The sequence below is a fragment of the Micromonospora sp. NPDC048909 genome, from assembly GCF_040649635.1.
Classification (GTDB): Bacteria; Actinomycetota; Actinomycetes; order Mycobacteriales; family Micromonosporaceae; genus Micromonospora.
Window position 1 is genome coordinate 168,736 of the sequence record NZ_JBEZFU010000004.1, and the last position, 56,237, is coordinate 224,972.

Here is a 56,237-nt window from a genome sequence, read left to right on the forward strand (position 1 = left end):
GACCTTGTTGACCATCCAGACCTCGTCGGTCGGCGGAATGGTCGGCTCGGCGCCGCCGCAGGCCACGGTGAGCGCCGGATCGCCGTACGCGGCGTTCTGCTCGGGACCGGCGGTGACCGGACGCTGGTTCAGGTCGCGGACGGTCGGCGGCAACTGGGAGAGCAGGGCGCGACAGACGGTGGCCGGCCGGGCGGCCAGCGCCGGGGCGGCCATCTCGACCGGCGCGGTGGACTGGGCCCGGGCGGTCGTCGCCGACGCGCTCGGCGTGGGCGCCGGTGTGTCGGGGGAGAGCTGCGCGAGGACGAACCCGGCCACCAGCAGGGTGACCGGCAGTGCGATCAGCGCCGAGATCAGGGCGGCGCGGCGGTTGCCCCCGTCCCGCCCCGGCCCGGTGCCGGCGGTCGCCTCGGGGCGCTCGTCGGCCCGGTCCGGGGAGTCGGCCGGAGAAGTAGTGATCTTGTCCACTTACAGCCGCACCACCGAACACGTGAGCGTGCGGGTGATGCCGGGCACCATCTGCACGTTGCTGACAATGAGTTTGCCGAGCTCGTCGACGGTGTTCGCCTCGGTGAGGACGACCACGTCGTACGGCCCGGTGACGGCGTCGACGCGTACCACGCCGGCGAGGTCCGCGATGAGACCGGCCACGTCACGTGCGCGGCCGACCTCGGTCTGGATGAGGATGTACGCCTGTACCACGACTGACCTCCCTCCGTCGCCGCCCTCGGGCGGCCCGAAGGGTGAAACTACCCTACGGAGCAGGTCCGATCCCTATCGGTGGTCGAGGAGCAGCGGTGAGCGAGCACGCCGGGGTTGGGCGGCAGGAGCGGAACGAGGTGGCGGGGGTGAGCGTCGCGGGGATCGGCGAGTTCGGATTGATCGAGCGGGTGACCGCCCGGCTGGCGTACGGGCCGGCGACCCTGCTCGGGCCCGGCGACGACGCGGCCGTGGTCGCGGCGCCGGACGGCCGGGTCGCGGCGTCGACCGACGTGCTGGTCGAGGGGCGGCACTTCCGGCGGGACTGGTCCAGCGCCCGGGACGTCGGGCACCGGGCGGCGGCGGCCAACCTGGCCGACATCGCGGCCATGGGAGCGACCCCGACGGCCCTGCTGGTCGCCCTCTGCATGCCGGCCGAGCTGGAGTCGGGCTGGGCGGAGGAGTTGGCCGACGGGCTGAGCGCCGAGGCGGCGATCGTGGGCGCCAGCGTGGTCGGCGGCGACATGTCGGCCAGCCCGACGTTGACCATCGCGGTGACCGCCCTCGGTGACCTCGGTGGCCGGGCGCCGGTGCGGCGCTCCGGAGCCCGCCCGGGGGACGTGGTGGCCCTCGCCGGCCGCTCCGGCTTCGCGGCGGCCGGGCTGACCGTGCTCTCCCGTGGATTCCGCACGCCCCGGCTGCTGGTCGAGGCGTACCGGCGGCCCGAGGTGCCCTACCAGGCCGGCCCGCACGCCGCCCGGCTCGGCGCCACCTCGATGATCGACGTGTCGGACGGGCTGCTGGCCGACCTGGGGCACGTGGCGAAGGCCAGCGGCGTCGGGATCGATCTACGGCGGGACGCCTTCGAGGTGCCCCGGCAGATGCGCGACGCGGCGCAGGCGCTCGGCGTCGACCCGTACTCCTGGATCCTCGGCGGTGGCGACGACCACGCGTTGGCCGCCACCTTCTCGTCGGCGGTGGCGCTGCCGGATCCGTGGCGGCCGGTCGGCCGGGTGGTGGCCGGGGCTGGCGTCACCGTCGACGGCGAGGCGTACGCCGGGCCGTCCGGCTGGGACCACTTCCGGTAGCGGTAACCGCAGGTCGTAACCTTTTCCGGTGAGCGAGATCGAGATCCACGCCGTGCCCTTCGACGCACCCGTCGCGCAGCGACTGATCCGGGACGCGCTGGCCGACCTCGGCGAGCGGTACGGCGGCAGCGGCGACGACACCCCGGTCGACCCGGCCGAGTTCGTCCCGCCGGCCGGCGCCTTCCTCGTCGCTCACCTCGACGGTGCGCCGGTCGGCTGCGGTGGCTGGCGCAGTCACGGCGAGACGGGGGAGTTCGCCGAGCTGAAGCGGATGTACACCGCGCCGGCGGCCCGGGGCCGCGGGGTGGCCCGGGCCGTGCTGGCGGCGGTCGAGCGCTCCGCCCGCGAGCACGGGCGCAAGCAGATGATCCTGGAGTGCGGCGACCGGCAGCCCGAGGCGATCGCGATGTACACCTCGGCCGGGTACGAGCGGATCCCGAACTTCGGCTTCTACAAGGACGCGCCGGGCTGCCTCTCCTTCGGCCGCACGCTCTGACCGCGCCGGACCGGGTGACCGTCCCCGCCCACCCACGGCGGCCGTCAGCGGTCCGGCTCAGTCGGTGCTGATCTGGATCTGCTCGGCCGCCTTGCCGGCGGCGGCGGTCGCCTCGGCCAGGTCGGCGCCCCAGGCCAGCACGTGCCCGCTGCGGGCCAGCGAGCAGGTCACCTCGCCGACCGTGGCGCCGACCGCGACGTCGAGCTGCACGCCCAGCACCCCGGACACCCGGCGGGCCGCCCGCAGACCGTCGACGGCGGTGACCGTGCCGGGCGGGGCCAGCAGGAACTCCACCGCCGCCCCGCCGGTCGGCCGGGCGGGCAGCACCGGCCGCTCGCCGCGCAGCGTCCGCAGGTAGGCCTCGATGAACCCGCACTCGTAGGCGATCGAGATCAACGCGGTGATCATGTCGCCGGGCAGCCGGGCGGCGCACTCGACCAGCGTCGGCACGCCGTCGGCGATGATCCACTCGCTGTGCAGCACCCCGGTGCGGAAGCCGGCCGCCCGGGCCAGCCGGGCGGCCGCGTCGAGCAGCTCCCGCCGGACGCCGTCGGGCAGCACGGACGGGACGGTGTGCCCGGTCTCCACCGGTCGCCGTCCGGGCAGCACCCGCTTGTCGGTCACGTTGCTGAAGATCACCTCGCCGTCGGCGACCAGCAGCTCGACGCTGTGCTCCCGGCCGTCGAGCACCTGCTCGACCAGGACGGCCGTGGGCACCCCGCGGTCGGTGGCCTCCGGTGGCGCCTCCGCGGCGGCGGTGTCCGCCCACGCGTCGGCCACCTGCTCCGGGTCGGTGAGGATCTGCACGCCGAGGCTGCCGGAGCGGCGGGTGGGCTTCAGCACGCACCGGCCGCCGTGCCGGCGGGCGAAGGCGGCCGCCTGGGCCGGGCCGTCGACCAGCTCGAACGCCGGGTTGGCCAGGCCGGCCTCGGCCGCCAGCAGGCGCAGCTGGTGCTTGTCGCAGAAGACGTCGGCGGCCGTGCCTCCGGCGCCGGGCAGGCCGAGCGCGTCGGCCAGCCGGGCGGCGGCGCCCACCGCGTACTCCATGCCGGGCATCACCAGTCGGGCGGCGGCGAGCCCCGGCTCGCGGGCGAGCAGCGCGGCGGCGTCGAAGCCGGTCTGGTATTCGGCGGGCACGACCCGGGAGACGAACGGCAGCTGCCCGGCCAGGCGCTCGACGTCGCGACGGCGGATCACGTCGGGTTCGTCGATGAGCACGACACTGTCGGCGGGTAGGTCCTCGGCGAAGGAGCGCAGCATGCCGTGCGAGGTCCCGATGATGATCATGTGATCCCGGCCCAGGTCCAGTTGCACGGCTCGCCCCCCACGGTCGGCCCCCGACCGGGCTCTCCGGCGGTCGGCGCAGGGAGACCCTAACCGGGCGTACGACCGCAGTCGATGGGTCGTCGCGTTCCCGTCAGCGGGCCGTCCGGGCACACGAAACAGCCGGCGGACCCGATGGTCCGCCGGCTGTGCCGTCGATCAGATGGTCTGCCGCCCGGTCAGGCGCGGGTGACCTTGCCGGCCTTGATGCACGAGGTGCAGACCTGCAACTTCTTGGTGTTGCCGCCACCGGCCGGGGTGCGCACCGACTGGATGTTCGGGTTCCAGCGGCGGTTGGTCCGCCGGTGCGAGTGGGACACGTTGTGGCCGAAGCCCGGCCCCTTGCCACAGACGTCGCACACGCTAGCCACGGGATACTCCTGGGATTGAAACGTTCATGGGGTCGCCGGCAGGTGCTGCCCGGGCAACCTGGCCAGGTTACCCGATGACCAGGCGTCCTGCCCAACCGGGCCGCGTGCCCGGGCCGGCCGGCCGGTTCGTCCCGCGCTCTCCTGCCGGGGCGGGGCCGTCCGGCGAGGGTAGCGCGGGCCCCGGAGCGGGCGGCCAGGGCCCCGGACACGCCGGGCGAGGCCGCCGGGTGTCGGCGCGCGCCAGTAGGCTTCTCGCCGTGCTGGACACCCTCGACGCCGCCGCGGTGCGCCGCTGGTGCACGGGCGGGTTGGCCGCCCTGAAACGGCATCAGGCCGAGATCGACCAGCTCAACGTCTACCCGGTGCCCGACGGCGACACGGGCACCAATCTGGTGCTCACGCTGACCTCGGCGCAGCAGGCGCTCGCGATGGACCTGGACACCCTCCCCGACGGCGGCACCACCGCGCACGGGCACGCGCTGCGGCTGATGGCCCGGGGCGCGCTGCTCGGCGCCCGGGGCAACTCCGGCGTGATCCTCTCGCAGATCCTGCGCGGTTTCGCCGACGCGGCCGGCGCCGTGCCGGCGCTGCGCGGCCGGGAGTTGGCCGCCGCGCTGCGCGACGCCACCGTCGCCGCCTACACCGCGGTCGCCCAGCCGGTGGAGGGCACCCTGCTCACCGTGGTGGCCGCGGCGGCCACCGGCGCCGAGCGGGCGGACACCGACGACCTGTGCGCCGTGGCCGGGGCGGCGGCCGAGGAGGCGGCGGCAGCGCTGGCGCATACCCCCGAGCAGTTGCCGGCACTGGCCCGCGCCGGCGTGGTCGACGCCGGCGGCCGGGGCCTCTGCCTGCTGCTCGACGCCCTGGTCGAGGTGGTCACCGGCGAGCGGGTGGCGCGGGTCTCACCCGCGCCCCCGTCCGCCGCCGGGCCGGCCGTCGCGCCGCGGGAGACCGGCTCCGACCGGTACGCCTACGAGGTGCAGTTCCTGCTCGACGCCGGGGTGGAGGCGGTCGACCGGATGCGCGCCGTGCTCGCCGGCCTGGGCGACTCCCTGGTGATCGTCGGTGACGGCGTCGGACCGGAGCCCACCTGGAACGTGCACGTGCACGTCAACAACGTCGGCGCGGCCGTCGAGGCGGGCGTGGTCGCCGGCCGACCGCACCGGATCTCGGTGACCCGCTTCGCCGACCAGCCGCCGGCGGCGGCCCTGCCGGCGGACGCCCGGGCGGCCGTCGTGGTGGCCCCCGGCGCCGGCATCGCCGAACTCTTCGGTGGTGAGGGCGCCACGGTGGTGCCGGGCAACCCGTCCACCGGCGAACTGGTCGACGCGATCCGGGCCACCGGCGCGACCCGCGTGGTGGTGCTGCCCAACGACCCGAACACCCAGGCCGTCGCGAGCGCCGCGGCGAAGGAGGCGCACCGGCTGGGGGTCAAGGTCAGTGTGGTGCCCACCCGGTCCCCGGTGCAGGCGCTGGCCGCCCTGGCGGTCCGCGACCCGGGGCGACGCTTCGAGGACGACGTCATCGCGATGGCCGAGGCGGCCGGAGCCTGCCGCTACGCCGAGGTCTGCCACGCCGGCCGGGAGGCCCTGACCGTCGCCGGGCCCTGCCGGCCGGGCGACGTGCTCGCCCTGGTCGAGGGGGAGGTGCACCTGATCGGCACCGACCTGGTCGACACCTGCGTCGCGATGGTCGACCGGATGCTCGGCGGCGGTGGCGAACTGGTCACCCTGATCTCCGGGGTGGACGCCCCGGCCGGCCTCGTCGACGCGGTCCGCGCCCACGTCGGGCAACGTTGGCCGTTCGTCGAGGTGCAGGCATACCCGGGCGGGCAACCGCACTACCCGCTCCTGGTGGGGGTCGAATGAGCGAGCCGAGCGAGTCGGCCACGGTGGAGACGCCGCTGAAGAAGCTGGTCGGCGAGAAGACCGCCAAGGCCTTGGCGGCCCATCTCGATCTGCACACCGCCGGCGACCTGATCTACCACTTCCCGCGCCGCTACGACGAGCGCGGCGAGCACACCGACATCCGGTCGCTGGACGTCGGCGAGCAGGTCACAGTGCTGGCGCAGGTGCAGCGCACCGCGGTGCGGCCGATGCGCCAGCGCCGCGGCAACCTGCTCGAGGTGACCGTCGGTGACGGCTCCGGCGGCCTGCTCACCCTCACCTTCTTCGGCAACCAGGCCTGGCGCGAACGGGAGCTGCGCCCCGGCCGATGGGGGCTGTTCGCCGGCAAGGTCACCGAGTTCCGGGGCAAGCGCCAGCTCAACGGGCCGGAATACGTGCTGCTCGGCGAGGGCGGCGACGGCGAGGCGGCGGCCAGCGAGGAGATCGAGGAGTTCGCCGGCGCGCTGATCCCGGTCTACCCGGCCGCCGCGGCCATGCCCACCTGGGTGATCGCCAAGTGCGTCCGGGTGGTGCTGGACACCGTCACCCCGCCCGAGGATCCGGTGCCGGCGACCGTGCGGGCCAGCCGCAACCTGGTCGGGCTGGGCACCGCGCTACGCGAGATCCACCGGCCGTCCAGCAAGGAGGAGCTCTACCGGGCCCGGCACCGGCTCAAGTGGGACGAGGCGTTCGCGGTGCAGCTGACCCTGGTGCAGCGCAAGCACCGGGCCGCCGACTGGCCGGCCCGCCCCCGGCCGGCGCGCGCGGGCGGCCTGCTGGACGCGTTCGACGCCCGGCTGCCCTACGAGCTGACCTCCGGCCAGGTCGACGTGGGCCAGGAGATCGCCGTCGACCTGGCCACCCCGCATCCGATGCACCGGCTCCTGCAGGGCGAGGTCGGCTCCGGCAAGACGGTCGTCGCGTTGCGCGCGATGCTTCAGGTGGTGGACGCCGGCGGACAGGCGGCCCTGCTCGCGCCCACCGAGGTGCTCGCCGCCCAGCACCACCGCGGCATGCTCGACCTGCTCGGTCCGCTGGGCCGCGCCGGCGAGCTGGACGCCGCCGAACACGCCACCCGGGTGGAGCTGGTCACCGGCTCGCTCGGCGCGGCCGCCCGCCGCCGGGCGCTCGCCGAGGTCGCCGAGGGCCGTGCCGGCATCGTGCTCGGCACCCACGCCCTGCTCTACGAGGGCGTCGACTTCGCCGACCTGGGCCTGGTGGTGGTCGACGAGCAGCACCGGTTCGGCGTCGAGCAGCGCGACGCGCTGCGGGCCAAGGCCGACCAGCCACCGCACGTGCTGGTGATGACGGCCACCCCGATCCCGCGCACCGTGGCGATGACCGTCTACGGCGACCTCGAGGTGTCCACCCTCTCCCAACTGCCCCGGGGGCGTTCGCCGATCGCCTCGCACGTGGTGCCGGCCGCCGAGAAGCCGGCCTTCCTGGACCGGGCCTGGCGCCGGCTCCGCGAGGAGGTGGCCGCCGGGCACCAGGCGTACGTGGTCTGCCCGCGGATCGGCGATTCGAGGTCCGGGGCCGGAGCGGCCAGCGCGGAGGCGCCGGACTTCGAACCGGGCCCGGCGAGCGACGAGGAGCCGCCCCGGGAGGACGACAACGGCCGCCGACCGCCGCTGGCGGTGACCGAGGTGGCGCCGCTGCTCGCCGAGGGTCCGCTGCACGGGCTGCGGATCGGGGTGCTGCACGGCCGGCTGCCCGCCGACGAGAAGGACGCGGTGATGCGGTCGTTCGCCGCCGGCCAGCTCGACGTGCTGGTGGCCACCACCGTGGTCGAGGTCGGGGTGGACGTGCCGAACGCGACCGTGATGATCGTGTTGGACGCCGACCGGTTCGGCGTCTCCCAGCTGCACCAGCTGCGCGGGCGGGTCGGCCGGGGCTCGGCGGCCGGGCTCTGCCTGCTGGTCAGCGAGGCGGTGGAGGGCAGCCCGGCCCGGGAACGGCTCGACTCGGTCGCCTCCACCACCGACGGCTTCAAGCTCGCCGAGCTCGACCTTGAGCAGCGTCGGGAGGGCGACGTGCTCGGCGCCACCCAGTCCGGTCGCCGCTCGCACCTGCGGCTGCTGTCCCTGCTGCGCGACACGGATCTGATCCGGGACGCCCGGGCGGAGGCGATCGCCCTGGTCGAGGAGGACCCGGAGCTGGTCCGGCAGCCGGCCCTGGCCGCCTCGGTGGCCGCGCTGGTCGACGAGGAGCGCGCGGAGTACCTGGAGAAGGGCTGACACCGTGGGCGTAGCGGCCGAGGGCGCGCCGACCGGCTGGCCGACGCGCCCTCGGATCGCTTCGATTCCGCTCAGGCGGTGAACCGCAGCCGGCGACGACGCGCCACCAGGAACAGGCCCGCGCCGGCGAGCAGCAGCAGGGCGGCGCCGGACGCGAGGCCGCCGGTGGAGGCGCCGGTCAACGGCAGCGCGCCGCCGCCGGCTCCGCCGCCGCCGCAGTCGGCGGGCTGCTCCCACTCCCACGGGCCGAAGTAGTCACCGTCGGGGTCCCAGTAGTCGTACTCGGCGACGACGGCCTGCCCCTCCCTGCCATCGAAGGTCTCCTCGATCGTCTGGCCCGGCTTGACGACCCGCTTGCGGGCCTTGCCGTACGTCGGCGAGAAGGTCACCGTCCAGGTGTCGCCGTTGGGCGGGTCGGCGAAGAACAGGGTGAAGGTGTCGCAGGTGGAGCGGGTGGTCACGTTGGCGAGGGCGCAGTTGCCCGGGTCCGTCCAGAGATAGGTGGCGAGCGGTTCGGTGCTGCCCGCCACGGTCACGCTGACCCCGTCCCAGCCCTCGACCGGGAAGCGCACGTCCTTCTTCTCGCCGGGGGCGAGCGGCACCGTCTGGGCGGCGCCGCCGGCCGGGATCGAGGCGAGCAGGAGTTCGACGGCGGGCGCCTTGGCCGGGTTGGTCAGGCGCACGTCGATCGCGCTCGCGCAGATCGAGGTGAAGCTGGCGGTCGGCCCGCCCGGCTGGTCCTTCGTGCCGCAGGTGCCGGCGAGCGCCACCACGCCCTCGCCGGCCTGATCCTCGGTGTGGCCGTTGTTCCACTGCGCCCGTACGGCCAGCCGGGCCTCGGTCGCGTCATCGGGCACGGTCTGCACGCCGATCACCGGCTCGCCGACCGGGTGCGGGAACTCGTTCTCCGGGCTGGGGGTGATGGCGCCGACAGCGGTGCCGGCCGGTGCGGTGTCGACGGCGACGAAGCGGAAGCTCGTCGCCGCCGGCGGGGTGCTCTCGCTGCGTACCGTCCACCGGACCTGGTAGCTGCCGTCGACGCAGCTCGCCTCGCCCTGGACCGCGGTGTGGTGGGCGCTGGCCGGGGCGCCGAGGGCGACCACGCCGGTGAGGCCGATCACCGCCGCGCCGAGAACGGCGAGCGGGCGGCGCCAGAGCGTTCGATGCCTCTTCATGGACTCTCCTGCCGTCGGACGTGCCTGACGCAAAGAGCCGGCCAGGCCGGTGCGGGTGAGGGATCGACGGCCATGCGACTCACGGATGGCCGGTTCGTCGCCCGACGGTAACCACGAGGGGCGCATCCGCGCGGTCCCGTGCGGTCCCGGAGGTCGTCTCCCGTGGCCGAATCGTGACCCGTCCGCTCCGGCCCGCCTCGAAGTCGACGAGGGCGCGCTCTGCGGTGGACGGGCCACGGTGGACGCGGAAACGACACGGGCGCGCCGACCGGTCGGTCGACGCGCCCGTGGCGCTGTTGGATCAGGCGTTCACACGCCGTCGGATCAGGCGGTGAAGGTCACCCGACGCCGACGCGCGATGACGAAGAGCACCGCGCCCACGGCGAGCAGGGCCAGCGCGCCCGCGGCGATGCCGCCGGCCGCCGCACCGGTCACCGGCAGGCCCGGCTCCTCGCCGCCGGCCCCGCCGCCGCCGCACTCACCCTCGGGGGCGTACACGGCCTCCAGCTCCAGGTCCAGCTCGGGGAGGGCGACCAGCGCCTTCTCGTCCTTGCCGGCCTTGAAGGTCACCGACTCGGACTTGCCCGGCTCGACGGTGCGGGTCTCGGTCTTGCCGCCGTAGGTGAACTCCACCTTGACCGGCATGCCACCCTCCGGGTTGGTCGCGGTCAGGGTGAAGTTCTTGCAGTCCGCCTTGGTGGTCACCGTGGGCAGCGGGCAGTCCTCGGGGCGCTGCCACGAGTACGTGCCCTTGTCGATCACCTTGCCGTCGACCAGAACCTCGACCTTGCCGGCGTTCTCGGCGGGCACCACGATGCCGTTGTCGGCCTTGCCAGGCTCGACGGTGACCTTCTTGGACCAGCCGTTCTCGCCCTTGACCTCGAACTCGACCGGGTACTTGCTGATCTTGCCGTCGTTGCTCAGCGAGACCGTGACGGTGCCGTCGCAGTTGGACGCGAAGGTGGACGCCGGGGTGGTGCAGCTCTTGTCGCCGCCGTTGTACCAGCCGTCCGGGCCGGTGGAGCGGTTGCCCGGAGCGCCCGGCGAGCCGAGCTTGATGTTGCCGTAGCGCTTGCCGCCCTCGGCCAGCGGGTCGATGACCTCGTCCGCGTCGCCCCAGATCAGGTCGACCTGGGTGTGGCAGTTCGGGATCTCGACGTTCAGCTCGATCTCGGTTTTCGTGCCGCCGATCCAGTCGCTGTCCGGCGTGCCGTAGACGTACTGCGGGGTGGCGAACTGCGGCCGCGGCGCGAAGTACGAGACCAGCGTGAACGGCTGCTTCGCCTCACCGCAGAGCGGCAGGTCACCGTCGAGCTTGACGGTCGCGGTGCCCTTCGGCCCGTCGAAGGTGTGGCTGTACTTCGCCTGGCTGGCGTCCACGCACTTCGGCGCCGGGGTGCACGGCTTGTCGGCGGACAGCGTGATGCTGCCTTCGTTGGTCGCCTCCTGGCCGTTCTGCTTCCACTTGCCGTGGATGGTCAGCTTGGCGCTCGCGGTGTCGCCGGGCACCCGCTGGACGGCGTTGACGGTGCCGGCCTTGTCGATGACCGCGCCCTCCAGCAGGACGGGCTCGGCGCTCTCGATCGCCAGGTTCACCGGGGTGGCCGGCTCCGCGGTCACGTTCATCAGCGTGACGGCCTTGTCGCGCTCGCTGTTCTCGACCTTCCACGTGATCACGCGCTCGCCGGTGAGCTGGTCACAGTCGACGGTGCCGGTGATGGTGGTGTGGTGGGCGCTGGCGGGGGCGGCCAGCGCGAAGGCGCCGGTGAGGCCGAGCAGAGCGGCCCCCAGGACGGCCAGCGGTCGCCGGAGCGACAGCTTGGGACGGATCACGCGTACTCCCGGGGTGAAGAAGCGTCAGGGGTGTCTACACGGGAGGCGGCTGGACGGTCGCTTGCGAGCGTGGAGCACGTCCGGTACGGGCCTCCGCGTGTTGTGAGCCGATATCAGGTCATCGGCACCCGGCAGACCCTAGCGATTACGCCGCCGTCGTTACAGCGCTCAGCATCCGCTAAGACTGATGTTATGGATTTGAGATCATTGATATACGAGGGGTGATCTTGCGGTTGCGCGGACCGTACCGGCGGTGTCGGCCGGCGCCCGCGCGAGGTCGCGTAGCGTCGGAGGCATGAGCAGGTGCAGACGATGACCCGCATCGTGGCCGGGGCGCTCGGCGGACGTCGGATCGCCGCGCCACCCGGCGCCGGCACCCGACCCACCTCCGATCGGGTCCGGGAGGCGCTGTTCAGCGCCGTGCAGGCCGAGAAGGATCTCGTCGGCGCCCGCTTCGCCGACCTCTACGCCGGTTCCGGGGCGGTCGGGCTGGAGGCGCTCTCCCGGGGCGCCGAACACGTGCTGCTGGTCGAGTCCGACCCCCGGGCGGCCCGGGTGATCCGGGAGAACGTCGCCGCGCTGCGCGCCGCGCCCGCCGCCCGGCTGGTCGCCGGCAAGGTGGCGACCGTGCTGGCCGCCGGCCCCGAGGGGGAGCCCTACGACGTGGTCTTCGCCGACCCGCCGTACGCGGTGCCGGACGACGAGATCACCGCCGTGCTGACCGCGCTCGTGGATCGCGGCTGGCTGGCGCCCGACGCGCTCGTCGTGGTGGAGCGCTCCAGCCGGGGCGCCCCGCTCCACTGGGTGCGGGGCGTCACCGGCGAGCGCAGCCGCCGCTACGGGGAGACCACCCTTTGGTACGGTCGCCGATCATGAGACGTGCGGTGTGTCCCGGCTCGTTCGACCCGGTCACCAACGGACACCTCGACATCATCGGCCGGGCCAGCCGGCTCTTCGACGAGGTGATCGTCGGCGTGCTGGTGAACCAGTCGAAGAGCGGCCTGTTCACCGTCGAGGAGCGGATCGACATGCTCCGCGAGGTGACCGCCTCGTACGAGAACGTCCGGGTGGAGTCCTTCCGCGGGTTGCTGGTCGACTTCTGCCGGGCCCAGCAGGCGAGCGTGCTGATCAAGGGCCTGCGCGCGGTCAGCGACTTCGACTACGAGCTTCAGATGGCGCAGATGAACATCGGCCTGGCCGGGGTCGAGACGCTCTTCATGCCGACCAACCCGCTCTACTCGTTCCTCTCCTCCAGCCTGGTGAAGGACGTCGCCAAGTGGGGCGGGGACATCTCGGCGCACGTGCCCGACCGGGTCCGCGCCGAACTCCAGGCGCGGCTCTCGCCGCCGCCGCGCCACTGACCGGGCCGATCCGACCGGCCCCGCCGACCCGGCCCCCCCGCTGACCGGGCCGGACCGGGCCTGCCGACCGGCGCCCACCGGCGCGGCCGGCCAGGAACGCCACCAGCGCGGCACCCCCGTCGAGTCGCCCGGGTCAGGATGATCCGGGCGTCCCGCCGCGCGGCCGACCGACCCCCGCCGGGCCGCGCGACGCGCCGTGTCGAGGGGGAAGGGTGGCCGGGTGGCGCTGCGCGAGATGATGAGTGGAGCGGGAACCCGGCCGTAGCCCGCATCATGTAGGTCGGCCGAGAAGAACGACAGGAGTGAGGTACCGGTGGACCCGCTCGATCGCATCGACGAACTGATCGCCATGGTGGAGCAGGCCCGCTCCGTCCCGATGTCTCGGAACAACTGCATGGTCGACCGAGGCGAGATGATCGCGGCCCTGGACGAGATGCGCGCCGAACTCCCCGCCGACCTGCGCCGGGCCGCCGCGCTCCTCGATGAGCGCGACAAGATCATGGAGGCCGGCAAGCGCGAGGCGGACCGGATCATCAGCGAGGGTGAGGCGGAACACGCCCGGCTGGTGTCGGTGAACGAGATCACCGTCTCCGCCGAGCACGAGGGCGCGCGGATCATCGCCGAGGCCCGGGCCGAGGCCCAGCGGCTGCGTGAGGAGGTCGACGACTACGTCGACACCGCGCTGGCCAACTTCGAGCAGTTCCTGACCCGCGCGCTCGCCTCGATCGAGCGCGGCCGGGACAAGATGCACGCGCTGCGGGAGATCGGCACCTTCGCTGGGGATGAGGCGGAACGCCCGCTACCCTTCTGAGCGGCACCTCACCAGCCGGCATGCAAAGGCGGGCGTCGCCCCCGGTTCGACGGTCCGGCGGTCGCCCAGGTAACCTTTTTTGTCGGCCTCTCACCGGCCGGAGTCTGACTATGCCCAAACACTCGCCATCGACACTCGACCCCAGGTCGCCGCTGGTCCTCGACACGAGGGACCTGCCGCGTCGGCCTGGCGCGTTGCGTACGGTCAAGCGGGTCGCGCCGGCACCGGCAGACCTCGGTGTGGAGTTGATCGGCGTGCCGGAGGGCGCGGACCTCGACCTCGACCTGAGGTTGGAGTCGGTGTCCGAGGGTGTGCTCGTCTCCGGGACCATCACCGGTCCCGTCCGGGGCGAGTGCGGCCGCTGCCTGCGCGAGATCAACGACTCGATGGCCGTGACGATCCAGGAGCTGTACGCGTACGAGAACAGCACCACGGACGTCACGACCGACGAGGACGAGGTGGGCCGGATGCAGGGCGATCTGATCGACCTGGAGCCGGCGCTGCGGGACGCGTTGGTGCTCACGCTGCCGACCAACCCGCTCTGCCGGGAGGACTGCCCAGGACTGTGCCCCGAATGCGGGGCGCACTGGGATGATCTGCCGGCCGACCACAGTCACCAGCAGATCGACCCGCGATGGGCGGGCCTGTCGCAACTGACCCGTAAAGAGGAGTAAGAACCGTGGCCGTCCCCAAGCGCAAGATGTCGCGCAGCAACACCCGGTCCCGCCGGGCGAACTGGAAGGCGGCCGTGGTCGCGACCGTCGCGTGCCCGCAGTGCAAGTCCCCGAAGCTGCCGCACGCCGCGTGCTCCGTCTGCGGCACGTACAACGGCCGCCAGGTTCTCGAGGTCTGACCTGGACGCCGAGTGACGCCCCCGACCCCTGGTCGGGCGGCGCGCGCACCCTGGCACACGCCCGGTGCCCCGGCTCCCTCCGACGCCGGCCGGCCTGCTCCGGCCGGCGTTCCGATGGAGCCGGGCACCGCGCGGATCGCCGTTGACCTCCTCGGCGGGGACGATGCTCCCGCCGTCGTGGTTGACGGCGCTCTGCGGGCCATGCGCGCCGACCCCGATCTGCACCTGCTGCTCGTCGGCCCCGTCGAGGTCGCCGACGGGCTGATCGCTGCCCTCGGCCCGGCCCAGCGGGCCCGGATCACCGTGCGGCCGGTGCGGGACGCGGTCGGGATGGCCGACCACCCGAGCGCCGCGCGGGCCGAGAGCACCGTGCGCGCCGCCGTCACCGCCGTCCGCGACGGCATCGCCGACGCCGTGGTCTCCGCCGGCTCGACAGGCGCCACCGTCACCGCCGCCGCGCTCGGCTTCGGCCGGTGGCCGGCCGTGCGTCGGCCGGCCCTGGTCGCCACGCTTCCCGCGGTCGCCGGTCCGGTCGTGCTGCTCGACGTCGGCGGCTCCCTGGAACCCCGTCCGGCCACCCTCGCCCGGCACGCCGTACTCGGCGCCGCCTACGCCGCGGTGGCGCACGCCGTCGTCGCGCCCCGGGTCGGGCTGCTCTCCGTCGGTACCGAGGCGGGCAAGGGCGACCGGGTCCGCCGGGCCGCCGATTCCGTGCTCGCCGCCGAACCGCTGCCCTGCGACGCCCGCTACGTCGGCCTCGTCGAGGGGTACGACGTCTCGGGCGGCGCGCGCGCCGATGTGGTGGTCACCGACGGCTTCACCGGTAACGTGCTGCTCAAGGCGATCGAGGGCGCGTACGCGATGGCCGGCGGTCCTCCCGCCGGCGGCGGCGCACCCCGGGCGGCCGCCCTGCTCGGCGTCGCCGGCACCGTGGTGGTCTGCCACGGCGCCGCCGGTGCCGACGACGTCGCCTCCGGCATCGCGCTCGCCGCCCACCTCTGGCGGCGCCGCGCCACCGACTCCGTCGCCGCCCTGCTCGCAGGCGTTGCCCCGACGGACCACGACCGCACCGACCGCCCCACCGACACCGAGGTAGCCACACCATGAGCAACGACAAGCGGCGGCGGGCGTCCGTCGGTCACCTCGAGGCCGCCTTCGGCGTGACGCTCGACCCCGAGCTGCTGGAACGCGCGCTGACCCACCGCTCGTACGCGTACGAGAACGGCGGCCTGCCCACCAACGAGCGGCTGGAGTTCCTCGGTGACTCGGTGCTGGGCGTGGTGATCACCACCGCGCTCTTCCACAACCACCCGGACCTGCCCGAGGGGCAGCTGGCCAAGTTGCGGGCCAGCGTGGTCAACATGCGCGCCCTGGCCGACGTGGCCCGGGGCCTCGGCCCGGACGGGCTCGGCGCCTACCTGCTGCTCGGCAAGGGCGAGGAGACCACCGGCGGCCGGGACAAGGCGAGCATCCTCGCCGACACCCTGGAGGCGCTGCTCGGGGCGATCTACCTCCAGTACGGCCTGGACACCGCCGCCATCGTCATCCACCGGCTCTTCGACCCGCTGATGGCCGAGTCGGCCGGCCGGGGCGCGGCGCTGGACTGGAAGACCAGCCTCCAGGAGCTGACTGCGGCGCTCGGGCTGGGGGTGCCCGAGTACCGGATCGAGGGCGCCGGCCCGGACCACCTCAAGACCTTCACCGCCTGGGTGGTGGTCGCCGGCAACCGCTACGGCGGCGCCGAGGGGCGCAGCAAGAAGGAGGCCGAGCAGCGGGCCGCCGAGGCGGCCTGGCGGACCCTCACCGAGCAGACCGAGCAGACCGACGGCGGGGCCAGCCCGGCTCGGCCCGGTGGCGCCACCGGTAACGGGGCCGGCCCGGCCGACGGAGCCAGCGGCAACGGCAACGGCCCGGCCGGAGGGACCGGTGCGATCGACGCCGGTGCGGTCGACGCCGCACCTGCCGACGGATCGGGTTCCGCACGTGCCTGAGCTGCCCGAGGTCGAGACCGTCCGGCAGGGGCTGGCGCAGTGGGTGATCGGCCGCCGGATCGCCAGCGTCGAGGTGCGGCACCCCCGCGCGGTCCGTCGGCACACGCCCGGCGGCGAGCACTTCGCCGACGTGCTGACCGGCCAGACGGTGCTCGACGTACGTCGTCGCGGCAAGTACCTCTGGCTGCCGCTGGACAGCGGCGACGCGGTGGTCGGGCACCTCGGCATGTCCGGTCAGCTGCTGCTGCAACCAGCCGACGCCCCCGACGAGACGCACCTGCGGATCCGGTTCCGCTTCGCCGACGACGGCCCGGAGCTGCGCTTCGTCGACCAGCGCACGTTCGGTGGGTTGGCGGTGAGCGAGGGCGGCGCGGAGCTGCCGGCGGAGATCGCGCACATCGCCCGGGATCCGATGGACCCGCAGTTCTCCGACGCGGCGTTCGTCACCGCGCTGCGGCGGCGTCGCACCGAGGTGAAGCGGGCGCTGCTCGACCAGACGCTGATCTCCGGGGTGGGCAACATCTACGCCGACGAGGCGCTCTGGCGGGCCGGCCTGCACGGCACCCGGCCCACCGACGCGCTGACCGGCCCGGCCGCGCAGCGGCTGCTCGGGCACGTCCGCGACGTGCTGGGTGAGGCGATCAAGGAGGGCGGCACCAGCTTCGACGCCCTCTACGTCAACGTCAACGGCGAGAGCGGCTACTTCGACCGGGCGCTCAACGTCTACGGCCGGGAAGGCGAGCCGTGCCGGCGCTGCGGCGCGCCGATCCGCCGGGAGCCGTTCATGAACCGCTCCTCCTACAGCTGCCCCCGCTGTCAGCCCCGGCCCCGGGGGTCCGTCCGGGGATGACCCTGAGTCGGGTCGGGGGCGCGCCCCGCGCGTCGGCCCGGGCCGCTCCGGGGCCCTCCCCGGTGATCGTCCGATTCGGCCGGTGACGGCCTGGTTCCGTGCTCCGGCGGACCGCTCGCCCCGCCGGGGTGCACACCCGGGACGAGCCGGGGATGCTCCCGGATGTCCGGGTCTCGTCAGCTCCCTAGCGTCAGCACCGTTGACCTAGGTCTGAGCTGACAGGGGGACCCGCGATGGGGGCAAGACCGGTGACGGTCCGGTTGGCGCGGTGGAGCGCCGAACATCCGTGGCGCGCGATCGCGCTCTGGGTGGTGTTCGTGGCGGTCTGCTTCGTCGGGGGCAGCGCCGCCGGCCTCAACGAGGCCACCGAGTCCGATCAGGCGATCGGCGAGTCCGGCCGGGCCGGGCTGATCGTGTCGGCCGGTGACTTCCACGATCCGGCCGTGGAGAACGTCCTGATCACCCCGCGTGCCGGCACGCTGGACCAGACGGCGGCCCGGGCGGCGGCCGACGACGCGGCGGCCCGGTTGCGGTCGGTGACCGGAGTGGCCGGGGTGGGGCAGCCGGTGCCGGCGCGGGACGGCTCGGCCCTGCTGCTGCCGATCACCATGTCCGGCGATCCGGAGACCGCCAGTGACCGGGTGCAGCCACTGCGGGACGCCACCGCCGGCGTCCAGGACGCCCACCCGCAGTTGCGCGTCGAACAGGTCGGCGGGCCGTCGATCAACAAGGCGCTCGACGACACCCTCGGCAAGGACTTCAAGCGCGCCGAACTGCTCAGCCTGCCGGTCACCCTGGCCATCCTGATCATCGCGTTCGGCGCGTTGATCGCGGCCGGCGTGCCGGTGCTGCTGGCGCTCTCCTCGGTGGCCGCCGCGATGGGCCTCTCCACCCTCGCCTCCCACCTGGTGCCGTCGACGGACGTCACGAGCAGCGTCATCCTGCTGATCGGCATGGCGGTCGGGGTGGACTACTCGCTCTTCTACGTGCGCCGCGAGCGCGAGGAGCGGGCCAAGGGCCGCTCCGGCCTGGACGCGGTCGAGATCGCCGCGGAGACGTCCGGACACGCCGTGGTGGTCTCCGGCTTCGCGGTGATCATCTCGATGGCCGGGCTGCTGCTCGCCGGCGACGCGGTCTTCTCCTCCCTGGCGGTGGGCTCGATCCTGGTGGTCGCCGTCGCGGTGGCCGGCTCGCTGACCGTGCTGCCCGCGCTGCTCGCCAAGCTCGGCCGCTGGGTCGACCGCCCCCGGGTGCCGCTGCTGTGGCGGTTGACCGCGCCGCGTACCGGCCGGCCGGGCGAGCCGGCGCCGCGCTTCTGGCCGGCGGTGCTCCGCCCCGCGCTGCGGGCGCCGGTGCCGACCCTGGTCATCTCGGTCGGCCTGCTTCTCGCGCTCGCCGCCCCGGCGCTGGGCATGAAGCTGAAGTTCCCCGGCATGGAGGACCTGCCGCGCAGCACGCCGGCGATGCAGGCGTACGACCGGCTGACCGAGGCGTTCCCGAGCAACGGCACCAGCCACACGGTGGCGGTACGGGCACCGGCGGCCGAGGCGGACCGGGTGCGGGCGGCGCTCACCGACCTCGCCGGCCGCGCCGGGGGTGACCCGCTCTTCGCCCCCGTCGAGGCGGACGGCCCGAAGATCCAGGTCTCCGACGACCGGCGGGTCTCCGTGCTGGAGGTGGCCACCCCCTACGCCAGCCGCGACGACAAGGCGGTCGACTCGATGCACCGGCTCCGGGACGAACTGGTCCCGGCCGAGCTGCGGGGCATCCCCGGCGCCGAGTACGCGGTCGGTGGCGGGGTCGCCGCCAGCGAGGACTACGCGGGGCACGTGCGGGACAAGCTGCCGCTGGTCATGGGCTTCGTGCTCGTGCTCACCTTCCTGGTGATGGTGCTGACGTTCCGGTCGGTGGTGGTGGCGGTCAGCTCGATCGTGCTGAACCTGCTCTCCGCGGGCGCCGCGTACGGGCTGCTGGTGCTGGTGTTCCAGGGCGGCTGGGCGGACGACCTGCTCGGCTTCACCTCGATGGGGGCGATCGTCTCCTGGCTGCCGCTCTTCCTGTTCGTGGTGCTCTTCGGCCTCTCGATGGACTACCACGTCTTCGTGGTCAGCCGGATCCGTGAGGGGATCCGCGCCGGAATGTCGAACCGGGACGCGGTGGCGTACGGCATCACCTCGTCGGCCGGGGTGGTGACCAGCGCGGCGATCGTCATGGTCGGCGTCTTCTCGATCTTCGCGACGCTCAGCACGATCGACATGAAGCAGCTCGGCATCGGCCTGGCCGCGGCGATCCTGCTGGACGCCACCATCATCCGCGCGGTGGTGCTGCCAGCCCTGATGACCATGCTCGGCGAGGCGAACTGGTGGGCGCCGCGCTTCCTGCGCCCCAAGCCGGCGGCGACGCCGACGGACCCGCCGGCGCCCGCGGACGAGCTGGTGCCGGTCGGCTGAACCGGTGCCGGGGCCGGACCGCGCGCTGCGGTCCGGCCCCGGTCATCCCGCACAGTGCCGGGGCACGCCACGATGTCGACGGCGCAGGCGAGCAGGCTGGGTCCGGTTGCACGGCGGCGGGAGCGGTCACGGCAGCGGGCAGCTGAGCCGCCAGGCGTCGAGCGTGCGCTGCTTGCGGATGGAGGCGAAGCCGTAGCCGACCGTGGTGACGCAGAAGTCGGCGGTCGACCCGGTGTACTCGACGTGGAAGACGGGCTTTCCCGCGTCGGTGAAGGGCAGCAGCTTGGCGCAGAGGTTCAGCCGCACGCACTCCTCGTTGACCGCGAAGTCGAAGTCCGGGGCCAGCGCCGCGAGCTGGGGCACGTCGTTGACCAGCCCGGGGGAGAGGGACAGGGAGCGGGCGAGCGCGGCCAGCCGGCGGTTGAAGCCCAACTGCTCGTCGAAGTCGAGCGGGAAACCCGAGCGGTGCAGGTAGCCGTCCGCGTCGGCCAGAGCCACCGCGCCGAACCCCTTACCCCGGCAGAGCCGGAACCGGTCGGCCAGCGCCGGTCGGATCGCGTCCCACTGCCGTACGTCCAGCCAGTGGCTCTGCGGGCGACGCCCGGCCGCGCCGATCGCGGTTCCGGGGAACCGGGTCGCGTCCGGGTCGGTCGGCAGCACCGAACCGACGTGCACCTGGCAGATCAGCCGCCGGTCGCGGGCGCGCAGCTCGGCGGTCTCCTCGGCGGTGGTGTGCACCGGGTCGAGCAGGAACACGTCCGCGTCGACGTCCGGGTCGAGCGGGCCGGTGAGCTGCCACTGCCACTGCCAGTGGCGGGCCGACCCGGCCGGCCACGGGGTGGGCGCCCCCGGCGGGGTGAACTCCACCCGGCAGCCGTAGACCGGGGTCAGCAGGAGCAGCGCGGCGCCGACCGAGAGACCCCGGCGCAGCCGGCACCGGACGGCGCGTCGCCGCAGCCGGATCCGCATCGGCAGCTCCCGGGTCCCGGGCGGCGCCCCGCCGCCCCCACCGGTACGCCGCCCCCACGCCGGCGTACCTCACCGGGTGAAACGAGCGCGGACCCGCCGACGACTCGCCCGGGTCAGCGCGGCGCGGCGAAGACCTGCGTCCAGTACGGCCCGTTGCTGCTGGCGATACCCACCCCGATCTCGGTGAATGCGCAGTTCAGGATGTTGGCCCGGTGCCCCGAGCTGTTCATCCAGGCGTCCATCACCGCGGCCGGCGTCTTCTGGTTCCAGGCCACGTTCTCGCCGTAGGTGCGCCACGCGTAGCCCACCCGGTCGAGCCGGTCGCCGGAGTCGCTGCCGTCGCTTCCGGTGTGCGACATGTTCTGGTGGTCGGCCTGGTCCTGGCTGTGCCGCTGGGCCGCCGTCATCAGCTTGTCGTCGATGCTCAGCGCCTTGCAGCCGGCCTTGGCCCGCTCGGCGTTCACCAGGTCCACCACTTCGCGCGCCTGGGCGCTGACGTTGCCGCTCAGCGGGGCCTTGGTGCCGGTGCTGCTCGGCGCGCTGCTGCGTTCGCTGCGCCGGGACGGCGCGGTGGTCCGCGACGGCGCGGGGGTGGACTTGCTGGTCCGGCTGGGCGACGGGGTGGGGCGGGCCGTGGTGGGCGAGGCGGTGGGGGAGGGTGCCACCAGCGCCTGGCCGGGAGCCGTCTCGTCGGTGGTCAGCTCCGGTGCGGTGGCGACGGTGTCGTCGACCGCGGTCGGGTCGGCCGCCTCGCCGCCGCCGCCGGGCAGGGCGAGCGCGCCGACGCCGAGGCTGACCACCAGGGTGGCCGCCGCGGCAGCGCCGCCGATCAGCAGCGGGCGCGGGAACCGGCGCGGCGAGCGGTGCCGCCCCTCGCTGCCGGCCTGCTCCGCGTCGGGCTGCCCGGCCGCCGCGACCGGGGCGGTCGGCGCACCGTACGGCCCGGCCTCGGTCAGCGCGTCGGCCGCCCGGTCCCCGTACGCCGGACCGTGGCCCGGGTGCCCGGCCGACCAGCCGCCGTCCGGCTCGCCGGACCAGCCTCCGGTCGCCGGCTCGGCCGCCCAGGTCTGCCTGTTCGGCTCGGCGGACCACTGCTCGGTGGCCGCATCGGCCGCCCAGTTCCCGGTGGTGTGCTCGGCGGACCAGCTCCCGCTGGCCAGCTCGGGGGACCAGGTGCCGGTGGCCGGCTCGGCGGACCAGGTGCCGCTGGTCGGCTCGGGGGATCGGCCTGCGGTGAGGTTGTCCGCCCACGGCCGGTTCGGCTCCGCCGACCACTGGCGGTTCGGCTCCGCCGACCACTGGCCGGTCGGCTGGTCACGCCATCCATCCGTGGGCTGGCCGGACCAACCCTGCGTCGGTTGGTCGCGGTGCCACTCCTCGGCCGGTTGCTCGGGGTCGTCGCCGAACAGGTAGGCCGAGCGCGGCTCCGGGCGGTCGCTCAGCCAGGCCGGCTCGTCACGCGGCGGCTCGGCACGCCGGGCGGCGGCATCCGGGTCGTTCGGGTCGGTCCAGCCGTACACGCCTTGGCCTCCAGGGGTCGGTTGCGGGCCGGGCTGACGCTACGGGCGCGCCGCGACCTGCGGCAACGTGGCTAAGGAAGAGTTAAAGCGAACCCGGACGCGCGGGTGCGGACTTCCCCGCATTGGAGGCGTACAGTTAGGGCGTCCGGACAGAGCGTGTCCGTGCCCTTGTGGCAGCCCCCGGCGAGTGGACAGGCCGACGTAGAGATGATCTACGGCCTGCGAGAACTTGACGAAGAGGGGGTTTGCGGCTCAATATATAGGTGTCGCCAGTCGCGCCCGGTCATGCCCAGATACAGCTGGAATGGCAGTCGCGAACACGTGGGCGCGCGTTGGCCGGCCTTTCCGGCAGCGCATATCAAGGAGTTCAAAATGGCGAAGGCCCTCTACGGCCACGTAGGTGCAGCGCCCGACCGGCGTCTGCTCGACGAGGTCACCCGACTGCGTGCCAGGGTTCAGGCACTGGAGTTCGAGCTCACGCGGTTGCGTGCCGAGAACGATCGGCTCGCCGCCGCCGCTACCGAGGCGGACGATCTGCTCCGACTCGCCGAGCCCGCGCTTACCTGATCTTCGGGTCGCAAAAACTGAATCGCACCACCAGAAAAAGCGCGCCGACACCTCTGTGCCGGCGCGCAGCTCTGTTTCCACCCCTTTTCCCCGGTCGCCATTCTTTCGATCTTGCGGTGACGCGGTGCGGAACTGCACCGGGACGCCCGGGAAACGGTGCGCCGGGTGCGCGTATGAACGATGCCCGCCTTTGCCGCCGGGCAGCGCGCGGCGTTCTCGTCGGGCCGGCCCCGGTGGCCCCGGGACCGCCCAACGGCGGCGACCGGGGCGGGTCGCGTGGTGGGTCCCGGGGGGTCCCGGGTTAGTCTGCGAGTTCACCAGGTCCGCGCAGCCGGCGACGGTACGGCGGCCACCGGACGAGGATCGAGAAGGTGCATCTCAAGAGCCTGACGGTGAAGGGCTTCAAATCCTTCGCCTCCGCGACGACGCTCAAGCTGGAGCCCGGGATCACCTGTGTGGTGGGTCCGAACGGCTCCGGCAAGTCCAACGTCGTCGACGCCATCGCCTGGGTGCTCGGCGAGCAGGGCGCCAAGGCGCTGCGCGGCGGCAAGATGGAGGACGTCATCTTCGCCGGCACCGCCGGTCGAGCGCCGCTGGGCCGGGCCGAGGTCACCCTCACCATCGACAACACCGACGGTGCGCTGCCCATCGAGTACACCGAGGTCTCGATCACCCGCCGGATGTTCCGCTCCGGCGAGAGCGAGTACGAGATCAACGGCAACACCTGCCGGCTGCTCGACATCCAGGAGCTGCTCTCCGACTCCGGCATCGGCCGGGAGATGCACATCATCGTCGGCCAGGGCCGGCTCGACGGCATGCTGCACGCCAAGCCGGAGGACCGGCGGGCGTTCATCGAGGAGGCGGCGGGCGTCCTCAAGCACCGCAAGCGCAAGGAAAAGGCGCTGCGCAAGCTCGACGCGATGCAGACCAACCTCAACCGGCTGACCGACCTCACCACCGAGCTGCGCCGCCAGCTGAAGCCGCTCGGTCGGCAGGCCGAGGTGGCCCGGCGGGCCGCCGCCATCCAGGCCAACCTGCGCGACGCCCGGCTGCGGCTGCTCGCCGACGACCTGGCCACCCTGCGCGCGACCCTGGACAGGGAGATCGCCGACGAGACCGCGCTGCGGGAGCGGCGCGAGCAGGTCGAGGCCGAGCACACCGAGGTGCAGGCGCGCCTCGGTGAGCTGGAGGCAGCCCTCGCGGAGGACGCGCCGCTGCTCGCCGCCGCCCAGGACACCTGGTACAAGCTCTCCGCCCTGCAGGAGCGGTTCCGCTCGATCGAGCAGCTCGCCCGGGAGCGGCTGCGTCACCTCAGCGCCGCCGGCGACGACGAGCGGCCCGGGCGCGACCCGGACCAGCTGGAGGCCGAGGCCGAGCGGGTCCGCGAGCAGGAGGAGGAGCTGCGCGGCGCGCTCACCGACGACCAGATCCGGCTCGCCGAGGCGGTGGAGCACCGCCAGGAGCTGGAGCGGCAGCTCGCCGCGGCCGAGCGGGAACTGGTCGCGGCGGCCAAGGCGATCGCCGACCGGCGGGAGGGGATGGCCCGGCTGACCGGCCAGGTCAACTCGGCCCGAGCCCGCACCACCAGCGCCGGGGAGGAGATCGAGCGGCTAGCCGCCGCGCACACCGATGCGCTCACCCGGGCCGAGAAGGCCCAGGCCGACCTGGACGCGGTGGCCGCGCAGTCGAGCGAGGCGGACCGGGACAACGCCGACCTGGACGCCCGGCACGACGAGGCGGTGGCCGTACAGGAGCGGGCCCAGGCAACCGTCCGGTCCCTCTCCGACGCCGAGCGTGCCGCCGAGAAGGACGCCGCCAGCTGGAAGGCGCGCGAGGAGGCCCTCGCCCTCGGCCTGCGCCGCAAGGACGGGGCGGGCGCCCTGCTGGCCCGGGCCGGTGAGGTGCCGGGCCTGCTCGGCAGCCTCTCCGGGCTGCTCACCGTCGCCCCGGGGCACGAGGCCGCCCTCGCCGCCGCGCTGGGCGGTCTGGCCGACGCGGTCGCGGTGACCGGGGTGGACGAGGCCGTCGAGGCGATGCGGCTGCTGAAGATCTCCGACGCCGGTCGGGCCGGCCTGCTGGTCGGCGGTCCCGCCGGTCCCGGTATGGACGGCTCGGCCGACGCGCTGCGCCCGAAGCTGCCCGACGGCGCGCGCTGGGCGCCGGACCTGGTGGAGTGCGCCGAGCAACTGCGCCCGGCGGTGCACCGGGCGCTGCGCGACGTGGTGCTCGTCGACGATCTCGCCGCGGCGGCCGAGCTGGTCAGCGGCAATCCGGAGCTGCGGGCGGTCACGCCCGAGGGTGACGTGGTCGGGGCGTACGCGGCGGCCGGGGGGTCGGCCAAGGCGCCCAGCTTCATCGAGGTGCAGGCGGCCGTCGAGGAGGCCCGGGCGAACCGGATCACGGCCGAGCGGACCGCCGCCGAACTGCGTGACCAGCTCGTCGCGGCGCGGGCCGAGGTGGCTGCCGCCAAGGAGGCGGTGCAGCACGCCGCGGCGGCCAAGCGGGAGGCGGAGAGCCACCGTAACGCCGCCGCCCGGCGGCTGGCCGAGTTGGGCGCGGCGGCCCGTTCGGCGAAGGCGGAGACCGATCGGCTCGGCGAGTCCCGGGCCCGCGCGGAGGCCGCCCGGGAGCGGGACCTGCTGACGCTCGCCGAGTTGGAGGAACGGCTGCGGCTGGCCGAGGAGACCCCGGTCGACGCCGAGCCCTCCACCGAGGATCGGGACCAGCTCGCCGCGATGGTGCCGCAGGCCCGGCAGAACGAGATGGAGGTCCGGCTGGCGGTGCGTACCGCCGAGGAGCGGGTCTCCTCGATCGCCGGCCGGGCCGACTCGCTGCGCCGGCAGGCCACCGCGGAGCGCGCCGCGCGGGAGCGGGCCGCGGCCCGGCGGGCGGCGCGGACCCGGGGCGCCCAGATCGCCCGGGCGGTGGCCGGCGGTGCGCGGGAGGCGCTCAGCCGGCTGAGCACCTCGATCGCCACGGCCGAGGAGCAGCGGGACGAGGTCGCCCGGGCGCGCGCCGCCCGGGAGGCCGAGCTCCAGGAGGTACGCGGCGCCGCCAAGCGGCTCGGCGCCGAACTGGAGCGGCTGACCAGCCAGGTGCACCGGGACGAGGTGGCCCGCGCCGAGCAGCGGCTGCGCATCGAGCAGCTGGAGGGCAAGGCGGCCGAGGACTTCGGTCTGGACGTGGAGACCCTGGTCGCCGAGTACGGCCCGACGCAGCCTGTTCCGCCGACGCAGGCGGACGTCGCCATCGCCGAGCGGGACGGCCTGCCGGTGCCTGAGCCGGTCCGCTACGAGCGGCCGGTGCAGGAGAAGCGGGCCGCCAAGGCGGAGCGGGAGCTGGCCCTGCTCGGCAAGGTGAACCCGCTGGCGCTGGAGGAGTTCGCCGCGCTGGAGGAGCGCTTCAAGTTCCTCTCCGAGCAGCTGGAGGACCTCAAGGCCACCCGTCGCGACCTGCTCACCGTGGTCAAGGACGTCGACGAGCGGATCCTGGAGGTCTTCGCCAGCGCCTTCGCCGACACCGCCCGCGAGTTCGAGCAGGTCTTCACCGTGCTCTTCCCCGGCGGCGAGGGCCGGCTGATCCTCACCGACCCGGAGGACCTGCTCACCACCGGCGTCGAGGTGGAGGCCCGCCCGCCGGGCAAGAAGATCAAGCGGCTGTCGCTGCTTTCCGGCGGTGAGCGGTCGCTGACGGCGGTGGCCATGCTGGTGGCGATCTTCCGCGCGCGACCCAGTCCGTTCTACATCATGGACGAGGTGGAGGCGGCGCTCGACGACGTGAACCTCGGCCGGCTCATCACGCTGCTGGCGCAGCTGCGGGAGAAGAGCCAGCTGATCGTCATCACGCACCAGAAGCGGACCATGGAGGTCGCCGACGCGCTCTACGGGGTGACCATGCGCGGCGGCGTCACCCAGGTCATCAGCCAGCGGCTCAACCGGGCCGACGGAGAGAACGAGCGGCTCGGCCGCGGCGAGGAGAACGGCTAGTGGCTCGGGAACGCGCGAGGGCGCTCCTGGTGGATTTCGATGGCGTCCTGCGGCGCTGGGACCCGGCGGTGGCCGCCGGAGTGGAGCGGCGCTACGGCCTCGCCGACGGCGTGCTCACCGAGATCGCCATGCAGTGGGGGCGCCTCCAGCCGGTGCTCACCGGGCAGGTCAGCCACGCCGACTGGATGAGCAGCGTGGCTGACGCCCTGGCCGAGCCCGCCGGCGGCCCGGAGCGTGCCCTGGCGGCGGTGCAGGAGTGGCAGCGCTATCGCGGCGAGGTGGACACCGAGGTGCTCGGCTTCCTCCGGGAGGCGCGGGCCGGCGGCATCCGGGTCGGCCTGGCCACCAACGCCACCGACCTGCTCGACGCCGACCTGGCCGCGCTCGACCTGACCGACGAGTTCGACGCGGTGGTCAGCTCGTACCGGCTCGGGGTGAACAAGCCGGCCAAGGAGTACTTCCGGGCGGCGTGCGAGGCCGTCGCCACGCCGCCGAACCGGGTGCTCTTCGTCGACGACGAGGACTGGTCGGTCGGCGGCGCCCGGGCCGCCGGGCTCTCCGCCCACCGTTGGGGCGGCCCCGGCGACCTGCGCTACCTGCGGGCCGCCCTGGAGTACTGAGGGGTCACTCGCCGGTGTGGCCGTCGATCCGTTCCCGGATCAGGTCGGCGTGGCCGTTGTGCCGGGCGTACTCCTCGATCAGGTGCGTGTAGACCCAGCGCAGGTTGAACTGCCGGCCCTTCGGACTCACCTCGGTGAACGTCTCGTCGAGCGAGCGGCCGGCCGCCGCGGCCCGGGCCAGCGCCAGCTCGCGGTGGAAGATGGCGAAGTCGGCCTCGGGGTCGGCGGCGCTGACGTCGAAGTCGGCGTCCGGGTGCTCAAGGGTGTAGTAGGGGTAGTCGACCGACTGGCCGGCGAAGTTCTCCCGGAACCACCAGGCCTCGACCTCGGCCAGGTGCCGGACGAGCCCGAGCAGGGTGAGCCCGGACGGCTCGACGCTGGGGGTCTTCAGCTGCTCGGCGGTCAGCCCGACGCACTTGAGCAGGATGGTCTGCCGGTGGTAGTCGAGCCAGCCCTCCAGCATGGTGCGCTCGTCGCCGACGTAGGGCTCGGGGGTCCGGGTGATCTCCGGTGCTCTCCAGGTCATCGGGCCATCCTCGCCGGAAGGTCTGACAACTGGCGACCGGTTATCAGGGGACCACGACGACCGGCCAGCGGCCGGTGCGTACCAGCCGGGTGGCCACCGAGCCGACCAGCCGGTGCCCGGCCTGTTCGGAGGCGCCGACCACCACCAGGTCCGCCTGGAACTCGTCGGCCGCGTCCCGCAGCTCGGTGTACGCGTCACCGTGCCGGCAGACGAAGGTGATCGGCAGGCCCAGCTCCTCGGCGCCGCGCCGGATCTCCTCGCGCAGCTCGGCGGCGAGTTCGTCCTGGGTCCGCCGCACGGCCCCGGCGTCCACGCCCGGCATCATCGCGACGAGCCCGTTCGGGGCGCTGACGAAGACGACCACGAGCGCCGCGCCCTGCCGGCGGGCCAGGCCGGCGGCGTACCAGCCGGCCCGGGCGGAGGTGCGGGTGCCGTCGACACCGACCAGCACCACCCTCGGCCCGTCGGTGCCGCGCTCGAACGGCAGAGGTCGGGCCTCCGGACCGTACTCCTCGCGATCCGGTGCTCCCAGGCTCATGGCCGCCTCTCTCAGCTCTGCTCGCCGGTGCGGTCCCACCACTATCGCTCGGATCGGCGGCGGCGCCCATCGGTAGCGAACCGCCGTCAACCCCGAGAGTTGTTTCAGATTAGTCCTGGTTGCCTGGAGCAACAACCTGCCGATGCGAGATTCCGTGAGGCCGTGCGACAGGGAACGACGGTTGCCGTGCGAGGGGGCAGGACGCGCGGTGGGGGAGGTCAGGACCAGGCGTCGTTGAAGCGGCCCAGCAGCCGGGCGAACTCCGCCACGTCCTGCGCCGGCCAGCTCTCCAGCGTGTCCCGGATGTGCCTCATCCGAGCGGCCCGTGCCGCGTCGAACCGGCGCTGCCCCTCCGCGGTGAGGCTCAGCTGGGCGGCCCGCCGGTCGCTCGGGTCCGGGTCCCGGTGGACCAGGCCGAGCGTCTCCAGCCCGCGGATCTGCCGGCTCAGCGTCCCCTTGCCGATGCCGAGCCGGCTGGCCAGGTCGGTCAGCCGGACCGACTCGCACCGGCGCAGCCAGAGCAGCAGGCCGTAGGCGTTCGGTTCCAGGTTGGGGTGCACCTCCCGGGCGACCTCCCAGGAGACCGCCCGGCCGCGCCGCAGCAGGGCGGTCAGCTCGTGCTCGACCGCCCGCAGGATCTCCGCCTGCTGCTCCTCCACGGCGTAGAGAGTACGGGGCCGGCTCAGCGTGCGCCGGTGAGCCGGCGGCGCACCACCGGGCGCAGGTGGCCGTCGCTGGTGGTGCCCTCGATGGTCACCTCGGCGGAGCGGCCCTGGTGCTCCAGGGTGGCCACCGCATTGCCGAAGTACGGCCCGGCCAGCTTGCGCCAGCGCACGCCGGGCCGGCGCACCCCGGCCGAGCGGGCCAGCGCCCGGGTGGCCGCTGCCGGACCCGAGGACCAGCCGAGCCGCATCAGCGGGCGTATCCCGGCCGGCACCTGGTTGTGGATCGGCGAGCAGGTGAGTTGGTGCACCGGGGTGGTCACCGCCGGGTCGTCGAACCGGGCCCGGGCCACGTACGAGTGGTGCACGTCGCCGGAGAGCACGCTGATGGACGCCGGCGGGGCGTACGCCGGGCCGGCGCCCACCCGGTCGCCCGGCGCGCCGGGAGCGCCGCTGCCGATCCGGGCGAAGGTCGCGCCGAGCGCCTCGAACGACCGGCGGAACGCGGCCCAGTGCTCCAGGTCGAGCGCCCGGCGCAGCTTCTCACCAAACCGGGCGACCCAGGGCCGCCCGGAGTCGGCCAGGCGCTCGTTCCACGCCTCGACGTGGTGGATGCCCGGTGGCAGCAGCCAGGGCAGCGAGGCCCCGACCACCAGGTGGTCGTAGACCCCGTGCGCCTGGTCGAGGAACCAGGACCACTCGCCCGGTGGCAGCATCGCCCGGTTGTCCGGGTCGAGCACCCGGCTGCATCGGTTGTCCAGCATCACCAGGCGGGTCCGCCCCACGTCGAGCGCGTAGCTCCACTGGTACTGCACCGCGCGCCACCGCTCGGTGTCGTGCGCGAGTTCGGCCTCCTGGTCCACCCGGTGGCCGAACTCGCGCAGCACGCCGGTGGCGTCCTCGGCCGCGCTGACCTTGGCGAAGATCGGGTCGGCGGCGATCTCGTCCGGGGCGAGGTTGCCCAGGTGCTGGTAGACCCAGTACGAGGCGAGCCCGCTGGCGATCCGCTCCGCCCACCACGGCTGCCGGCGCACCTCGTCGCGCCAACTGGCGGAGGTGTTCCAGTCGTCGATGATCTCGTGGTCGTCGAAGATCATCACGCTCGGCACGGTGGAGAGCAGCCAGCGGATCTCCGGGTCACGCCAGGACTCCAGGTAGAGCTTGGTGTACTCGTCGAAGCTCACCACCTGGTCGGCCGGGGCGCCCCGGGGCCGGCGCCGGCGCCGCTTGAGCAGCCGGCGCACCGTGGGCGAGGTGACGTCCGCGTAGACCTGGTCGCCGAGCAGCACCAGCAGGTCGGGCAGCGCGCCCGGCTCGGGGTCGGCCATCAACCGCCGGGCGTACGCGTCCAGCGCGTCCGGCGGCAGCTTGCGGGTGGTGGCGTGCTGGGTGGTCTCCCGGCAGGAGCCGAAGATCAGCCGGACCGGCTGCTCCCGGTCGTCGGCGGCCCGGGTGCGGATCACGCTCGGCGGGAACCCGGAACGTGGCTCAGGCCACACCACCTGGTCGTCGAGCAGCACCTCGTAGCTGGTGGCGCTCTGCGGGGTCAGCCCCTCCACCACCACCAGAGCGTAGTGATGGTCGTACGCGGTGAAGGTGGGCGCGGTGCCGGTGGCGCCCGCCGCGGTACGGACGGTGACCACCGCCGGCGCGTCGGTTTCGACCCAGACGGTGGCCCGCGTCCCGACGACCCGGCGCAGCAAGGGGCCGATGAGCAGGTGTGCGGCGGGCATGGCGGGACCTCCGAGATGAGCGGACTTCATCTTTACTACCCGGCCGGCGGTCGCACCACTGCTGGCTGTGACCGAGCGTACCGCCGCTTCCGGAACCTTTCGGGGGAGCCGTGGCTGGGACGGCGTCGTCGGCATCTGACAGGATTTCGGCATGACGGAATACCTCCTCATCGCGCTCGCCCTGCTCGGAGTGCTGATCCTCGGCGCCCTCGGGCTGGTCGTACCGCGCCTGCGCCGCCGCCCGGAGCCACCGCTGCCGACGACGGAGGTCGAGACACGGGCGGAGGAGGACCTGGCCGGCCCGCCGGTCGAGGCCCCGGAGTCCGAACTCTCCACCGGGGTGCTGGTGCCGCCCGTGGTGGAGGCGCCGACGCCGGTGCTGGAGGTCCCCGAGCCGACCGCCGGGCGGCTGGTCCGGCTGCGCGGGCGGCTCTCCCGCTCGCAGAACGCCTTCGGCAAGGGTCTGCTCGGCCTGCTCAGCCGGGACCACCTGGACGAGGACACCTGGGAGGAGATCGAGGACAGCCTGATCACGGCGGACGTCGGCATCGACGCCACCCGGGAGATCGTCGACCGGCTGCGCGAGCGCACCCGGGTGCTCGGCACCCGGACGGCCGGCGAGCTGCGTACGCTGCTCGCCGCCGAACTGGTCAACGCCCTCGCCCCGGAGCTGGACCGCTCGTTGAAGACCCAGCGCAAGGACGGCGTCCCGGCGGTGCTGCTGGTGGTCGGGGTCAACGGCGCCGGTAAGACCACCACCTGCGGCAAGATCGCCCGGGTGCTGGTCGCCGACGGCCGGAGCGTGGTGCTCGGCGCGGCCGACACCTTCCGCGCCGCCGCGGCCGACCAGCTGGAGACCTGGGGCGGGCGGGTCGGCGCCGAGACGGTACGCGGCCCGGAGGCCGCCGACCCGGCCAGCGTCGCCTTCGACGCCGTCAAACGCGGCATCGACACCGGGGTCGACACGGTCCTGATCGACACCGCCGGCCGGCTGCAGAACAAGGTCGGCCTGATGGACGAGCTCGGCAAGGTCAAGCGGGTGGTGGAGAAGCACGGCCCGATCGACGAGACGATCCTGATCCTGGACGCCACCACCGGGCAGAACGGCCTGGAGCAGGCCCGGGTCTTCACCGAGGTGGTCAACGTGACCGGCGTGGTGCTGACCAAGCTCGACGGCACCGCCAAGGGCGGCATCGTGATCGCGGTGCAGCGCAAGCTCGGCATCCCGGTGAAGCTGGTCGGCCTCGGCGAGGGGCCCGACGACCTGGCGCCGTTCGACCCGGCCCAGTTCGTCGACGCGCTGCTGGGCACCGAAGCCGCCGCACGGGACGCGTAGGCTCGGGTGACCACCGACGATCGCGCGTACGCGGGCTGGCGCGACCCGAGCCACCCCTCGCAGCGCCTGGGGAGACCGTACGTGACGTCACAGGAGATCCCGCTGCACGGCGGGAACGTGAGCACCGTGGTCCGGGTCGGCGACACGGTCCGGCGCAACGCCGGGCCCTGGACCCCCTCCGTGCACGCCCTGCTGCGCCACCTCGAGTACGTCGGGTTCACCGGCGCCCCGCGGGCGCTCGGCATGGACGAGCGCAACCGCGAGGTGCTGTCATACCTGGAGGGGGAGTGCGGGGAGTACCCGCTCGCCCCGCACTGGGTGACCGACGAGGCGCTGGTGACCGTGGCCACCATGCTGCGGATGTTCCACGACGCCCAGTACGGCTTCGTCCCGGCGCCCGGCGCGGTCTGGCGCTCGTTCGGGCCGCCGCCGCCGGACACCGAGGTGATCTGCCACCACGACGCCGCCCCGCACAACGTCATCTGGCGGCCGGACGGCACCCTCGGGCTGATCGACTTCGACCTCGCCTCGCCCGGCGCGCGGATCTACGACGTGGCGTACGCGGCGTGGACCTGGGTGCCGATCTTCTCCGACCGGGATTCGATCACCCTCGGCTGGAAGCACCCGGACCGCCCGCGTCGGCTGCGGCTCTTCGCCGACGCGTACGGGCTGATCCCGCGGGACCGGCACCGGCTGATCCGGACCATCCGCAAGCGGATCGTCGACCACGTCGAGGGGATCCGCCGGATGGCCGCCGCCGGCGAGCCGGCCTTCGTCCGGATCGTGCACAAGGGGCACCTCCGCCGCCCGATGCGCGACCTGCGGCTGCTCGACTACGAGCGGCACGCGCTGGAGCACGCGCTGCGCTGAGCTGAGCGACAGCGGTGGATCCGGCCGGCCGGTCGGCCATCGACGGCCGCCGTACGGCCGATCCGCCGTCGTCCATGCCTCCTGGCGGGCAACCCTCTTCACACGTCCGAAACAAGCCGTCACCGAACGGAAACCGGCATGGGACCCTCGGTGAAACAGCGGACAACCAAGCTTCCGCGCAACCGGCGTACGGGCGACGCTGCCCCGGAAGCCGCGAAGGAGGGAACTTAACCTTAGGAGGCCAGCGTGCCTGATGCACCGACGATCGACTCCGGCAACACCGTCTGGCTGCTGGTGTCGACCGCGCTCGTGCTCCTGATGACCCCGGGTCTGGCGTTGTTCTACGGCGGTCTGAACCGGGCCAAGGGCGTACTGAACATGATGATGATGAGCTTCACCGCGATCGGGCTCATCACCGTTCTGTGGTGGTTCTACGGCTTCAGCATCGCGTTCGGCAGCGATGTCAACGGCTTCTGGGGCGACCCGGCGGCCTACCTCGGCACCAAGACCTTCCTCGCCGAGACCGATCTCTGGGGCGCGACCGCCGAGAACCCGAGCGGCATCGGCGTCCCGCTCTACGTGTTCATGGCGTTCCAGATGGTCTTCGCGGTGATCACCGTCGCGCTGATCAGCGGCGCCATCGCCGACCGGGCCAAGATCGCCGGCTGGCTGCTCTTCGCCTTCGGCTGGGCGACCCTGGTCTACTTCCCGGTCGCGCACTGGGTCTGGGGCGGCGGCATCATCGGCGGCGACATCCACGCCCTGGACTTCGCCGGTGGCACCGCCGTGCACATCAACGCCGGAGCCGCGGCCCTGGCCGTCGCGCTGGTGCTCGGCAAGCGGCTGGGCTGGCCGCGGGAGGGCATGAAGCCGCACAACATCCCGCTGGTCGCGCTCGGCGCCGGCCTGCTCTGGTTCGGCTGGTTCGGGTTCAACGCCGGCTCGGAGCTCACCGTCGACTCGGTCGCCGGGCTGGCCTTCATCAACACCCAGTTGGCCACGGCCGCCGCCGTGCTCGGCTGGATCGCGGTGGAGTGGATCAAGGACAAGAAGCCGACCCTGGTCGGCGCGTCGTCCGGCGCCATCGCCGGCCTGGTGGCCATCACCCCGGCCTGTGGCTTCATCGCGCCCTGGGCGTCGGTGCTGCTCGGTCTGGTCGCCGGCGCGGTCTGCGCGGTCGCGGTGAGCCTGAAGTACAAGCTCGGCTACGACGACTCCCTCGACGTGGTCGGCGTGCACTTCGTCGGTGGCTGGATCGGCTCGCTCTGGCTGGGCCTCTTCGCCACCAACTCGGTCAACGCCGCGATCTCCGACGTGGTCGGCGCCTCCGACGGCCTGTTCTACGGCGGCGGGCTCACCCAGCTGGGCCGGCAGGCCCTGGCCGGCCTGATCGTCAGCGTCTGGTCGTTCGGCATCGCCTGGCTGCTCGCCTTCGCCATCGAGAAGACCATCGGCTTCCGGGTCCGCTCCGAGGCCGAGGTCGAGGGCATCGACATCGCCGAACACGCCGAGAGCGGTTACGACCTCTCGCCGGCCGGCGGCGGCAGTGGCGGTGCGTTCGCGATGGCCGGCATCGGGACGCCCGCCGGCACCGGGGCCGGTGGCGCCAAGCCGGCGGCGGAGCCCGCCGAGCCGGTCAGCGAAAAGGTCGCCGGTTAACGTTCCTGTGATGGAGGGGTTGGACATGAAACTGGTGACCGCGGTCATCAAGCCCTACCAGCTGGACGCGGTGAAGGAGGCCCTGCACGCCCTCGGCGTGGCCGGGCTGACCGTCAGCGAGGTCCAGGGGTACGGGCGGCAGAAGGGGCACACCGAGGTCTACCGGGGTGCCGAGTACACGGTCGAGTTCCTGCCCAAGATCCGCGTCGAGGTGCTCACCGACGAGATCGACGTCGAGAAGATCGTCGACGCGATCGTCGGGGCCGCCCGCACCGGGAAGATCGGTGACGGGAAGGTCTGGGTGACCGCCGTCGAGGAGGTCGTCCGGGTCCGCACCGGCGAGCGCGGTCTCGACGCGCTGTAGGAACGCCACGATGACCTCGTTGACCGGGAGGGCCACGCCGGGAACCCCCGCCGGCGTGCGCCCCCCGGTCGACGGGGTCGTCGCCGTCCCCGGCGTCGGGGGGCCGGCGCGGCAGGCGCGGGCGGCCGCGTACGAGGCGTTCCTCGAGCCGTTGCTGCCGCACCGGGACGGGGTGGCGCTGCTCGCCGTCGGCGGGCTCGGTCGTCGGCAGTGCGCCCCCTACGGCGACCTCGACCTGGTGCTGCTGCACGCCGGGGTGCCCGGCATCGACGAGCTGGCCGCCGCGATCTGGTATCCGGTCTGGGACGCCGGCCTGCGGCTCGACCATTCGGTGCGTACCGGCGCCGAGGCGCTCTCGGTGGCCCAGGACGACGTCAAGGTGGCGCTGGGGCTGCTCGACGCCCGGCTGGTCGCCGGCGACCCGGCGCTCGCCGACGCGCTGATCCGCACCGCCGCCGACCACTGGCGGCGCACCGCCGTACGCCAGGTCCCGCACCTGCGGGAGATCACCGCCGCCCGCTGGGCGGCCCACGGCGAGCTGGCCTTCCTGCTCGAGGGCGACCTCAAGGAGGCCGCCGGCGGGCTGCGCGACGTGGGCATCCTGCGGGCCATCGCCTCCGCCGGCGTCACGGATGCGCTGCGGCCCGCCGTGCGCGCCGCGCACCTGCGGCTGCTCGACGTCCGCGACGCGCTGCACCAGCAGGTCGGCCGCCGGGTGGACCGGCTGCTCGCCCAGGAGCGCGACGGCGTGGCCGAGCTGCTCGGGCTGGAGGACTCCGACGCCGTGCTACGCCGGGTGGCCGGCGACGCCCGTACCGTCAGCCACGCCCTGGACGACGCGTTCCGCGCGGCCGAGCGGCTGCGGGGCGGCCGGTCCCGGCTCGGCGCCGGACCCCCGGTGCGCCGGCCGGTGGCCCGGGACGTGGTGGAACACGACGGCGAGCTGGTGCTCGCCCGCACGGCGATCGGGGCCCGGCCCGACCCGAGCCTCTCCCTGCGGGTCGCCGCCGCCGCGGCCACCACCGGGTTGCCGATCGCCCGGGCGACCTGCGAATGGCTTGCCGCGTACTGCCCGCCGCTGCCCGCGCCCTGGCCGGCCGAGGCCCGGGCCGCGCTGATCACCCTGCTCGGCGCCGGTCCCGGCCTGGTGCCCGCCTGGGAGACCTGCGACCGGTACGGGCTGGTCGACGGCTGGCTGCCGGAGTGGACCCGGATGCGCAGCCTGCCCCAGCACAACCCGGTGCACCGGTTCACCCTCGACCGGCATCTGGTGCAGACCGCCTTCGAGGCCAGCCGGCACACCCGCGACGTGGAGCGCCCCGACCTGCTGCTGCTCGGCGCCCTGCTGCACGACGTCGGCAAGGGGCTCCCCGGCGGCGTCGACGTGCCGGCCGGACGGCACGTCCCCGGCGCCGGCTCGGCCGACCACAGCACGGTCGGCGCCCCGATCGCGGAGGCGGTGGCCAGCCGGATCGGCCTGCCCGCCGCGGAGGTCGCGCTGATCGGCCGGCTGGTCCGGCTGCACCTGCTGCTGCCCGACGTGGCCACCCGGCGGGACCTGACCGACCCGGTCACCATCTCCGGGGTCGCCGACGCGGTCGGTGATCCGGCCACCCTCGACCTGCTGCACGCCCTGGTCCGGGCGGACGCCGCGGCCACCGGGCCGGCCGCCTGGTCGGACTGGAAGGGCCGGCTCGTCGCCGAGCTGGTCGCCCGGGTCCGCACCGCGCTGGACACCGGGGCGCTGCCCGCCCCGCCCGCACCCGACCCGGCGCTTCTCGCCGAGCCGCTGCCGGTGGTCCAGCTGAGCTCGGACCGGGTGGCGGTCGCCGCGGCCGACCGGCGCGGCCTGCTCGCCACGGTGGCCGGCTGCCTGGCCCTGCACCGGCTCGAGGTGATCTCCGCGGACGCCTCGGCGGTCGACGGGCGGGCCCTCGTCGAGTGCCGGGTGCAGCCCCGCTACGGCCTCGCGCCCGACCCGATCGCGCTCAGCGCCGATCTGCGCCGGGCGCTCGCCGGCGATGTCTCGGTCAACCAGCGGCTGCGTGGCCGGGCCCTGGCGGCCCGCGGGGCGGGTGCCGCGCCCCGGGTGGTCTGGCACCGCGAGGCGGCCACCGACGCGGCGCTGCTGGAGCTGCGCGCGGCCGACGCCGCCGGGCTGCTCTACCGGGTGGCCTGCGCCCTCGACGAGGCCGACGCCGAGGTGCGGGCGGCCCGCATCTCCACCCTCGGCGGCGACGTGGTGGACGCCTTCTACCTGGTCGGTGGCTGGCCGGACGACGCCACCCGGGCCCGCCTGGAGGCCGCGGTGCTCGCCGTGGTGTGACGCCGGAGGTGGCCGCCGGGCGGCGTCCGCGCCCGCCCGCTACGTCCAGTCGCGTAGCCGCGGAGCCGCCCGCGGGCCGACGCGCCGACGCCCGCCGCGCGGAACCCTCGGTGGCATGAACCTGCCTGTGCAAACCGAAGGACTCACCAAGCGGTACGGCGGTCTGACCGCCGTGCAGGATCTCGACCTGACCGTGCGGGCCGGCGAGGTCTACGGCTTCCTCGGCCCCAACGGCGCCGGCAAGACCACCACCCTGCGGATGCTGCTCGGCCTGGTCCGCCCCACCGCCGGCACCGTCCGGCTGCTCGGGCGGCCACCGGGCGCCGGGCAGCTCGCCTCGGTGGGCGCGCTGATCGAGGGACCGGCCTTGTATCCGTACCTCTCCGGGCGGGAGAACCTGCGGGTGCTGGCCCGCTACGCCGGCGCCGCGGCCGACCGGGTCCCGCTGGTGCTCGACCTGGTCGACCTCGCCCACCGGGGCGGCGACCGGTACGCCGGCTACTCCCTCGGCATGAAACAGCGCCTCGGGGTCGCCGCCGCCCTGCTGAAGGATCCGCGCCTGCTCATCCTCGACGAACCCACCAACGGGCTGGATCCGGCCGGCACGGCCGACATGCGGCGGCTGATCCGACGGCTCGGTGCCGCGGGCTGCACGGTGCTCCTCTCCAGCCACCTGCTCGGCGAGGTCGAGCAGGTCTGCGACCGCGTCGGAGTGATCTCCCAGGGCCGGCTGGTCGCCGAGGGCAGCGTGGCGGACCTGCGCGGCGCTGCTGGCCTGCGGGTGCTGGCCGAGCCACTGGACGGCGCGGCCGAGTGCGCAAGGACGCTCGTCGGCGCCGACCGGGTGCGGGTGGTCGACGGGGGGCTGGAACTGGCCGTCGAACCGGAGCGGGCGGCCTGGCTGAACACGGAACTCGTCCAGGCCGGGGTGGCGGTACGGGAGCTGCGCCCCCGCGAACGCGACCTGGAGCAGGTGTTCTTCGAGCTGATCGGAATGGAGACGGCCGATGTCCGGTAGCTTCCAGGCGGAGCTCGTCAAGCTGGTGCGGCGGCCGGCCACCTGGCTCCTGCTCGCCATCACGCTGGTGCTCGCGGCGCTCTTCACGTACGTCTTCCCGTACGCCGGCTACGCCGGTGGCACGGGTGGCCCGAACAGCGAGCGAGGGTTGCCCGCGCTGCTGCCGGACCAGTTGGTGGGCAACTCGCTCGGCGGGCTGCCGGTCTTCCTCGGCGCGATCGTGTTGATTCTCGGCGTGCTCGTGGTCGGCGGCGAATACGGCTGGGGCACCTGGAAGACGGTGCTGTCGCAGGGGCCGTCGCGCACGGCCGTCTACGTCGGCAAGCTGGCGGCGCTGGGGGTCGCCGCGCTGGTCGTCGTCCTGGCCGTGTTCGGCGTCGGCGCGGTGGGCAGCGCGCTCATCGCCGCCGCCGAGTCGCAGCCGGCGCGCTGGCCGGGGCTCAGCGACCTGCTGACCGGGGTCGGGGCGGGCTGGCTCATCGCCATGATGTGGGCGATGCTCGGTGTCGTGCTGGCCGTCGCCCTGCGTGCCGTGGCCCTGCCGGTCGGGTTGGGCCTGGTGTGGATGCTCGCGGTGCAGAATCTGCTGGCCGCCATCGCCGCGCCGCTGCTGGACTGGGTGGCGCAGCTGCAGAAGGGCCTACCCGGCCCCAACGCCGGCTCGCTGGCCGCTGCGCTGGGCGCGTCGTCGGACACGCCGGGGGTGACGACGGCGGTCGGTGGCGGGCAGGCCGCGCTGGTGGTGGCCGGCTACCTGGTCGCGTTCGCGGCGGCGGGTGCGGTGCTGCTGAGCCGGCGGGACATTGACTGAGCGGGCGGACACGATGGGAAACGACGGGAGGGGCGGCGTGGACCGGGATCGGCCCGGATGGCGGGAGAGCGTCGGTGACGCCGCCCTCGCCCTCGTCCTGCTCGCGTTCGGGCTGGCCGGCACCGGGCCGTCCGCCGCCGAACGCGGCGTCGCCGCCGACGGAAAGGCGTACGCGCTCGTGGTCGTCGCCGCCCTGGCGCTGGCGGTCCGGCGCCGATGGCCGTTCGTCACGCTGGCGGTTGCGGCCACGGCCGCCACGGCGTACCTGGTGCTCGGCTACCCGTACGGGCCGATTCTGGTGTCGTTCCTCCTCGCGGTCTACACAGTCGCCGCGCACCGGGCCCTGCGGCCGGCGGCCACCGGCGGCGCGATCGCCCTTGCGGTGCTGACCACGCACGTCTTCGTCGGTGTCCGGCCGCCGGGCCTGCTCGGGCTCATGCCCGCTGCGGCGTGGGTGGTGGTGCCCTTCGCGGTCGGGACCACCGTCCGGGTCACCCGGGAGGCGGCCGCCCGCAACCGGGCGGAGGAGGCACGCCGGCTGGCCGACGGGGAACGGCTGCGGGTTGCCCAGGAGGTGCACGACGTGGTCGGGCACGGTCTCGCCGCAATCCACATGCAGGCGGAGATCGCGCTGCATCTGCTGGAGAAGCGACCCGAGCAGGCGCACACGGCGCTCGCCGCGATCAGCCGGACCAGCAAGGAGGCGCTCGACGAGCTGCGGGTCACGCTGGCGGTGGTCCGCCGGGGCGACGGCACGGCCGAGCGGGCGCCCGCGCCGGGGCTGACCCAGGTTCCGGCGCTGCGCGACCGGCTTGCCGGAACCGGGCTGCCGGTCACGGTGGAGGTCGACGGGGAGCCGGCGGCGCTGCCGGTCGCGGTGGACCTCGCCGCCTACCGGGTGGTCCAGGAGTCGTTGACCAACGTGCTGCGGCACGCCGGTCCGGCGACCGCCGCCGTGCGGATCCGCTACACCTCGACAGCGGTGGAGGTGGAGGTGGCCGACACCGGGCGCGGGGTGGTCGGGGCTGCCCGCGGGACGGCCGGGTCCGGGCTGGCCGGGATGCGGGAGCGGATCGTCGCGCTGGGCGGGTCGTTCGAGGCCGGGCCCGCCGACGGCGGCGGATTCCGGGTGTACGCGAGGTTGCCGGTGGAGGAGCGCTCATGATCAGGGTGTTGATCGCGGACGACCAGGACCTGGTCCGGATCGGGCTGCGCGCCCTGGTGGAGAGCGAGGACGACCTGGAGCTGGCCGGCGAGGCGGCCGACGGCCTGGCGGCCGTCGAGCTGGCCCGTCGGGAGCACCCGGACGTGATCCTGATGGACGTCCGGATGCCCGGCGTGGACGGCATCGAGGCGACCCGGCGGATCGTCGCCGACCCGGAGCTGACCGGCACCCGGGTGATCGTGCTGACCACCTTCGAGCTGGACGAGTACGTCTTCGACGCGCTGCGCCACGGTGCCAGCGGGTTCCTCACCAAGGACACCCGCCCCGCTGAACTGCTGCGGGCGATCCGGCTGGTCGCCGAGGGGGAGGCGCTGCTCTCACCGTCGGTGACCCGCCGGGTGGTGCGCGAGTTCGCCACCCGCCCGGCCCGTGTGCCCCGCCCGCACCCCCGACTCGGCACGCTGACGGATCGGGAGCGCGAGGTGGTCGCCCTGGTCGGCGAGGGGCTCAGCAACGAGGAGATCGCGGGCCGGCTGGTGGTCAGTCCGGCCACCGCGCGTACCCATGTCAGCCGGGCGATGATCAAGCTGGGCGCAAGGGACCGGGCCCAGCTGGTCGTCTTCGCGTACCAGTCGGGGCTGGTCGCCTGATCAACGACGGAGCCGCTTCCGCGGCGCACGCTACGCCGACCGGCGCGATCCTGGCGGGCGACGGGGCGGCCCGGAGCGAGGGCTGGGCTGGGCCGGAGCGCGGGTGCGCGCGGCGGGCTACCCTAGCGATGGCCGGACTCCACGGAGCCGGCCGCCTTGTGCCCGACGAAACACTGACAAACGGGATGTTCGCGTGTTTGACACCTTGAGTGACCGCCTCTCCGGGATCTTCACCAAGCTCCGCGGCAAGGGCCGGCTCACCGATGCCGACATCGACGCCACCGCGCGCGAGATCCGCCTCGCGCTGCTGGAGGCGGATGTCGCGCTGCCGGTCGTCAAGGGCTTCATCGCCAACGTCAAGGAGCGGGCGCGCGGCGCGGAGGTCTCCCAGGCGCTCAACCCGGCCCAGCAGATCGTCAAGATCGTCAACGAGGAGCTGATCAACGTCCTCGGCGGCGAGGGGCGGCGGCTCCAGTTCGCCAAGCAGCCGCCGACGGTGATCATGCTCGCCGGCCTCCAGGGCTCCGGTAAGACCACCCTCGCCGGCAAGCTGGCCCGCTGGCTCAAGGCCCAGGGCCACCAGCCGCTGCTGGTCGCCGCCGACCTCCAGCGCCCCAACGCCGTCGGGCAGCTCCAGGTGCTCGGTGGCCGGGCCGGGGTCGAGGTGTACGCCCCGGAGCCCGGCAACGGCGTCGGCGACCCGGTCCAGGTGGCCCGTGCCTCGATCGAGCACGCGAAGCGCGCGGCCCGGGACATCGTCATCGTCGACACCGCCGGCCGGCTCGGTATCGACGCCGAGATGATGCAGCAGGCCGCCGACATCCGCGACGCCGTCCAGCCGGACGAGGTCATCTTCGTCATCGACGCGATGGTCGGTCAGGACGCCGTCCGTACCGCCGAGGCGTTCCGCGACGGCGTCGGCATCAGCGGCGTGGTCCTCTCCAAGCTCGACGGCGACGCCCGCGGTGGTGCCGCGCTCTCCGTCCGCGAGGTCACCGGGCAGCCGATCCTCTTCGCCTCCACCGGCGAGAAGCTGGAGGACTTCGACGTCTTCCACCCCGACCGGATGGCCAGCCGGATCCTCGGCATGGGCGACGTCCTCACTCTGATCGAGCAGGCCGAGCAGGCCTTCGACTCCGATCAGAAGGAGAAGATGACCGCCAAGCTGATGGGCGGCGAGCAGTTCACCCTGGAGGACTTCCTCGACCAGCTCATCGCGGTCCGCCGGATGGGCCCGATCGCCAACGTGCTGGCCATGATGCCCGGCATGGGGCAGATGAAGGACCAGATCGCCGAGCTGGACGACAAGCACTTCGACCGGGTCACCGCGATCATCCGCTCGATGACCCCGGGCGAGCGGACCAACCCGAAGATCATCAACGGCTCCCGCCGGGCGCGTATCGCCAACGGCTCCGGGGTCACCGTGATGGACGTCAACCAGCTGCTCAACCGCTTCTCCGACGCGCAGAAGATGATGAAGCAGATGGGCGGCATGATGGGCCTGCCCGGTGGTGGCCGGCGCAAGGCGACCAAGTCGCCGAAGAACAAGCGCAAGGGCACCAAGGGCGGCAACCGGCCGCGCGCCGGCGCGGGGATGGCGGGCGGCTTCCCGGGCGGCATGCCGCAGCTCCCGCCGGGCCTCGACCCGGGTGACCTGGCCGGTGGGCAGGGCCTCCCGCCGGGCTTCAAGCTCCCGAAGATCGACTTCAACAAGCTCGGCAAGGGCGGTGACAACCGCCCCCGCTGACGCGTGTCGGCGACGGTGGGCGACGGCATCAGCGCTTAGGGTGACGTCGCCCCCGGGAAGGAGATGTCATGACCGCGGCGCCGATCCTGCCCGAGCGGCACGAGTGGACGGTCGACGACCTCGGTGAGCTGCCGAAGGACCTTCCGTACGAACTGATCAACGGAAGGTTGATCGTGCCGTCGCCGACTGCCGTGCACCAAGAGCTTTGTGTGGAGCTGCTGCTGGCGCTCCGGGTCAACTGTGCGCCGGAATACCTGGTGAGCATGGACCTGTCCATGCGGGTCGACCGCCGCAACGAGCCGCGTCCCGATGTCGTGGTCATCCGTCGCAAGCATGCCGGATCCTCGCCCGTCCCGGTCGAGGACGCGCTGCTCGCCGTCGAGGTGGTCTCGCCGACCTCCACCTTCCGCGACCTGTACGACAAGGCGAAGCTCTACGCCCACGCCGGCGTCCGCTCCTACTGGGTGCTGGATCCGCTACAGGAACGGATCACGCTGACCGAGTACGTTCTCGGCGCGAACCGCGAGTACGAGCAGGTCGCCCACACCGAGGACCTGTTCGTCACCGAGCGGCCGTGGAAGGTCTCCGTCGATCTGCCGGCGCTGACGGCGCGGAAGAACGACCTGCTGACTCCCGACGGGGAGTGATCGGGTAGGACTGTGCACATGGCTCTGCATGTGCGTGGTGTGCTGCTCCCCGACGACGAGGTCCGGGATCTCTGGCTGGTCGGCGACCGGGTGACCTTCGAGCCGGTGCCCGGTGCGCAGACCGTCGCCGACGGCGGCTTCGTGCTCCCCGGGCTGACCGACGCGCACTGCCACATCGGCATCGCCCGGGGCGGCGCGCCGATCACCTCCCTCGACCAGGCCCGCGAACTGGCCCGCACCGACCGGGACGCGGGGGTGCTCGCCATCCGCGACGCCGGCTCGCCGTACCCGTACCCGGAACTCGAGGACGAGCCGGACCTGCCGCGGCTGGCCCGGGCCGGGCGGCACGTCGCCCCGCCGAAGCGCTACCTGCGTGACATCGGGGTGGAGGTCGGCGCCGCCGAGGTGGCCGCCACGGTGGCCGAGCAGGCCCGGGCCGGCAACGGCTGGGTGAAGCTGGTCGGCGACTGGATCGACCGGGGCGTCGGCGACCTCGCGCCGGCCTGGGACGCCGACACCATGACCGCGGCGGTCGAGGCCGCGCACGCCGCCGGGGTGCGCGCCGCGGTGCACACCTTCTCCGAGTCCGCCGTGGAGATCATGGTGCGGGCCGGGGTGGACTCGGTGGAGCACGGCACCGGGCTCAGCCTCGACCTGATCGACCTGATGGCCCGGCAGGGCACCGCCCTGATCCCCACGATGATCAATATCCAGACCTTCGGCGGGATCGCCGATCAGGCCCGGGCGAAGTTTCCCGGCTACGCCGACCACATGGTCGCCCTGCGCGACCGCTTCCCCGAGGTGGTCCGGTCGGCGTACGAGGCGGGCGTGCCGATCTATGTGGGCACCGATGCCGGCGGGGGCATCGCGCACGGGCTGGCCGCCGAGGAGATGCTGCTGCTGCACGAGCAGGCCGGCATGTCCCCGGTGGACGTGCTCGCCGCCGCCTCCTGGCGGGCCCGGGAGTGGCTCGGCTTCTCCGGCCTGGTCGAGGGCGGCCTCGCCGACCTCGTGGTCTATCCCGAGGACCCGCGCGCCGACCTACGGGTGGTCCGCACCCCGTCGAGAATCATCCTGCGCGGCCAGGTCCTCCGCTGACCCGCCCCGGCGGCCCTTCGCCCGTTGATCATGAGGTTGTTGCCCGCCACCATGGCGTGTCGCGCCAACAACTTCATGATCAGCCCCTGTCGGCGGGGTGTGGGGTGGGTGGGCGGGGTCAGCGGGCGTCGATGACGTACTGGGCCTCCACCCAGAAGCGGCCGCCGTCGGTGCCGCCGAAGGCCAGCTCGTGACGGCCCGGCGTCAGCGGCGGGACCAGCGCCCACAGGCCCCAGCAGGAGACCGGAACGGGCCACGGCCAGGTGGTGACGATGTTGTTGAAGAAGCCGCGTACCGGGAACGGCTCGGCCGAACCCGCGGGCGTCAGGGCCACCGGCACCCCGTCGACCTGTGCGTGGCCGGTCGCCCCCGGGGTGGGCTGCGCCGGGCCGGCGCCCCGGCCCACCTGCCACCACGAGAAGGCGGGGAAGAAGAGCGGTCGCCCGGCCGGCAGCACGCACTGTCGCTGCACCGTGCCGCCGTAGCTGCCCGCGAGGAACCAGACGTCCGCCGGCTGGTGGTGCCCGGCGTGGCGGCCGTACTTGTCGGCGATCGGGTCGGCCGGCCGGCGGTGCGCGGCCACCCAGCGCACCCACCTGGCGGCCAGGTCGGCGAGCGCGGGCTGGTCCTGCGGGGGTGGCGCAGCCGCTCCGGGCTGCGGATCGGGGATGGACATGACGGCAGATGCTACTGATGTCGCGCCCGATCGCGCTGTCCCCGGGGCCGGCGCATAGGATGTGCGGTCATGGCACGCGTGCTCACTCCCCGTGCGGAGGACTTTCCCCGCTGGTACCAGGACCTGATCGCCAAGGCGAAGCTGGCCGACAACGGCCCGGTCCGCGGGACCATGGTCATCCGACCGGCCGGCTACGCCATCTGGGAGCGGATGCAGGCCGAGATGGACGCCCGGATCAAGGCGGCCGGGGCGGAGAACGCGTACTTCCCGCTCTTCATCCCCGAGAGCTACCTCAAGCGCGAGGCGCAGCACGTCGAGGGCTTCTCGCCGGAGCTGGCGGTGGTCACCCACGGTGGCGGCAAGCAGCTCGCCGAGCCGGTCGTGGTGCGCCCCACCAGCGAGACGGTCATCGGCGAGTTCATGGCCAAGTGGATCGACTCCTACCGGGACCTGCCGCTGCTGCTCAACCAGTGGGCGAACGTGGTCCGCTGGGAGCTGCGCCCGCGGATCTTCCTGCGCACCAGTGAGTTCCTCTGGCAGGAGGGGCACACCGCGCACGCCACCCGCGAGGATGCCCGCGCCTACGCCCGGCGGATCCTGCACGAGGCGTACGAGGACCTGATGGTCACCGTGCTCGGCATTCCGGTGGTGGTGGGCCTGAAGACGGCTCGCGAGCGGTTCGCCGGCGCGACCGCGACCTACACCTGCGAAGGCATGATGGGCGACGGCAAGGCGCTCCAGCTCGGCACCAGCCACGAGCTGGGGCAGAACTTCGCCAAGGCCTTCGACATCAGCTACTCCTCCGCCGAGGGCGGCCGGGAGCACGCCTGGACCACCTCCTGGGGCACCTCGACCCGGATGCTCGGCGGCCTGATCATGGCTCACGGCGACGACAACGGCCTGCGGGTGCCGCCGAAGCTGGCCCCGATCCAGGCGTACGTGATGATCGTCAAGGACGGCGAGGGCGTCGGCGAGGCGGCGGCCAAGCTGCGCGACGGCCTGCGCGACGCCGGCGTCCGGGTCACGCTCGACGACCGGACCGACACCGCGTTCGGCCGCCGGGCCGTCGACGCCGAGCTGCGTGGTTATCCGGTACGCGTCGAGGTCGGTCCCCGCGATCTGGCCGCCGGCAACGCGGTGGTGGTGCGGCGTACCGACGGGTCGAAGACCCCCACGCCGGTCGCCGACGTGGTCGGCGCGGTGCTCGCCGCCCTCGACGCCGACCAGCAGAAGCTGCACGACCAGGCGCTGGCCAACCGTGAGTCGCGGACCGTCGAGGTGGCCACCCTGGCCGAGGCGATCGAGGCCGCCGCGACCGGCTGGGCCCGGGTGCCGTGGTCGGCGGTGGGCGTCGCGGGGGAGGCCGAGGCGAACGGCCAGGGCGTCACCGTGCGCTGCCTGCTGCGGGCCGACGGCTCGGTGCCCGACTCGGAGGACGAGCCGGACCTGGTCGCCATCCTGGCCCGCGCGTACTGAGGTGCGCCCGGGCGATCCCGCCGGACGATTCGCGCCGGGTCGGCTGATCCTGCACCGCAACGTGCGGCGCGGCCGGATCGGTTGGGTCCGGCCGGGCCGGGTGGTCAGCGACGACGAGCGTGGCCTGCTGATCTGGGTCGCCCGGAACTCGCCGGTGGCCAGCGAGGTCACCGAGGCCGGCCTGGGCATGCGGGCGATACCGTTCGCCGAGTGGATCACCTCGTCCTACCGGTTGGCTCCGGGCCGATGGGCCGGGCCGGGGTTGTTGAAGTTCCTACCCACCGGCGCGGCCCACTCGGTCTGGTGGTTCTGGGACGCCGAGGGGCGATTCACCCACTGGTACGTGAACCTGGAGGAGCCGGGCGTCCGCTGGGACGACGGTGACCTGGCCGGGGTGGACATGGTCGACCAGGACCTGGACGTGGTCGTCCAACCGGACCGCAGTTGGCAGTGGAAGGACGAGGAGGAGTTCGTCGAGCGGCTGGGGCACCCGGACGACTACTGGGTGGCCGACGAGGCGGCGGTCCGCAGCGAGGGCAAGCGGGTGATCGCGCTCGCCGAGGCCGGCGAGTTCCCGTTCGACGGCACCTGGTGCGACTTCACCCCGCCGGCCGAGTGGACGATTCCGGTGGGGCTGCCGACCGGCTGGGACCGGCCGCCGGTCCGCTGACACCCTCTTTTCCCGCCCGGGGGCGTCCCCCGGATGTGCGTCCTGTCACCGACCAAGGGCGGCGCGGGCGGGTTCTCCGCCTCCGGTGTGAGAGATCGGCATCGGATCTGGCAGAATGGGTCGCTGGTATCCGGCGCGCGTCCGGCGCCCTCTAACCCGGGCGCGTCGCCAGTCCACCGAGCAGTCTCCGGCCCAACCCCACTGTGCCGGTCGGCGCTCACCCATGCACACCGCCCTCCCGGGCCGGTGAGATCGCAACAGGAGCGAAACAACTGTGGCCGTAAAGATCCGGCTCCTGCGGATGGGTAAAATCCGCAACCCGCAGTACCGCATCGTCGTCGCCGACTCGCGCACCAAGCGCGACGGCCGGGCGATCGAGTTCGTCGGGATCTACCAGCCGAAGGAAGACCCTTCGGTCATCGAGGTCAAGTCGGAGCGGGTCCAGTACTGGCTGTCCGTCGGCGCTCAGCCGAGCGAGGCGGTGCAGCGGCTGCTGGAGCTGACCGGTGACTGGCAGAAGTTCAAGGGCCTGCCGGCCCCGCCGCCGCTGAAGGTCGCCCCCGAGCGCGCCGACCGCACCGCGGCCTACGAGGCCGAGGCGAAGGCCGCGGCCGGGCTGGCCCCGGAGACCCCGGCCAAGCCGGCCAAGAAGGCCGCCAAGGCTGCCGAGGCCCCGGCCGAGACGCCGAAGACCGAGGCCCCGGCCGAGGCTCCGGCCGCTGTCGCCGACGCCGGTGAGCAGGCCTGACATGCCTCTGCGTCCGGCGTTGGAGCACCTGGTCAAGGGCATCGTCGACCACCCGGACGACGTCCGGGTGCGGATGGTCGATTCCCGTCGGGGCAAGCGGCTGGAAGTCCGCGTGCACCCCGAGGACCTCGGCACGGTGATCGGGCGGTCCGGCCGGACCGCCAAGGCACTGCGCCAGGTGATCGGCTCCATCGGTGGGCGCGGCGTACGCGTCGACATCGTCGACTCGTACTGATGCAGCTCATCGTCGGCAGGATCGGCAAGCCGCACGGCATCCGCGGTGAGGTCACCGTGGAAGTGCGGACCGACGAACCCGAGGCGCGGTTCGCCCCTGGTTCGGTGCTGCGCACCGAGCCAGGGGCGAAGCCCAGGGCCGAGCCCACGGTCGAGCCGGGGGCCGAACCGGGCGTGCCGTTCCGGGTTCCGGCCGAGCTGACGGTGGAGACCGCCCGCTGGCACCAGGGTCGGCTGCTGGTGGTGTTCGACGGCGTGCTGGACCGCAACGTCGCCGAGGAGTTGCGCGGCACCCTGCTGGCCGTGGACAGCGCCGACGTGGCCCCGCCGGAGGACCCGGAGGAGTTCCACGACCACCAGCTGGTGGGGCTCTCCGTGGTGAACCGGGACGGCGAGCGGCTGGGCGAGGTGGCCCGGATCGACCACGCACCCGCCTCCGACATGCTGGTGCTGCGCCGTCCCCAGGGGACGACGGCCCTCATCCCGTTCGTCCGGGCGATCGTTCCCGAGGTCGACCTCGCCGGCGGACGCGTGGTCGTCGACCCGCCCGGCGGCCTGCTCGATCTGTAGCGCGCCCGTAGACCGCTGGAGCACCCCCGCATGCGCGTCGACATCGTGTCGATCTTCCCGGAATACTTCGCCCCGCTGGAGCTGTCGCTGATCGGCCGGGCCCGGGCCAACGGCACGCTGCGGCTGGCCGTACACGATCTGCGGACCTGGACCCACGACGTGCACCGCACGGTCGACGACACCCCCTACGGCGGTGGGCCGGGCATGGTGATGCGACCCGAGCCGTGGGGTGAGGCGTTGGACGCCCTCGCGCCGCCGGAGGCGACCCCGCCCCGGCTGCTGGTGCCCTCCCCGGTGGGGGTCCCGTTCACCCAGGCGCTGGCGTACGAGCTCGCGGCCGAGCAGCACCTGCTCTTCGCCTGCGGCCGTTACGAGGGCATCGACCAGCGGGTGCTGGAGCACGCGGCTACCCGGATGCCGGTCACCGAGGTCTCCCTCGGCGACTATGTGCTGTTCGGCGGCGAGGTCGCGGTGCTGGTGATGCTGGAGGCGGTCACCCGGCTGCTGCCCGGCGTGCTCGGCAACGCGGGCTCGCTGGACGAGGAGTCGCACGCCCACGGGCTGCTGGAGGCGCCGGTCTACACCAAGCCACCGAGCTGGCGGGGGCACGAGGTGCCCGAGGTGCTCCGCTCCGGAGACCACGGGCGGATCGCCCGGTGGCGGCGGGAGGAGGGGCTGCTCCGGACCGCCGTCCGCCGCCCGGACCTGCTCGCCGCGCTGGACCCGGAACGGCTGGACAAACGGGACATCGCCGCGTTGGACCGGGCCGGATTTCAGCTGCCACCGGGGGATGTGGCAAAGTAGAGGGGTTGCCGCAGTCGGCCGCGCCCGTGGGCGGCTGCGAGGATCCTCGACCGGGGTCGGCCCGTCCGACCGCCACCCGGGGATCAGAATCACCCATCCGCGCATCGACTGACGATGCGCCGTGAGCCTTACGAGGACGCAGCGATGAACATCCTGGACGCCCTTGACGCCCAGTCGAAGCGGGTCGACCTTCCCGACTTCCGCGCCGGTGACACCGTGAAGGTGCACGCGCGAGTCGTCGAGGGCAACCGGTCCCGTGTGCAGATCTTCCAGGGCGTCGTCATCCGCCGCCAGGGTGACGGGCTGCGCGAGACCTTCACCGTCCGCAAGATCAGCTTCGGTGTCGGCGTCGAGCGGACCTACCCGCTCAACGGCCCGGGCATCGACCGGATCGAGATCGTGACCCGCGGTGACGTTCGTCGCGCCAAGCTCTACTACCTGCGTGAGCTGCGCGGCAAGAAGGCCAAGATCAAGGAGAAGCGGGAGAAGCAGCCCAGCTGACTTCCCGCTCGCCACGCCGCCTGAGCTGCGCATATGCCGTACCGACCGGTCCGCACTACCCTGGTCGGCACGGGCGCAGCCTGGCACTCACCCCGCGACGCCGCGGGGAGCTGTCCACCGCCGCCCGGGGGGCCTCACCGAGGCTCCCGGGCGGCGGTGTCGTTTCTGCTGATCGGGGAGTGGCGTGGCGCAGACGGTTGACGAGGACGGCACCGTCGACCCGTGGCGCCGGCGGGCGCGCCGCAACCGCCGGCAGATGCCGCTCTGGCAGGAGCTTCCGCTGCTGCTGGTGGTCGCGTTCTGCCTCGCCGTACTGATCCGCACCTTCCTGCTCCAGGCGTTCTTCATCCCGTCCGGCTCGATGGAGGACACCCTCCTCGTCGGCGACCGGGTACTGGTCAACAAGGTCGTCTACGACGTACGGGATCCGGTGCGCGGCGAGGTGGTGGTCTTCCGGGGCACCGACCGGTGGGCGCCCCAGGTCGACGAGGAGCCCGAGCCGGGCTTCGTGGGCAAGCTCGGCCGGACCGTCGGTGACCTGGTCGGGGTGAGCCGCCCCGGCGAGAAGGACTTCATCAAGCGGGTGATCGGCCTGCCCGGCGACCGGGTGAAGTGCTGCGACGAGCAGGGCCGGGTGACCGTCAACGGCACGCCGCTGGACGAGCCGTACGTGCTGGAGAACTCCCCCCTCGACGTCCCGCCGAACCCCCGGGAGTGCCGCTCACGCCGCTTCGACGAGGTGGTGGTCCCGCCCGGTCAGATCTTCGTGATGGGTGACCACCGGCTGGTCTCCCAGGACGCCCGCTGTCAGGGGCCGGTGCCGATCGACAACGTGGTCGGCCGGGCCTTCACGGTGGTCTGGCCGTCGTCACGGTGGAGCTCGCTACCGGTGCCGGAGACCTTCGACAACGTCTCCGGACCGGGCGTCGCGGCACCGGCCGCCCCGGCCCCGGCCAGACCGACCCCGGAGGGTGGCGTGCTGCTTCTCCTGCCGCTCACGGCCGCGCTGGCCCGTTCTCGCGCGTTCCGGACGGTGACGTCCAGCCGGGCAACGTAGGCTCCTTGGCGTGATTGACGAGCAGACCGACAAACCGCGTAGCTCCTTCTGGAAGGAGCTGCCGATCCTGCTGGGTGTGGCGATCCTGGTCGCGGTGCTGGTGCGCGCCTTCGTCCTGCAGACCTTCTTCATCCCCTCCCCGTCGATGGAGAACACCCTCCAGATCGACGATCGGGTGCTGGTCAACAAGCTGGTCTACGATTTCCGGTCGCCGCACCGCGGCGAGGTCGTCGTCTTCAAGGCGCCGACCGAGTGGAGCGGCAACCCCGACGGCGAGGACTTCATCAAGCGGGTGATCGGCGTCGGCGGCGACCACGTGGTCTGCTGCGACCCGCAGGAGCGGTTGGTGATCAACGGACAGCCGCTCGACGAGCCGTACATCTTCTCCATGGACGGCGTGCGGGACAAGCCGGCCGACCAGGAGTTCGACATCACCGTGCCGAAGGGGCGGCTCTGGGTGATGGGCGACCACCGCTCGGCCTCCGGCGACTCGCTGGAGCACTGGCAGCAGTCCGGGCAGAACATCACCAGCGCCACCATTGACGTGGACGAGGTGGTGGGGCGGGCCTTCACCGTCTTCTGGCCGGTGAGTCGGGCCACCTGGCTGAGCGTGCCGGAACAGTACGACGGCATCCCGAACCCCTAGCGGCGCCGGGCGGGCGTGGGCGATCGGCGCCCGGTCTGGCAGGCTGGTGCGGTGAACGTGAGCGCGAGGAGTGAGCTTGCGAGCCCCGCAGTCGCGAGCAACAGCGACGCCGTGAGCGCGAGGAGTGAGCTTGCGAGCCCCGACGCCGTGAGCGACGGCGACCGTGCCTTTACCCCTCGACGCGCGGCGCGGGTGCTGCTCGTCGACGCGGACCGCCGGGTGCTGCTCTTCGCCGGGTTCGACCCGGCTCGTCCCGAGCACCGCTACTGGTTCACTCCGGGTGGCGGGCTGGATCCGGGTGAGTCGTCGGCCGCCGGTGCGGCCCGGGAGCTGGCCGAGGAGACCGGGCTGCGGCTGGCCCCCGCCGAGCTGGGTGAGCCGGTCTGGCGGGAGACGGTCGAGTACCCGTTCGACGGCGTGTGGTACCGGCAGGAGCAGGAGTTCTTCCTGGTCCGGGTGCCGTTCTGGGAGGTGGACACCGCGGGCTTCGACGACGTCGAACAGGCCAGTGTCACCGGCCACCGCTGGTGGCCGGCCGCCGAGCTGGCGGCGAGCGGCGAGCGCTACTACCCCGTCGACCTGCCCGCCGTGCTGGCCCGGGCGCTGCCCGCCGCCGGTGGTCCGGCCGCCGAGGGCCCGGCTGGCGTGGCCGGCGAGGGAGGTGCCGGGTGCTGACCCCGCCGCGCACCGTCGTGCGCCGGGAGGCCGGGCTCTACGCGCTGGAGCGGGCGTTGCAGCGGCGCGGGTTCCGGAACGTCGCCGGCGCCGACGAGGCCGGTCGGGGCGCCTGCGCCGGGCCGCTGGTCGCCGCCGCCGCGGTGCTGCCCGAGGGGCGGCGCGGGGAGATCGAGGGGCTCGCCGACTCCAAGCTGCTCACCCCGGCCAGCCGGGAGCGGATCTACGACGAGGTGGTCGACCGGGCCCTGGCGTACGCCGTGGTGGTGATCCCGGCCGAGGAGGTCGACGCGCGGGGGCTGCACGTCTGCAACCTCGCCGCGATGCGCCGGGCGTTGGCCTCGCTTGACACCCGGCCGGACTACGTGCTCACCGACGGCTTCGGCGTGGACGGGCTGGACGTGCCCGGTCTGGCGGTCTGGAAGGGCGACCGGGTGGCCGCCTGCGTGGCGGCGGCCAGCGTGCTGGCCAAGGTCACCCGGGACCGGCTCATGGTCGAGCTGGACGGGACGTTCCCGGCGTACGGCTTCGCCGAGCACAAGGGCTACATCACGCCCGAGCACACCGCCGCGCTGCGGGAGCACGGGCCGTGTCGGGAGCACCGGTTCTCGTACGTGAACGTGGCCAGTGTGTCGGGCCGTGACGGCCGGCCACCGCGGTCCCGTCGGCCCGTCCTGGCGGCCGGTCGGGCACCCGCCGGAGACGCCCCGGAGACGCTCTTCGGGGACGGCTCGGCGGGGCACTTCGGCGACGGCCCGACCGGGTCGCCCGGTGGCCCGGACGAGCCGATGGAGCGCTCTTGCGCGCCAGGGAGTACCGTCGGCGTGGCGTTGGGCGAGCAGCCTCGGCCGCCGCTGCCGGTGGGGGAAGATGTGGTCATGGAAGGCGGAGAGCGATGAGCGCGGAAGATCTCGAGAAGTACGAGACCGAGATGGAGCTGCAGCTCTACCGGGAGTACCGCGACATTGTCCGCCAATTCTCCTACGTGGTGGAGACCGAGCGCCGCTTCTACCTGGCAAACCAGGTCGACCTGCACGTACGCAACTCCGACGGCGAGGTCTACTTCGAGGTCGAGATGCACGACGCCTGGGTGTGGGACATGTACCGTCCTGCCCGGTTCGTGAAGAACGTCCGAGTGATGACCTTCAAGGACGTCAACGTCGAGGAGCTGGAGAAGCCCGACATCTCACTCCCCGCCGACTCCGGCTTCGGCGGCTGACGGCCGCTTCGCCCCGGCGGTCGCGCCGGCCCACCACCGCGTCGGCGGCCCCACCCGCCCACGGTCTCCGGCCGCTCGCCAGCACACCGGCGGCGCGCGTGCCGCCACCCGTCACTCCGCAATGACGGCCACCTCGACCCGCTGGACCAGGTTGTTGGCGAAGCCGCCCCGGTTCCACGGCTGCTCGACCGGCTGGGTGCGGCCCGACGCGTCGGTCGCCCGCGCACCGAGGACGTACCGGCCCGGCCGCGCGTCCCACTCGTAGCGCCAGCGCCGCCAGGAGAACTCCCCGCCGGCCGGCTCGTCCAGAATGGCCGGTGCCCAGCTGACGCCGCCGTCCGTGGTCACCTCGACCGAGACGATCGGGGCGTGACCCGACCAGGCTCGACCGTCCACCGTGCACTGTCCGGGCCGGACCACCCGCGACCGGGACATGAAGTCGGGGAAGCCGGGCGGCCGGACCAGCGCGCGCGGCTCGATCCGGGTCACCGGCACGCCCGGGTCGTCGGCGTCCTGCCGCACCCGGTACGCGACCGCGTTCTGGTAGCCCTGGAAGGGCTCGGTGACCACGCTGATCGAGCGGAGCCACTTGACGTGCGCCATCCCGTACCAACCGGGCACGATCAGCCGCAGCGGGGCGCCGTGCTGCGGCAGCAGGGGCGCGCCGTTCATCTCGTACGCCAGCAGCACCTCCTCGCGCAGCGCGTCGGCGACCGGCAGCGCCCGCTGGTAGTCCTGCTCGACCCCACGCTCGACGCCGTGGTCGGCCCCGGTGAAGACCACGTCGACCGCCTCGGGGGCGATGCCGGCCTCGCGCAGCAGCGGGGCCAGCGGGGTCCCGGTCCACTCCGCGTTCCCCACCGCCTCCACCAACCAGGGCTGGCTCACCGGACGCGGGTGCAGCAGCGCCCGGCCGTTGCCGGCGCACTCCAGCGTGACCCGCCGGGTGACGCGGGGCCGCTCTCGCAGCTCGGCCAGGCCGAAGGTGCGGGGCCGGTCCACCGCGCCGTCGACGGTCAGCGCGTGCGTCTCCGGGTCCAGCTCTGGGATGTCGTAGTGGATCAACAGGTAGTGCAGCCCGGCGGGGGTGACGTCGTAGCGCAGCGCCTCCAGTGGAATGCCGTGGTTGCGTGCGGCCAGGCCCAGCTCCTCGGCGCTGATCCCCTCGTCGGGCTCGGCAAGCCGGGAGGGCCTGCTCACCTCGGTCACGGCCGGTCGGCTCAGGTCGTCCACGGTCGTCATGGTGATCTCCCCGGTCCCGACGGCGGCGGCGCCACCGTGCCCGCCGTCCAGCCTAGGGTGTGCCGCCCGGGCGGGGCAGTGGGCCACCCGCCCGGCTCCGCGGATGGGCGCGAGGTGGGCCCCGTCCCCGCCCGATGGCGGCGGCCGACCGTGCCGGGCGCGCCCGCACGGCGGCGCCGGTTGGCTGTGCGGGACGCGCGGGTTCGGGGTAGCGGCCGGCTGTGCGGGGGCGCGCCGGCCCGGCGGTATCCGAGCCAGGCGCGGTGGCCGCGGTGGTGAACCACCGCTTAGCAGATCAACCGGCCGTGCGGCGACTGTCCACAGGGCACCCCGTCATCCACAGCCGGCGATCGGCGTCGTGGCGCGGGTCGGTGTCGCCCGGCAGGCTGCCCGTCATGCGACCGCCACCGAGCGACATCCGCCGTACCCTGCTGCTCTGCGCTGTCCTACCGGTCTGGCTCGCGGTCCAGCTCTGCGTGGCGGTGTTTCTCGCCGCGTTGCCGGCCGCCGCCGGCTCGGGCCGGTCCGCCGGGCCGAGCGAGGCCGCTCGGGAGCCGGTGCCAGCCGGGGCCCGGGGCGTGGCCGGTCGGTTCCGCTGGCCGGTCGATGGTGTGCCGCGACCGGTGCGCCCTTTCGATCCGCCGCCACAGCGGTGGCTGCCCGGGCACCGGGGCGTCGACCTGGCCGCCGCGGCGGGCAGCACGGTCCGCGCCGCCGGGCCCGGCACCGTGCTCTTCGCCGGCCCGGTGGCCGGACGGCCGGTGGTCACCGTCGGGCACGCCAACGGGCTGCGCACCACCTACGAGCCGGTGGACCCGGCGGTCGCCGCCGGGGCGTCGGTCCGCGCCGGCACCCCGCTGGGTCTCCTGCTCGCCGGCCATCCGGGCTGCCCGGCCGCCGCCTGCCTGCACTGGGGGCTGCGCCGCGGCGAGCAGTACCTGGACCCGCTGACGCTGCTGGGGCTCGGCCCGGTCCGGTTGCTGCCGGTCGACGGCCCGACCCCGGACCCCGCCGTGGCCGCTCCGGCCGCCGCTCGTCGGGGCGTCGTGGCGGTCCGCCGGTCGGTCAGCGCTGGGCGAGCAGCGGAGGCAGCCGCACCGCGAGCCGCTCGTACTCGTCCGGGGCGTTGTAGACCTGCCCGCAGAGGCGGAGCCACCCCCGGCCGTTCCACGTCATCACCGCCACCTCGGTGGCGAGCCGCTCGGCGATCCGCTGCTGCAACCCCCGCGCCCCGTCGATGGTCGCGGCCAGACCGGGCGGCAGCGGGATGATCCGCATGGCGACCTCGGGTCCGCCGGGGTCGGGCAGGTCGGCCGGCGCCACGCCGAGCGCGTCGCCCACCACCCGCTGGCCGTACGCCGCCAGCGCGGCGTTGTGCGCCCGAACCCGGTCGACGCCGAGGCTGCGCAGGGTGAACAGCCCTGCCGGGGCGGCCAGCCAGGATGTGTAGTCGAGGGTTGCCTGCCACTCCACCCGGGCCGGAAAG

At 73.6% G+C, this 56,237-nt stretch carries 55 protein-coding genes and 1 pseudogene (2 of these 56 only partly in view); 41 read left to right on the plus strand and 15 right to left on the minus strand.

Features of this window, described 5'->3' with window-relative positions:
• Together AB0C04_RS13030 and AB0C04_RS13035 are read right to left on the minus strand one after the other, a co-directional pair.
• A protein-coding gene (locus AB0C04_RS13030) for a DUF3515 family protein (RefSeq protein WP_357053682.1) crosses the window boundary here: on the minus strand, positions 1-354 show its 5' portion. 183 nt of this gene lie to the left of the window's left edge; the window shows 354 of its 537 coding nt (coding positions 1-354); its start codon is at positions 352-354; its stop codon lies beyond the left edge, outside the window.
• A gap of 111 nt (positions 355-465) precedes the next feature.
• Complete coding sequence (locus tag AB0C04_RS13035) at positions 466-699, minus strand: Lrp/AsnC ligand binding domain-containing protein (protein WP_088646044.1); 234 nt, start codon at positions 697-699, stop codon at positions 466-468.
• A gap of 146 nt (positions 700-845) precedes the next feature.
• Between AB0C04_RS13035 and AB0C04_RS13040 the strand changes: the two genes are divergently transcribed.
• The gene (locus AB0C04_RS13040) at positions 846-1,784 is read left to right on the plus strand and encodes a thiamine-phosphate kinase (protein ID WP_357053685.1); all 939 of its coding nucleotides are present in this window, start codon (positions 846-848) and stop codon (positions 1,782-1,784) included.
• 28 nt (positions 1,785-1,812) lie between these two features.
• Positions 1,813-2,280, plus strand: a complete 468-nt coding sequence (locus AB0C04_RS13045) for a GNAT family N-acetyltransferase (RefSeq protein ID WP_357052718.1) — start codon at positions 1,813-1,815, stop codon at positions 2,278-2,280.
• A 57-nt stretch (positions 2,281-2,337) separates the two neighbouring features.
• Here the strand turns inward: AB0C04_RS13045 and AB0C04_RS13050 are convergent, their stop codons facing one another.
• On the minus strand, positions 2,338-3,594 hold the full coding sequence (locus AB0C04_RS13050) for an ATP-grasp domain-containing protein (RefSeq protein ID WP_357052721.1): 1,257 nt from the start codon (positions 3,592-3,594) through the stop codon (positions 2,338-2,340).
• 188 nt (positions 3,595-3,782) lie between these two features.
• Positions 3,783-3,974 carry a 50S ribosomal protein L28 gene (gene rpmB / locus AB0C04_RS13055; protein WP_007456456.1) on the minus strand — a complete coding sequence of 64 codons (192 nt, stop codon included), beginning with the start codon at positions 3,972-3,974 and terminating at the stop codon, positions 3,783-3,785.
• A gap of 257 nt (positions 3,975-4,231) precedes the next feature.
• Between rpmB and AB0C04_RS13060 the strand changes: the two genes are divergently transcribed.
• Both AB0C04_RS13060 and recG read left to right on the plus strand, forming a co-directional pair.
• Positions 4,232-5,842: a DAK2 domain-containing protein gene (locus AB0C04_RS13060; RefSeq protein WP_357052724.1), complete on the plus strand. Its 1,611-nt coding sequence runs from the start codon at positions 4,232-4,234 to the stop codon at positions 5,840-5,842.
• The gene (recG, locus tag AB0C04_RS13065; RefSeq protein ID WP_357052727.1) at positions 5,839-8,097 is read left to right on the plus strand and encodes an ATP-dependent DNA helicase RecG; all 2,259 of its coding nucleotides are present in this window, start codon (positions 5,839-5,841) and stop codon (positions 8,095-8,097) included. Before AB0C04_RS13060 ends, recG begins: the two co-directional genes overlap by 4 nt.
• Before the next feature lie 71 nt (positions 8,098-8,168).
• On the opposite strand, the gene AB0C04_RS13070 is transcribed toward recG, so the two are convergent.
• On the minus strand, positions 8,169-9,272 hold the full coding sequence (locus tag AB0C04_RS13070) for an LPXTG cell wall anchor domain-containing protein (RefSeq protein WP_357052730.1): 1,104 nt from the start codon (positions 9,270-9,272) through the stop codon (positions 8,169-8,171).
• Between the two features lie 324 nt (positions 9,273-9,596).
• Entirely contained in the window at positions 9,597-11,105 is a 1,509-nt protein-coding gene (locus AB0C04_RS13075; protein ID WP_357052733.1) for a cell wall anchor protein, read from the minus strand.
• Between the two features lie 312 nt (positions 11,106-11,417).
• On the opposite strand from AB0C04_RS13075, the gene rsmD reads away from it, so the two are divergent.
• The 9 genes from rsmD to AB0C04_RS13120 all read left to right on the plus strand — a co-directional run bounded on the left by rsmD (position 11,418) and on the right by AB0C04_RS13120 (position 19,421).
• Entirely contained in the window at positions 11,418-11,981 is a 564-nt protein-coding gene (gene rsmD, locus AB0C04_RS13080) for a 16S rRNA (guanine(966)-N(2))-methyltransferase RsmD (RefSeq protein ID WP_357052736.1), read from the plus strand.
• On the plus strand, positions 11,978-12,466 hold the full coding sequence (gene coaD, locus AB0C04_RS13085; RefSeq protein ID WP_350869618.1) for a pantetheine-phosphate adenylyltransferase: 489 nt from the start codon (positions 11,978-11,980) through the stop codon (positions 12,464-12,466). Before rsmD ends, coaD begins: the two co-directional genes overlap by 4 nt.
• A gap of 313 nt (positions 12,467-12,779) precedes the next feature.
• Positions 12,780-13,277 carry a hypothetical protein gene (locus AB0C04_RS13090; protein WP_350869620.1) on the plus strand — a complete coding sequence of 166 codons (498 nt, stop codon included), beginning with the start codon at positions 12,780-12,782 and terminating at the stop codon, positions 13,275-13,277.
• Between the two features lie 110 nt (positions 13,278-13,387).
• Positions 13,388-13,951 (plus strand): YceD family protein, encoded by a 564-nt coding sequence (locus tag AB0C04_RS13095; RefSeq protein ID WP_350869621.1) that lies wholly within the window; start codon positions 13,388-13,390, stop codon positions 13,949-13,951.
• A 5-nt stretch (positions 13,952-13,956) separates the two neighbouring features.
• Positions 13,957-14,130, plus strand: coding sequence for a 50S ribosomal protein L32 (rpmF, locus tag AB0C04_RS13100; protein WP_088646032.1), 174 nt, complete (start codon positions 13,957-13,959; stop codon positions 14,128-14,130).
• 114 nt (positions 14,131-14,244) lie between these two features.
• Positions 14,245-15,237 carry a phosphate acyltransferase PlsX gene (locus AB0C04_RS13105; RefSeq protein WP_357052741.1) on the plus strand — a complete coding sequence of 331 codons (993 nt, stop codon included), beginning with the start codon at positions 14,245-14,247 and terminating at the stop codon, positions 15,235-15,237.
• Positions 15,234-16,121, plus strand: a complete 888-nt coding sequence (gene rnc / locus AB0C04_RS13110) for a ribonuclease III (RefSeq protein WP_357052744.1) — start codon at positions 15,234-15,236, stop codon at positions 16,119-16,121. The genes AB0C04_RS13105 and rnc overlap by 4 nt, the downstream gene beginning before the upstream one ends.
• Complete coding sequence (gene mutM / locus AB0C04_RS13115; RefSeq protein WP_350869628.1) at positions 16,114-16,971, plus strand: bifunctional DNA-formamidopyrimidine glycosylase/DNA-(apurinic or apyrimidinic site) lyase; 858 nt, start codon at positions 16,114-16,116, stop codon at positions 16,969-16,971. Before rnc ends, mutM begins: the two co-directional genes overlap by 8 nt.
• 233 nt (positions 16,972-17,204) lie before the next feature.
• Positions 17,205-19,421, plus strand: a complete 2,217-nt coding sequence (locus AB0C04_RS13120) for an MMPL family transporter (protein WP_357052749.1) — start codon at positions 17,205-17,207, stop codon at positions 19,419-19,421.
• A gap of 126 nt (positions 19,422-19,547) precedes the next feature.
• On the opposite strand, the gene AB0C04_RS13125 is transcribed toward AB0C04_RS13120, so the two are convergent.
• Entirely contained in the window at positions 19,548-20,390 is an 843-nt protein-coding gene (locus AB0C04_RS13125) for an endo alpha-1,4 polygalactosaminidase (protein ID WP_357052752.1), read from the minus strand.
• Positions 20,391-20,503: 113 nt separating this feature from the next.
• Positions 20,504-21,910: a CAP domain-containing protein gene (locus tag AB0C04_RS13130; RefSeq protein WP_357052755.1), complete on the minus strand. Its 1,407-nt coding sequence runs from the start codon at positions 21,908-21,910 to the stop codon at positions 20,504-20,506.
• A 372-nt stretch (positions 21,911-22,282) separates the two neighbouring features.
• Here AB0C04_RS13130 and AB0C04_RS13135 point away from each other — a divergent pair, with 372 nt between their 5' ends.
• From AB0C04_RS13135 to AB0C04_RS13145, 3 genes are all read left to right on the plus strand, one after another.
• Entirely contained in the window at positions 22,283-22,477 is a 195-nt protein-coding gene (locus tag AB0C04_RS13135; protein ID WP_350869634.1) for a hypothetical protein, read from the plus strand.
• A 371-nt stretch (positions 22,478-22,848) separates the two neighbouring features.
• The gene (gene smc / locus AB0C04_RS13140; RefSeq protein WP_357052759.1) at positions 22,849-26,463 is read left to right on the plus strand and encodes a chromosome segregation protein SMC; all 3,615 of its coding nucleotides are present in this window, start codon (positions 22,849-22,851) and stop codon (positions 26,461-26,463) included.
• On the plus strand, positions 26,463-27,083 hold the full coding sequence (locus AB0C04_RS13145; protein ID WP_357052762.1) for an HAD-IA family hydrolase: 621 nt from the start codon (positions 26,463-26,465) through the stop codon (positions 27,081-27,083). The genes smc and AB0C04_RS13145 overlap by 1 nt, the downstream gene beginning before the upstream one ends.
• 4 nt (positions 27,084-27,087) lie before the next feature.
• Here AB0C04_RS13145 and AB0C04_RS13150 read toward each other — a convergent pair whose 3' ends face one another.
• The 4 genes from AB0C04_RS13150 to AB0C04_RS13165 form a co-directional block, all read right to left on the minus strand.
• Complete coding sequence (locus tag AB0C04_RS13150; RefSeq protein WP_357052765.1) at positions 27,088-27,609, minus strand: DinB family protein; 522 nt, start codon at positions 27,607-27,609, stop codon at positions 27,088-27,090.
• A gap of 43 nt (positions 27,610-27,652) precedes the next feature.
• Positions 27,653-28,141: a universal stress protein gene (locus AB0C04_RS13155; RefSeq protein WP_357053688.1), complete on the minus strand. Its 489-nt coding sequence runs from the start codon at positions 28,139-28,141 to the stop codon at positions 27,653-27,655.
• 224 nt (positions 28,142-28,365) lie between these two features.
• Positions 28,366-28,806: a MarR family transcriptional regulator gene (locus AB0C04_RS13160; RefSeq protein ID WP_357052768.1), complete on the minus strand. Its 441-nt coding sequence runs from the start codon at positions 28,804-28,806 to the stop codon at positions 28,366-28,368.
• Positions 28,807-28,829: 23 nt separating this feature from the next.
• The gene (locus tag AB0C04_RS13165) at positions 28,830-30,542 is read right to left on the minus strand and encodes an alkaline phosphatase D family protein (RefSeq protein WP_357052771.1); all 1,713 of its coding nucleotides are present in this window, start codon (positions 30,540-30,542) and stop codon (positions 28,830-28,832) included.
• A 151-nt stretch (positions 30,543-30,693) separates the two neighbouring features.
• On the opposite strand from AB0C04_RS13165, the gene ftsY reads away from it, so the two are divergent.
• From ftsY to AB0C04_RS13225, 12 genes are all read left to right on the plus strand, one after another.
• Positions 30,694-31,878, plus strand: coding sequence for a signal recognition particle-docking protein FtsY (gene ftsY / locus AB0C04_RS13170; RefSeq protein WP_350869644.1), 1,185 nt, complete (start codon positions 30,694-30,696; stop codon positions 31,876-31,878).
• Positions 31,879-31,884: 6 nt separating this feature from the next.
• Positions 31,885-32,748: an aminoglycoside phosphotransferase family protein gene (locus AB0C04_RS13175; RefSeq protein ID WP_350869647.1), complete on the plus strand. Its 864-nt coding sequence runs from the start codon at positions 31,885-31,887 to the stop codon at positions 32,746-32,748.
• A 246-nt stretch (positions 32,749-32,994) separates the two neighbouring features.
• Complete coding sequence (locus AB0C04_RS13180) at positions 32,995-34,407, plus strand: ammonium transporter (RefSeq protein ID WP_357052775.1); 1,413 nt, start codon at positions 32,995-32,997, stop codon at positions 34,405-34,407.
• A 25-nt stretch (positions 34,408-34,432) separates the two neighbouring features.
• Positions 34,433-34,771 carry a P-II family nitrogen regulator gene (locus AB0C04_RS13185; protein ID WP_348651077.1) on the plus strand — a complete coding sequence of 113 codons (339 nt, stop codon included), beginning with the start codon at positions 34,433-34,435 and terminating at the stop codon, positions 34,769-34,771.
• Positions 34,772-34,781: 10 nt separating this feature from the next.
• Positions 34,782-37,097 (plus strand): [protein-PII] uridylyltransferase, encoded by a 2,316-nt coding sequence (locus AB0C04_RS13190; RefSeq protein WP_357052778.1) that lies wholly within the window; start codon positions 34,782-34,784, stop codon positions 37,095-37,097.
• 115 nt (positions 37,098-37,212) lie between these two features.
• Positions 37,213-38,115 carry an ABC transporter ATP-binding protein gene (locus AB0C04_RS13195; protein WP_357052781.1) on the plus strand — a complete coding sequence of 301 codons (903 nt, stop codon included), beginning with the start codon at positions 37,213-37,215 and terminating at the stop codon, positions 38,113-38,115.
• Entirely contained in the window at positions 38,105-38,926 is an 822-nt protein-coding gene (locus AB0C04_RS13200) for an ABC transporter permease subunit (protein WP_357052784.1), read from the plus strand. The genes AB0C04_RS13195 and AB0C04_RS13200 overlap by 11 nt, the downstream gene beginning before the upstream one ends.
• A 37-nt stretch (positions 38,927-38,963) precedes the next feature.
• Entirely contained in the window at positions 38,964-40,091 is a 1,128-nt protein-coding gene (locus AB0C04_RS13205) for a sensor histidine kinase (RefSeq protein ID WP_357052787.1), read from the plus strand.
• Complete coding sequence (locus tag AB0C04_RS13210) at positions 40,088-40,741, plus strand: response regulator transcription factor (RefSeq protein ID WP_357052790.1); 654 nt, start codon at positions 40,088-40,090, stop codon at positions 40,739-40,741. Before AB0C04_RS13205 ends, AB0C04_RS13210 begins: the two co-directional genes overlap by 4 nt.
• A 193-nt stretch (positions 40,742-40,934) precedes the next feature.
• Positions 40,935-42,488: a signal recognition particle protein gene (ffh, locus tag AB0C04_RS13215; RefSeq protein ID WP_357052793.1), complete on the plus strand. Its 1,554-nt coding sequence runs from the start codon at positions 40,935-40,937 to the stop codon at positions 42,486-42,488.
• Positions 42,489-42,556: 68 nt separating this feature from the next.
• The gene (locus AB0C04_RS13220) at positions 42,557-43,135 is read left to right on the plus strand and encodes a Uma2 family endonuclease (RefSeq protein WP_357052798.1); all 579 of its coding nucleotides are present in this window, start codon (positions 42,557-42,559) and stop codon (positions 43,133-43,135) included.
• Between the two features lie 18 nt (positions 43,136-43,153).
• Positions 43,154-44,233 carry an amidohydrolase family protein gene (locus AB0C04_RS13225; protein ID WP_357052801.1) on the plus strand — a complete coding sequence of 360 codons (1,080 nt, stop codon included), beginning with the start codon at positions 43,154-43,156 and terminating at the stop codon, positions 44,231-44,233.
• Between the two features lie 118 nt (positions 44,234-44,351).
• Here AB0C04_RS13225 and AB0C04_RS13230 read toward each other — a convergent pair whose 3' ends face one another.
• Positions 44,352-44,909, minus strand: a complete 558-nt coding sequence (locus AB0C04_RS13230) for a hypothetical protein (protein WP_357052804.1) — start codon at positions 44,907-44,909, stop codon at positions 44,352-44,354.
• A gap of 69 nt (positions 44,910-44,978) precedes the next feature.
• On the opposite strand from AB0C04_RS13230, the gene proS reads away from it, so the two are divergent.
• The 12 genes from proS (at position 44,979) to AB0C04_RS13290 (ending at position 53,509) form a co-directional block, all read left to right on the plus strand.
• Positions 44,979-46,385: a proline--tRNA ligase gene (proS, locus tag AB0C04_RS13235; protein WP_357052807.1), complete on the plus strand. Its 1,407-nt coding sequence runs from the start codon at positions 44,979-44,981 to the stop codon at positions 46,383-46,385.
• 1 nt (position 46,386) lies between these two features.
• Positions 46,387-47,055, plus strand: a complete 669-nt coding sequence (locus AB0C04_RS13240) for a DUF402 domain-containing protein (protein ID WP_357052810.1) — start codon at positions 46,387-46,389, stop codon at positions 47,053-47,055.
• A gap of 274 nt (positions 47,056-47,329) precedes the next feature.
• Positions 47,330-47,803: a 30S ribosomal protein S16 gene (gene rpsP, locus AB0C04_RS13245; protein ID WP_357052814.1), complete on the plus strand. Its 474-nt coding sequence runs from the start codon at positions 47,330-47,332 to the stop codon at positions 47,801-47,803.
• A 1-nt stretch (position 47,804) separates the two neighbouring features.
• The gene (locus AB0C04_RS13250; RefSeq protein WP_013284588.1) at positions 47,805-48,038 is read left to right on the plus strand and encodes an RNA-binding protein; all 234 of its coding nucleotides are present in this window, start codon (positions 47,805-47,807) and stop codon (positions 48,036-48,038) included.
• Positions 48,038-48,607, plus strand: coding sequence for a ribosome maturation factor RimM (gene rimM, locus AB0C04_RS13255; protein WP_357052817.1), 570 nt, complete (start codon positions 48,038-48,040; stop codon positions 48,605-48,607). Before AB0C04_RS13250 ends, rimM begins: the two co-directional genes overlap by 1 nt.
• 30 nt (positions 48,608-48,637) lie before the next feature.
• Positions 48,638-49,411 carry a tRNA (guanosine(37)-N1)-methyltransferase TrmD gene (gene trmD / locus AB0C04_RS13260; protein WP_357052820.1) on the plus strand — a complete coding sequence of 258 codons (774 nt, stop codon included), beginning with the start codon at positions 48,638-48,640 and terminating at the stop codon, positions 49,409-49,411.
• A 144-nt stretch (positions 49,412-49,555) separates the two neighbouring features.
• Positions 49,556-49,912, plus strand: coding sequence for a 50S ribosomal protein L19 (rplS, locus tag AB0C04_RS13265; protein ID WP_350869958.1), 357 nt, complete (start codon positions 49,556-49,558; stop codon positions 49,910-49,912).
• A 184-nt stretch (positions 49,913-50,096) separates the two neighbouring features.
• Positions 50,097-50,969 carry a signal peptidase I gene (gene lepB / locus AB0C04_RS13270; RefSeq protein WP_357052823.1) on the plus strand — a complete coding sequence of 291 codons (873 nt, stop codon included), beginning with the start codon at positions 50,097-50,099 and terminating at the stop codon, positions 50,967-50,969.
• Positions 50,970-50,979: 10 nt separating this feature from the next.
• Positions 50,980-51,615, plus strand: a complete 636-nt coding sequence (gene lepB, locus AB0C04_RS13275; protein ID WP_357052826.1) for a signal peptidase I — start codon at positions 50,980-50,982, stop codon at positions 51,613-51,615.
• A 147-nt stretch (positions 51,616-51,762) separates the two neighbouring features.
• Positions 51,763-52,290 (plus strand): NUDIX domain-containing protein, encoded by a 528-nt coding sequence (locus AB0C04_RS13280; protein WP_357052829.1) that lies wholly within the window; start codon positions 51,763-51,765, stop codon positions 52,288-52,290.
• On the plus strand, positions 52,284-53,189 hold the full coding sequence (locus AB0C04_RS13285; protein WP_357052832.1) for a ribonuclease HII: 906 nt from the start codon (positions 52,284-52,286) through the stop codon (positions 53,187-53,189). Before AB0C04_RS13280 ends, AB0C04_RS13285 begins: the two co-directional genes overlap by 7 nt.
• A complete protein-coding gene (locus tag AB0C04_RS13290) occupies positions 53,186-53,509 on the plus strand; it encodes a DUF2469 domain-containing protein (protein ID WP_007075222.1) in 324 nt (107 codons plus the stop codon). The genes AB0C04_RS13285 and AB0C04_RS13290 overlap by 4 nt, the downstream gene beginning before the upstream one ends.
• Positions 53,510-53,620: 111 nt before the next feature.
• Here AB0C04_RS13290 and AB0C04_RS13295 read toward each other — a convergent pair whose 3' ends face one another.
• A complete protein-coding gene (locus AB0C04_RS13295) occupies positions 53,621-54,751 on the minus strand; it encodes a sulfite oxidase (RefSeq protein WP_357052835.1) in 1,131 nt (376 codons plus the stop codon).
• A 590-nt stretch (positions 54,752-55,341) separates the two neighbouring features.
• Between AB0C04_RS13295 and AB0C04_RS13300 the strand changes: the two are divergent.
• Positions 55,342-55,746, plus strand: a pseudogene (locus AB0C04_RS13300) (M23 family metallopeptidase); the annotation flags it as partial.
• 70 nt (positions 55,747-55,816) lie between these two features.
• Here the strand turns inward: AB0C04_RS13300 and AB0C04_RS13305 are convergent.
• Positions 55,817-56,237: the 3' portion of an aminotransferase class V-fold PLP-dependent enzyme gene (locus AB0C04_RS13305; protein WP_357052838.1), read on the minus strand. The gene runs 761 nt beyond the window's last position; the window shows 421 of its 1,182 coding nt (coding positions 762-1,182); its start codon lies beyond the right edge, outside the window — the gene reads right to left on this strand; the stop codon is at positions 55,817-55,819.

Excerpts from the sequence above, each read along its gene's own strand:
- AB0C04_RS13210 (WP_357052790.1), top strand. The coding sequence starts at position 40,088 with ATGATCAGGGTGTTGATCGCGGACGACCAGGACCTGGTCCGGATCGGG.
- AB0C04_RS13150 (WP_357052765.1), bottom strand. The coding sequence starts at position 27,609 with ATGACCTGGAGAGCACCGGAGATCACCCGGACCCCCGAGCCCTACGTC.
- AB0C04_RS13185 (WP_348651077.1), top strand. The coding sequence starts at position 34,433 with ATGAAACTGGTGACCGCGGTCATCAAGCCCTACCAGCTGGACGCGGTG.
- AB0C04_RS13230 (WP_357052804.1), bottom strand. The coding sequence starts at position 44,909 with ATGTCCATCCCCGATCCGCAGCCCGGAGCGGCTGCGCCACCCCCGCAG.
- recG (WP_357052727.1), top strand. The coding sequence starts at position 5,839 with ATGAGCGAGCCGAGCGAGTCGGCCACGGTGGAGACGCCGCTGAAGAAG.
- AB0C04_RS13105 (WP_357052741.1), top strand. The coding sequence starts at position 14,245 with ATGGAGCCGGGCACCGCGCGGATCGCCGTTGACCTCCTCGGCGGGGAC.
- AB0C04_RS13120 (WP_357052749.1), top strand. The coding sequence starts at position 17,205 with ATGGGGGCAAGACCGGTGACGGTCCGGTTGGCGCGGTGGAGCGCCGAA.
- AB0C04_RS13220 (WP_357052798.1), top strand. The coding sequence starts at position 42,557 with ATGACCGCGGCGCCGATCCTGCCCGAGCGGCACGAGTGGACGGTCGAC.
- AB0C04_RS13125 (WP_357052752.1), bottom strand. The coding sequence starts at position 20,390 with ATGCGGATCCGGCTGCGGCGACGCGCCGTCCGGTGCCGGCTGCGCCGG.
- AB0C04_RS13165 (WP_357052771.1), bottom strand. The coding sequence starts at position 30,542 with ATGCCCGCCGCACACCTGCTCATCGGCCCCTTGCTGCGCCGGGTCGTC.
- AB0C04_RS13190 (WP_357052778.1), top strand. The coding sequence starts at position 34,782 with ATGACCTCGTTGACCGGGAGGGCCACGCCGGGAACCCCCGCCGGCGTG.
- rnc (WP_357052744.1), top strand. The coding sequence starts at position 15,234 with ATGAGCAACGACAAGCGGCGGCGGGCGTCCGTCGGTCACCTCGAGGCC.
- AB0C04_RS13290 (WP_007075222.1), top strand. The coding sequence starts at position 53,186 with ATGAGCGCGGAAGATCTCGAGAAGTACGAGACCGAGATGGAGCTGCAG.
- rsmD (WP_357052736.1), top strand. The coding sequence starts at position 11,418 with ATGACCCGCATCGTGGCCGGGGCGCTCGGCGGACGTCGGATCGCCGCG.
- coaD (WP_350869618.1), top strand. The coding sequence starts at position 11,978 with ATGAGACGTGCGGTGTGTCCCGGCTCGTTCGACCCGGTCACCAACGGA.
- AB0C04_RS13195 (WP_357052781.1), top strand. The coding sequence starts at position 37,213 with ATGAACCTGCCTGTGCAAACCGAAGGACTCACCAAGCGGTACGGCGGT.
- AB0C04_RS13095 (WP_350869621.1), top strand. The coding sequence starts at position 13,388 with ATGCCCAAACACTCGCCATCGACACTCGACCCCAGGTCGCCGCTGGTC.
- proS (WP_357052807.1), top strand. The coding sequence starts at position 44,979 with ATGGCACGCGTGCTCACTCCCCGTGCGGAGGACTTTCCCCGCTGGTAC.
- rimM (WP_357052817.1), top strand. The coding sequence starts at position 48,038 with ATGCAGCTCATCGTCGGCAGGATCGGCAAGCCGCACGGCATCCGCGGT.
- trmD (WP_357052820.1), top strand. The coding sequence starts at position 48,638 with ATGCGCGTCGACATCGTGTCGATCTTCCCGGAATACTTCGCCCCGCTG.
- ftsY (WP_350869644.1), top strand. The coding sequence starts at position 30,694 with ATGACGGAATACCTCCTCATCGCGCTCGCCCTGCTCGGAGTGCTGATC.
- AB0C04_RS13200 (WP_357052784.1), top strand. The coding sequence starts at position 38,105 with ATGTCCGGTAGCTTCCAGGCGGAGCTCGTCAAGCTGGTGCGGCGGCCG.
- AB0C04_RS13225 (WP_357052801.1), top strand. The coding sequence starts at position 43,154 with ATGGCTCTGCATGTGCGTGGTGTGCTGCTCCCCGACGACGAGGTCCGG.
- rplS (WP_350869958.1), top strand. The coding sequence starts at position 49,556 with ATGAACATCCTGGACGCCCTTGACGCCCAGTCGAAGCGGGTCGACCTT.
- AB0C04_RS13135 (WP_350869634.1), top strand. The coding sequence starts at position 22,283 with ATGGCGAAGGCCCTCTACGGCCACGTAGGTGCAGCGCCCGACCGGCGT.
- AB0C04_RS13250 (WP_013284588.1), top strand. The coding sequence starts at position 47,805 with ATGCCTCTGCGTCCGGCGTTGGAGCACCTGGTCAAGGGCATCGTCGAC.
- AB0C04_RS13295 (WP_357052835.1), bottom strand. The coding sequence starts at position 54,751 with ATGACGACCGTGGACGACCTGAGCCGACCGGCCGTGACCGAGGTGAGC.
- AB0C04_RS13070 (WP_357052730.1), bottom strand. The coding sequence starts at position 9,272 with ATGAAGAGGCATCGAACGCTCTGGCGCCGCCCGCTCGCCGTTCTCGGC.